The sequence below is a fragment of the Streptomyces sp. NPDC056734 genome (assembly GCF_042790455.1).
Lineage (GTDB): Bacteria > Actinomycetota > Actinomycetes > Streptomycetales > Streptomycetaceae > Streptomyces.
Genome location: NZ_JBHTZD010000030.1, coordinates 1 through 56,859, shown reverse-complemented (window position 1 = coordinate 56,859; position 56,859 = coordinate 1). Strand labels below are relative to the sequence as shown.

Below are 56,859 nucleotides of genomic sequence, written 5' to 3'. Positions count from 1 at the left end.
GTCAGGACCGTGGTGAGGCGGCGCAGATTGCTGGTCAGTCGGGTCAGCCGGGTCACAGGGTCACCCCTTTCGGGTCGTGGAGTTGAGGGAGGCCGTGCCCAGGGAGAAGGTGTCGATGTCGAACAGGGCGCCCGCGCCGCCGGTGAAGGTGAGGAACAGCGGCCCTGTGCCGGTGCCGTTGAGGGTGGTGGAGACGGTGGTGAAGGTCTCCCAGCCGCCGGTCACCGGGACCGCCACCGAGCCGAGCACCGGCCCGGTCTGCGAGCCGGAGCGGATCGTGACGGTGCCGCCCGCGCCCGCGGAGGAGACCCGGGCGGTGAAGGAGGTGGCGCCGGTCGTGGAGACGGCGGAGTAGCCCGCCCAGTCGCCATTGTCGATGTGGCCGAGGGTGTAGCCGCCGCTCGCCGGGGCGTGCGCGGCGGCCTGGACGCCGAAGGAGGAGCTGTATGTCTCCGCCTCCCGGGGCGTGGCGGTGATGCCGCTGGTGAGGGTGAAGGCGTCGACGTCGAAGAGGTTGCCCTGACCGGTCGTGCCGCGGAACACCAGATACAGGTCGGTGGTCCCGGCGGGTGCCCCGGTCAGATTGGCGGTGACGTCGGTGAAGGTCTCCCAGCCGCCGGTCACCGGCACGGTGGCGGTGCCGAGCAGGGTGCCGGTCGCGGAACCGGCGCGGATCTCGATCCGGCCGCCGACGCCCCCTGAGGAGACCCGGGCGGTGAACGTGGTGGCGCCCGCGAGGGCGTACGGCGTGAAGGAGACCCAGTCGCCGTCGTCGGTGAAGCCGACGGTCTTGCCGCCCTCGGCCGGGGCGTGGTCGGCGATCTGGATGCCGGACTGGGCGGTGAAGTGCTCGCCCTGGCGGTGCCGCGGCTGGAGGGTGCGCAGGGAGTGGGTGGTCAGCCCGGCCGTGTCGGTGTACTCGGCGTCGAAGACCCCGTAGAGGTTGGCGGCGCTGTCGTGCTCACCGTCGGCGGGCACGGTGATGGTGCCCTCGCAGCCGGTGGAGGAGGTGATGGCGTGGGTGTGGGCGTCATGGCCGAGGAGATAGGTGACCTTGACCTTGGAACAGTCGATGGTGCCGTCCTCCGGGTCGGAGACCTGCACCTTGAAGGGCACGGTGTCGCCGAAGGAGAACAACTGCCCGTTCAGTGGCTGTTGCAGGGTCACCGTGGGCGCGGTGTTGCCGGCCGTGACCACCAGGCTGGCGGTGCCGGTGAGCCCTTGTGGGTCGCGGACGGTGAGGGTGGGGTGATAGGTGCCCGCGGTGGTGTACGTGTGGCTGGGGTTGGCCTGGGTGGAGGTGGCTCCGTCGCCGAAGTTCCAGGAGTAGGTGAGCGCGCCGCCCTCGGGGTCGGAGCTGCCCGCCGAGGAGAACTGGACGGCGAGCGGCAGCGCGCCGGAGGTGCGGTCGGCGGTCGCCCGGGCGATGGGGTTGCGGTTGGCGCCGCCGATGTACTCGATGCGGTACAGGCCCGCGTTGTTGCTGCCCGTGCCGTAGTCCAGGACGTAGAGCGCGCCGTCGGGGCCGAAGTCGGAGTCCATCACCTGTGTGCCGTTCCAGGGGACGTCCTCGATGACTCCGTAGGTGCCGTCGCTCTTGACCTCGATGGCCTTGATCCACTGGCGGCCGTACTCGGCGGCGAAGTAGCGGCCGTCGAGGGACTGGGGGAACTTGACGGCCGAGGTGGAGTTCGGGTCGTAGCGGTAGACCTCGCCGCCCATCGGGGACTCGGAGCCGCTGCCGAACTCGGGCGGGGAGCCTTCCAGGCCGTACTTGATCCAGCTCGCCTTGGCGGGCGGCAGGGTGGTCTGGCCGGTGTTGCGGAAGGAGTTGTTGGTGGGTCCGGTCGCGCAGTTGTACTTGGCGGCGGCGGGGCCGCTCGGGAAGGTGTACTCGTTGTACGTCTCGGCGGTCGTGTTGGTTCCCGTGCAGTACGGCCAGCCGTAGTTTCCGGGTGAGGTGATGCGGTTGAACTCGACCTGGCCGCCGGGGCCCCGGTTGGTGTCGGTGCCGCCCGCGTCGGGGCCGTAGTCGCCGAGGTAGACCGTGCCGGTGGCGCGGTCCACGGACATCCGGAAGGGGTTGCGGAAGCCCATCGCGTAGATCTCGGGCCGGGTGTTCGCCGTGCCCGGTGCGAAGAGGTTGCCGGCCGGGACGGTGTAGCCGCCGGCCGCGGTGGGCTTGATCCGCAGCAGCTTGCCGCGCAGGTCGTTGGTGTTGCCGGAGGAGCGCTGGGCGTCGAACTGCGGGTTGCGGTCGGTGCGTTCGTCGATCGGTGTGTAGCCGGAGGAGTCGAACGGGTTGGTGTCGTCGCCGGTGGTCAGATAGAGGTTCCCGGCGGCGTCGAAGTCGATGTCCCCGCCGACGTGGCAGCACTGGCCGCGGTCGTTGGGCACTTGGAGGACGATCTTCTCGCTGGCCATGTCCAGGGTGCCGTCGGCGAGCAGGGTGAACCGGGACAGATTGAGGTGGCCCTTCCAGACCTCGAAGTCGGCGGCGGTGCCGGTGGTGGGGGCGTCGCCGGCCGGGGTGGTCAGCTTCGGTGAGTAGTAGACGTACACGTACCGGTTGGTGGCGAAGGCGGGGTCGGCGGCGATCCCCTGGAGGCCCTCCTCGTCGTGTGTGTAGACGTCGAGCTTCCCGGCCTGCTTGGTGTTTCCGGCCGGGTCGGTGAGGCGGATCGTGCCGTCGCGGGCGGTGTGCAGGACCGAGCGGTCCGGCAGCACGGCCAGGGACATCGGCTGACCCACCTCGGCGGCTCCGGTGGCGAGCTGGACCTGCTGGTAGTCGGCGGCCGGGAGGTCCGCCGCGACCACGGACGCCGTGCTGGCGTGGGGGGCCGTACCGGCCGCGGGAGCCGCGGTGACGGCTCCGGCCAGGACGAGCGCGAGCGCAGTGAGCGTTCTCAGCCCTGCGCGAGGGCGCCATTGCATGAAGGTTCGTCCTTCCTGACGGTGGGGGATGTCAGGCAAGGCGCGCGCCGGCCGCGCTTGCCGGGTGCTGGAGCGGGGCTCGGACACGGAACGGCCGAGTCCGGGAGGTGTGCGGTGCGTGGTGGTGCGGGGCGTGGTGATTGCGGTGGTGGGGTGCGGGCGATTGCGGTGATGCGGTGCGCGGTAATTGCAGTGCGCACCTAAGGAATTGCAGATGCCTGCGAACCCTTTGCATGCTGTTGGGCACCCGGCCATTTGTCAAGAGCCTGTCAAAATTGGGTTACGGGCGATGGCATCCGGCCGGGAGGAGGGGACCGGACCGGGTGCGGGTGGGGGGTGCGGGGCGCTGCGCGGGGCGGGGCGGGGCGGGGCGGGGCGGGCGGCCGAGCGGGGTGGTGCGGGCCGCTGCGCGGGACGATTCGACGCAGGTGGCCGTACGAGACGGCCCGGCGCGGGCGGCGCAGTGCAGGTGACCCGGCACAGGTGGCCGCACGAGACGACCCGGTGCAGGGGGCGCAGTGCAGGTGACCCGGCACAGGCAGCCACGCGGGACGGCCCCGTACGGGCGGCGCAGTGCAGGTGACCCAGTACGGGTGGCCGCGCGGGCTGCTCAGCGCGGGTGTCTCAGCCCAGGCGCCTCAGCGTGGGCGGCTCGGCGCAGGCGCCTCAGTGTGGGGCGCGTTCCTCCAGGACTGCCTGCCAGGCGGGGGCCGGGCCCTCGGGTGTGGGCTCGGGGCGTCGTCCGCCGCGGGCGAAGAAGTCGGCCAGCGGCAGGATCGCGGCGCCGACGGTCACCGCGTCCGGCCCGAGCAGGCCGAGTTCCACGGTCACCTTCTGCGCCGGGTGCTTCAGGGCGTACGACATGGCGTGGCGGCGAACGTCGGGCAGGAACCGGGGGCCGAGCTGGAGGCCGGCCCAGCCGCCGATCAGGATCCGCTCGGGCTGGAAGAGGTTGATCAGGTCGGAGAGCCCGGCGCCCAGGTACTCGGCGGTCTCCTCCAGCACCCCGAGGGCGACGGGGTCGGGCTCGGTGCCCTCGGGTGGGTAGGCGGCGGCGAGCATGGCGGTGAGGGTGGTCTCCTCGTCGGTGCCCCGGGGCGGCCGGCCGCCGGCCTCGCGCCAGCGCTCCAGCAGTGACTCGGCGCCCGCGTACGCCTCCAGGCAGCCGAGCGCGCCGCAGCGGCAGCGGCGTCCGCGCACCCGGACCGTCAGATGCCCCCACTCGACGGCCCGGCCGTTGTCCGCGTCCGGGGTGACCAGACAGGCGCCGACGCCGGAGCCGAAGAGCACGACAACCGCGTTGTGGGCGCCGCGTCCGCCGCCGAACCACATCTCGGCCTGGCCCAGGGTCTTGGCGCCGTTGTCGATGAAGTAGCGGACGGCGACGGGCAGCTGGGAGCCCTCGCGGAGCAGTTCCTCCAGCGGGACCGCGTCCCAGCCGATGGTCTGGCCGTGTACGACCGCGCCGCGCTCCGGGGTGCGCTCGACGATGCCGGGGACGCCTATGCCGACGCCGAGCAGCTGCTCGGGGGCGATGCCCGCGGCGCCGATCACCTCGGAGATGCCGTCGCGGATGTGGCCGACGATGACGTCCACGTCGTAGCGCTGGGGTTCCAGGGGGCGTTCGGTGCGGGCGAGTTCGGTGAGCGCGAGGTCGAACAGCTCGACGCGGACGCGGGTCTCGCCGACGTCGACGCCGATCATGTGGCCGCTGCGGGGCGAGACCCGCAGCAGGGTGCGGGGCCGGCCGCCGTCGGAGTCGACGCTGCCGGCCTCCTCCACCAGTTCGTCCCCGACCAGGTCGGCGACGACATTGCTGATCGAGCCGGAGCTGAGACCCGTGGCGGGGCCGAGTTCGAAGCGGCTGAGGGGGCCGTCGAAGTACAGCCGTTGCAGCACGGCCGTGCGGTTGGCCCGCCTCAGGTCCCGTACCGTGCGCCCGTTCCGCCCCGTCATGTGGCCCCTTCCGCCCTGTGTCCGACCTGTAACATACCTCTCGCATTGGCCTTGCCGCGACCTTTCCCGAACCCTTAATTCATGTAATGAGCGAAGCGGGGGCCGACTCGGCGTCGTGGCGGGTACGGGCGGCTTTCTGTGGATTTGCTTTGCGGCCCCGTCACAGCGTAGTGAAACGCCCGGTATGCGGGGGCCCGTCCAGACAATCACCGCGAGAGGGTACCGGCCCGTCGCGGGCGGGGGCGCCGGATCACGACGACGGTGCCGGGTCGGACCACGGGGGGTGAACCGGGGTGAACCCCACCCGGCCCAGGCCGCGTTCGTGGAGCGCGACGGGTTCCCGTGCGGCCTCCGCACCTCGGGCAGATCGTGTCCGCGGTCGGCCTGCTCGCCGAGGGACCGGATGCCGCCGGAGACGCACACCGCCCGGTCACCCCGGACCGGCTGCCGCACGGGTGACCCGGAAAACCCGTTGGCCCCCGCCTCCCGCCGCTTCCTACCATGGGCCGGTTCCCAGAGGGTCTGGGCGATGGTCCAGGTGACCGATGGTGGGAGGCACCCGTGCGTTCGCTCGGCGAGCAGGACATCCGCGGCTCGTTCATCAACTGCTCCAAGGGTGAGGCCAAGCGGCTGGCCGTCCCCCGCGATCTCGGCGAGCGGCCCTGGCAGGAGCTGGATTTCCTGGGCTGGCGGGACCCCGGGGCGCCCGACCGCAGCTATCTGGTGGCCGAGCGGGACGGCGGGCCGGTGGGCGTGGCGCTGCGCTTCCCCGCCGCCCAGCGGGGCTTTCTGCATCGGAGCATGTGCTCGGTGTGTCTGACCACCCATCGCGGTGGCGGGGTCTCCCTGATGACCGCGCGGAAGGCCGGCGCCGCCGGGCGGGAGGGCAACTCGGTCGGGCTGTACATGTGCACCGACCTCGCCTGTTCCCTGTACCTGCGGGGCCGGAAGGTCCCGGACAGCGGGGCCCGCTTCGAGGAGAGCCTCACCCTGGAGGAACAGATCGAGCGGGCCGAGCGGAATCTGTTCGCCTTCCTGGACAAGCTGACCACCTGACACATCCCTCCCCACTCCCCCTTTTCACCCCTTCCATCCCGAATGCACCCTCTGTCACGTTCATCACGGGCGGTCGGCGGGAACAGGGCAAGGGATGCGAGACCTAAGGGAGTGGACGCGGGGCGTCCGGGAGCAGGGTTCCCGGGCCGTCCGGAAGGTATGGCGGTGGAGCCGGGATCCGGTGATCGTGCAGATGCTGCGGTCCACCGCCGCGGCGACCATCGCGTACGTCATCGCCCTGCGGCTGAGCCCCGAGGCCAGACCGCTCACCGCGCCGCTGACCGCGCTGCTGGTCGTCCAGGTCACCCTGTACTCCACGCTCACCACCAGCATCCGCCGGGTCAACTCGGTGGTCGCGGGCGTGCTCGTGGCGGTCGGCTTCAGTCTGCTGGTGGGGCTGACCTGGTGGAGCCTCGCGCTGGTGATCATCGCGTCGCTGGCGGTGGGGCATCTGGTGCGGGTCGACGAGTTCGTACCCGAGGTGGCGATCAGCGCCATGCTGGTGCTCGGCGTGACCGCCGTGGACGACACGGCCTGGGTGCGAGTGGTGGAGACACTGATCGGCGCGGTCGTCGGCCTCGCCTGCAACCTGCTGCTCGCGCCGCCGGTCTGGGTGGACGAGGCGGGCGCGTCCATCGAGGAGCTGGCCCGGCGGGTACGGCAGCTGATGCTGCGGGTCGGCGAGGAGGCCTCCGGGCACACCCCGGCCCTGGAGGCGGCGCGGCAGCTGCACGAGGCACGCCGCCTCGATCACGACATCAGCGGGGTGGACGCCGATCTGCGACAAGCCGAGGACAGTCTGCGGCTCAATCCGCGGGTCCGGGAGGGGCTGCTGCACCGGATCGTGCTGCGCACCGGCCTGGACACGCTGGAGATCTGCACGGTCGTGCTGCGGGTGATCGCCCGTACTCTCACCGATCTGGCCAAGGAGCGCGAGCCGGAGCCGCTGTTCCCGGCGGACACGGGCGCGGTCGTGGAGCAGTTGCTGTCGGAGGTCGCCGACGCGGTGGTGAGCTTCGCGGTGCTGGTCACGACCAGTGTCAGCGTGAGCGCCGAGTCGGCGGAGGAGCGGCTCGCCGCCGAACTCCGCCAGGCCGCCGCGACCCGTGACGCACTGTCCCGGCTGCTCCTCGCCCAGGTGCGGCGCGACGCCCGGCAGTGGCAGCTGTACGGCGCGATCCTCGCCGAGACCACCCGGATCATCGACGAGCTGGACACCGAGCACCGCACCCGCCGGCTGTTCGAGGAACTGGACCGGCACTCACGCGAGCAGCGCGAACGCCGGCCCCGGCTGACCCGGCTGCGGGACCGGGCCCGGGTGTCGCGGCGCGTCGTGCGGAACCGGGCGGCGGCCTCCCGGCGTTCTCTGTGAAGAACGTGACGCGGGCCGCGCCCGCGGCAGGGCACGAGCGACCTACAGGGGGCTTCGCCGATGACGAGCGGGACGGTACGGATCGACGGGAACACGCTGCGGCTGCCGGGCGGTGCGGCGGTGCAGTTCATCCGCACCCTGCGGCTGCCCGAGACGGGCACGCACGCGCTGCCGCCGGGCCTGGGCCGCTTCCCGGTCCGTCGGGTCACGGACTATCCGTCCACCGCGCCCGCCGAGTGGCTGGCACGCGGCGGGGTGATGCTGCCGGTGTATCTGCGCGAGGCGATGTGGCTGAGCTTCGCCGGCACCACGGAGCCCGCCGCGCTCCAGGTCGGCGTGGGCAAGGTGTGCGCGGTCTCGGGCAAACCGTGGAGCGACCGGCTGGTCCGGCAGCCCCAGAACTACGTGGTGCTGCCCCGCCAGCCCTGGCTGGACGGCATCAACTCCGGCAAGGGCACGGTCCGCCAGTTCGTCGCGGTGCCGCTGGGCCTCGGCGCGACCGTCGAGGGGCAGGTCACCGGCGAGGAGGTGTGGGGCGGCCTCCAGCTCCAGTCCTTCGCGCTGGGCGACCGGGCGCTGGCGGACTGGCGCGAGAAGCAGCGGCGGCTGGCCGCGGAGCGGCGGGCCGCCGATTTCGAGCTGGCCGACCTGAGCCCTGCGGCGATGCCCATGGCGGCCGCGGCCCCCGGCGCCGCCCGGTCCCGGCAGCGCGGCGCGGCGATGGGGCTCGGCGTCGGTGGCTCGATGCGCCAGGAGGTGTACCGCGACGACCGCCCGCTGTCGGACTGGGCCGAGGAAGCGTCGGGGCGGGTCTTCGTGCATCTGGTGACGCCGCCGGAGTGGCGCCGGATCACCGGCGAGGCCCCGCCGCCGTCCCCGGTGGACCGCGCGGCCTACACGCGCGCGGGGCTGCCCTGGTTCGACTACTACGACGACCAGGGCGAGGATCTGGCACCGACGGCCCCGCTCACCGAGGTGAAGCCGGTCGGCGACTGGCTCGGCACCGACCACGAGCCTTGGCAGGAGCCGGCCCCCCAGCAGATCAAGCCCCTGGGGGACTTGCCGGGGAAGGCGGTGCAGGACGGGGCGTGGTGAGGGGGGTGGGTGACGGGGGGGGTGAGTGACGGGGCTGGGGCGGGGGTGAGTGACGGGGCTGGGGCGGGGTCCGGTGAGGGGGCCAGCCGACGGGGGTGAGGGCTGGGGTCCGTTGACGGGGGCGCGGGCTGCGTCTGACTGTGTGTCGGCGCCGAGTGAGGGGGCGAGGGTCGGGCCTGGCGGCGGGGCGCCTGGCAGTGGGGCGAGGGCTGGGTCTGAGGGCGCATCGGCGTCCGGGCGTGGGTGTGGGTCCCGCGCCGGTTCGAGGCTTCGGGCTCGGGCTGTGCGTCCGCGTGCCCGGCCGGGGGCCGCCCCCGGCTGCGGCGCCGCCGCACACCCGCCCCCGGCTGTGCGTCCCCCGCCCCCGAGCGACCGGCATTCGGTGTAGCGGGGCGATCAGCTCCCGCCACTCAGCGCCTCCCGCCCTACACGACCGGCATCCCCTTCCTGGGGCCACGCATGGCTCCCTCGGTCGGGCCACACCCGCGCGGGCGTGCCGCCTTGAGAGCCGCCACCTTGAGTGCCGCAGGTCGGCCCGCACGCGCGCGGGCATGTCCAGGAGTACGAGATCGGCGTACCCTCCGCGCCAAGTCGGCCCGTACGCGCGCGGGCGGGCCGAGAACGGCCTGACCGGCACCCGGCTGGCGGCAGTGGCCCCGCGCGTGTACGGGCCGACCGGCACCGGCACCGGCGACCCCGCCAGCTCCTCAACAACGGGCGCGCACCCGCAGACACACCCTCGTCACCCGTCCCCGTCCGTCCGCTGTCGCTGGAGCGCCGGGCGGGAGCAGGCGGCGGAACCGGCCTGGGCGAGCAGGACATGCATGCGCTCGGTGAGCTGGGCGACGGTGTCTGCGGGGGTGTGGAAGGGCAGGCGTACGTCGCCGTGGGCCCGGCTGCGTTCGATGCGCAGGGTCAGTCCGTGGCGGTCGACGGCGAGCGGCTGGACGCGGACCGCGCCCAGGAGGCTCTCGGCCTCCACGAGCCGGGTGAGCCGTTCGACGGCGTCGGGGTGGGCGTCGGCGAGGTGCGTGAGCAACCGGGCCTCGGCGGTGGCGAGCGGATCGGGCGTGGCGGCGGCGAACTCGTCGAGGTCGACGACCTCCGCGCCGGACGCCTGGTGCAGCACCACCCGCGTCGCCTGGAAGACGAGATGGCCGTCCACGGAGGAGAACCAGCCGGCCAGCCAGAGCCGGGCGCGGATCCGGTTGCGTACGGGAACGGGGGCCACGTCGGCGAACTCCAGCACGGCGGACGGCTCCCCGCGCGGGGCGCAGATCGCGGTGGCCGGCAACGCGCTGTCCTCCGGCACACGCAGCAGCACCCGGCCGTCCTCGGCGGTGTCGTGCGCGCCGACCAACTCCTCCCGGCCACCGTCCGCGGTCACCGCGCACGACCATGCGGCGGCGAGCACCGACCGCGCGCGTTCCGCCGCGCCGGGCGCGGCCGTCCAGGTCTGGCTCTCACCCATCCGATCCTCCTAAGGTTAGGCTTGCCTAACTTAGCGGACTTCGGGGCGTGCGCCAACCACATCCACCAGGCTTCACAGGTTGGTGACATGACGGCCGGGGCGTCACCGCCCGCTGCCGACGGCGTACGAGAGGACCGCTTAGAGGACCGCGCCCCGGCAGCGCCCGCGCGCACAGCTCCGGTACCTGCTCCCGCGTCAGCTCCGGCGAGCGGGCAGGGCGATCCGCTGGACCCGCTGCGGCAACGGCCCACCCGCAGACCGGTGAGCGGCTCTCCGCCGAGAATGTCCGGCGACAGCGCCCCCGGTCACCCGGTCGCCCAGTGACCCGGCCGGGTGACCGACCCCGGCAGCCGCGTCCCGGCGTTGCCACGGGCCGCGTTCACCTGCGGCTGGGTGAGGAAGAAGGCGCCGGTCAGATCGGCGTCCGAGAGGTCGGTGTCGCGCAGGTCGGCGCCGATGAAGTCCGCGCCGCGCAGATCCGCGCCGGTGAGGTCGGCGGCGATGAGATAGGTGCCGCGCAGATTCGCGCCGCGCAGGTCGGCGTCCGTCAGGCGGGCGCCGATCAGGTCGGCTCCGCGCCGGTCGGGGCCCCGCCGCCCCGCGCGGGCCAGTTCACTGGTGCGCAGCAGCAAGGCGCTGACCCGCTGCCGGTGGGCGGCCACGTCGAGGGCGGCGAGTTCCTCCGGGGTGCCGTGGGTGAGCCGCCGGGTGTGCTCCAGGGCGTGGCGCAGCTTCGGGTGGACAGGGCGGGCGGCGGGGAGGGTGAGGGCCTCGGTGAGGTACCGGAGCAGCTCATGGAGCTGGCGGACGACCGGGAAGACATCGAGCATCCGGCGGGCCCGCTCGGGTGGGCCGGTGCGCCAGTCGACGCCGCCGAAGACGACCTGCGAGACGTGCTGCCCGGCGCCGAAGCAGTCGTACACCGTGCAGCCGGGGTAGCCGCGCTCGCGCAGCCGGGCGTGAATGCCGCAGCGGTGGTCGTCGCCCAGGTTGGGGCACGGCGTCCCGGCGGGCTTGTCGCGCGCGAAGTCGGCGGAGGCGGTGAAGGGGAGGGCGACACAGCACAGCCCGAAGCAGTTCGCGCAGTCGCCGCGCAGCACGGTCAGGCCGGCCGCGTCTGCCCGTCCACTCGTATCTGCCCGTCCACTCGTATCTGCCCGTTCACTCGGATCTACCCGTCCAGCCGGATCTACCCGTCCAACTGCATCTTCTGGTCCAGCCGGGTCAGCCGCGTGGGCTGATCGATCTCGCATGCTGTCCACCCTAATGACCTGCGCGAACGGGTGACGCGCCCACCCTGCGCCACCGGCGGCACGCAACGCCCGCCGTCGGGTGGGCCGCGCTCATCGGGCGAACAGCTCGAAGGACACCGCCGGTCGGCCGCCGAAGCACGGGGCGGTGTCCGCCGCGAACCCGGTGAGCAGCTCACGGACGTACGTCTCCGGCTCGGTGTCGGTCAAGGTCTCGATGTAGCTGCGGTGGGCGAGCAGCGAGCGTACGGCCCGCTCCATGCCGTCGGTGGCGTCCACGGCGTGGGTGGGGGAACTGGATCCGGCGACGGCGACCCAGCGCACGCCGTTCCACGGTTCGAGGCCCTGCTCGGTGAGTTCCGGGAAGATCCAGCGGTTCCCGGCGTCGGCCGCCGCGTCGAGCGTGGCCCGGCCGACGGCCACATGGTCGGGGGTGTTCCAGTGGACACCGGCCCAGGTGTCACGGTGGTTGAGGGTGATGACCAGCTCGGGGCGGTGGCGTCGGATCGCGGCGGCGATGTCGCGGCGCAGCGCGATGCCGTACTCGATCACCCCGTCGCGGTGGTCCAGGAACTCCACCGTCGACACTCCGACCCCGGCCGCGCTCGCCCGCTGCTCACGTTCGCGCAGCGGCGCGGCCCGCGCGGGCTCCAGGGTGTCCATCCCCGCCTCGCCCCGGGTCGCCAGGACGTAGGACACCTCGCGTCCGCCGTCCGTCCAGCGCGCGACGGCCGCCGCGCACCCGTACTCCAGGTCGTCCGGGTGCGCGACCACCGCGAGGGCACACCGCCAGTCCTCGGGCATGGGCTCAAGCTGGGTGATCGTCGGCTCGCTCATGCCGGAAGACTAATCGGCACGCCCCAGGGGAGCGCGGGCGTTCACACCTCGTCCCGGGCCAGCCCCAGCAGCCGGTCCAGCACGCGGGGCCCGCCGACCCGTACGCCGTCGTGTTCGAACTCGTCGGTGATCCAGGTGCGCAGGCCCCGGATCGTGCGGGCGGTGGCCAGCGCGTGGGTGGTGTCGACGTACATGTCGTCGTGGTAGACGGCGGCGGCGACCGGGACCTCGTTGGCGGCGAGCCGATCGGCGTCGTACAGGGGGCGCCAGCCGGTGCGGGCGGCGAGGAGTTCGGCGGTCTCGCGCAGCGGGCGCAGCGCCGGGTCGCAGTCGAACATCCAGGGGTGCACGGACTCGCCGGTGAACAGCAGCGGTCCGTCGCCCGCGAGCGTCTTGGCCGCGTCGAACTGCGGGAACTCGGCGCGCACCCGCTCCGCGGACCAGTCGGTGGGCCGGTCGTCCTGGCCGTAGATGGCCTCGTGGACCAGCGCGTAGAGAGGGTGGCCCGCGTAGGAGAGCAGGGCCTGGACGTCTTCCTGGAAGGCGTCGGACAGGGCGCTGCCCTGCGGGGTGCGGACGAAGGCGTGTTCGAGGAGGTGGTGCAGCCGGTGGCTGCCGTCGCCGCCGCCGAGCAGGATGCCGAGGGACTGGAACGCCTCGACGGTGAGCCGGTAGCCGCCCGGCAGCACCACGTCGTGGCCGAGCAGATGGTCGGCGATCCGGCGGGCGCGCTCGATGTCCTGCGGGTAGCGGGCGTAGTGCGCGGCGACCTTGCGTTCGATGCGCGGGTAGGCCGCCCGGTAGACGTCGTCGGCGTGGGCGTCGAGGGAGGGCAGGCCGCCGGTGATCACCGCGGTGCTCAGGCCCTCGGGCGCGGTGGACAGATAGTGCACGGCGCAGAAGCCGCCGAAGCTCTGGCCGAGGACGGCCCAGGGCCTGCCGCCGGTCAGTTCGCGGCGGATCAGTTCGCAGTCGCGCACGATCGCGTCGGCGCGGAAGTGGGCGAGGTAGTCGGCCTGTTCGGCGGGGCCGCCGCGCAGTGGGAGGGTCTGGCGGTTGGCGGGGGTGGAGTGGCCGGTGCCGCGCTGGTCCAGGAGCAGGACGCGGTACTCCTTCAGGGCGCGCTCCAGCCACGCCTGCTTTCCGATGAAACGGTTCGCCCCGAAGCCGGGGCCGCCCTGGAGGAAGACCAGCCACGGCAGGTCCCGGCCCGCCCTGTCCCCGGCGACGACCTCGCGGGCGTAGACCTCGATGGTCTCGCCGCCGGGGGCGTCGTGGTCGAGGGGCACGGTGAAACGGCGGTCGGTGAGGACGACGCCTGGCTGGCGGTAGCTGACGCTCAACGGGTCTCCCGGTACGGACGAGGTTCGTGGTTCGTGGCCGCGTCCCAGTTCAGCACACCCGGGTGGGGTGGGGGGAGAGCGGGGATCATGACAACAGGCTGAATGGCCGGTCAGCCGGGGCCGGGGCGGGTCGAGGGCGTGCCGGGGCGTGCCTGGGGCAACTGGTCGGCTGGTCGGCTGGGTACGGGCGTGCCGGGGCGGCAGTCGGTCAGCCGGTCCGCGAGTCCAGGGCACGCCACGGGCATACCCGGACATCCATCCCGACAGCGGCCCGCGTCCGCCCCTCCCCCGCCTCCCCCATTACGCTGATCCCCGCACAGCTGACCCTGCTATACATCCGAGCTATCCATCCGATGAACCACTAGGAGCCGCGATGCGTGTCGCCCTGTTCCTGACCTGCGTCAACGACACGCTGTACCCGGACACCGGCCGCGCGGTGGTGAAACTACTGACCAGGCTGGGGGTCGAGGTCGACTTCCCGATGGCGCAGACCTGCTGCGGACAGGCCCACTACAACACCGGATACCGGCATGAGGCCGAGCCGCTGGCCCGGCATTTCTCCGATGTTTTCGGGGAGTACGAGGCGATCGTGACGCCGTCGGGCTCCTGCGGGGCGATGGTCCGGGAGCTGTACCCGCGGATGGGCGAACGGGCCCGGGCGGAGGGGCGTGGCGGCGGGCTGGCGACCCTGCTGGAGACGGTCGTACCGAAGACGTACGAGCTGACCGAGTTCCTGGTGGATGTGCTGGGGGTGACGGACGTCGGGGCGTACTACCCCCACCGGGTGACCTATCACCCGACCTGCCACGGGCTGCGTTCGCTGGGCCTCGGGGACCGGCCGCTGCGGCTGCTGCGGGCGGTGAAGGGGCTGGACCTGGTGGAGCTGCCGGGCGCGGAGGAGTGCTGCGGCTTCGGCGGCACGTTCGCGTTGAAGAACGCGGACGTGTCGGCGGCGATGGGCACGGACAAGGTGCGCCATGCCGAGTCGACGGGCGCGCAGGTGCTGTGCGCGGCCGACAACTCCTGTCTGCTGCATCTCGGCGGCACCATGACCCGGCTGGGCGCGGAGCTGCGGCCGGTGCACCTGGCGGAGATCCTGGCGAGCACGGAGGAGGAACCGGCAGGATGAACGGGCATGAGACGGACGGCCCGGCCTTCGGACACGGGGAAGTCGGCCCGGCCCTCCCACACGAGAGAGTCGGACCGACTCTCGGGCACGGGGAAGTCGGACCGACTCTCGAACACGGGGAAGTCGGACCGACTCTCGAACACGGGGAAGTCGGACCGACTCTCGGACACGGGGAAGTCGGACCGACTCTCGGACACGGGGAAGTCGGACCGACTCTCGGGCACGGGGAAGTCGGACCGGCGCGCGAACGAGGAGCAGCCCGCCGGACGAGCGGACGAGCGGCGGACAGCCAGGCCGCCCCCCGATACCGGGAAACCGGCCCGGCGCGCGGACAAGGAGACAGCCGATGAGCGGCACGTTCGTAGGGATGCCGGCCTTTCCACGGGCCGCGCGCGAGGCGGTACGCGATACCACCCTGCGGAGCAATCTGCGGCACGCCACCCACACCATCCGCGCCAAGCGGGCCCAGGCGGTCGCCGAGGTGTCCGACTGGGCGGAGCTGCGGGAGGCGGGGCGCCAGATCAAGGATCACACCCTGCGCCATCTCGACCGGTATCTCGTGCGGTTGGAGGAGTCGGTCACGGCGGCGGGCGGCACGGTCCACTGGGCGGCCGACGCGGACGAGGCCAACCGGATCGTGACCGATCTGGTCCGGGCGACCGGTGAGCGCGAGGTCGTGAAGGTCAAGTCGATGGCCACGCAGGAGATCGGGCTCAACGAGGCGCTGGAGGCGGCGGGCATCCGGGCCTACGAGACCGACCTCGCCGAACTGATCGTGCAGCTCGGCCATGACCGGCCCTCGCACATCCTGGTCCCGGCGATCCATCGCAACCGGGGTGAGATCCGGGACATCTTCCGCCGCGAGATGGGCGCGTGGGGCCGCCCCGCGCCCGACGGGCTCACCGACACGCCCACCGAACTCGCCGACGCGGCCCGGCTGCATCTGCGGGAGAAGTTCCTGCGCGCCAAGGTGGGGATCTCCGGCGCCAACTTCATGGTCGCGGACACCGGCACGATGGTGGTCGTGGAGTCCGAGGGCAACGGCCGGATGTGCCTGACCCTCCCCGAGACGCTGATCTCGGTCGTCGGCATCGAGAAGCTCGTGCCGTCCTGGCGGGACCTGGAGGTGTTCCTCCAGACGCTGCCGCGCTCCTCGACGGCCGAGCGGATGAACCCGTACACGAGCAGCTGGACCGGTACGGCGGACGGTGACGGGCCGCGCGCCTTCCATCTGGTGCTGCTGGACAACGGCCGCACCGACACCCTCGCCGACGAGGTGGGCCGCCAGGCCCTGCGCTGTATCCGCTGCTCGGCCTGTCTGAATGTGTGCCCGGTGTACGAGCGGGCCGGGGGCCATGCGTACGGCTCGGTCTATCCGGGCCCGATCGGCGCGATCCTCAGCCCGCAGCTGCGCGGCACGGGAAGCGAGATCGACGCCTCCCTGCCGTACGCCTCCTCCCTGTGCGGGGCCTGCTACGAGGTGTGCCCGGTGGCCATCGACATCCCCGAGGTGCTGGTGCATCTGCGGGAGCGGGTGGTGCAGGGCGGTCCGGTGACCCGGCAGGGCAACAAAGTGGTCCTCAAGCCCGCCAAGGGGCACGCCGCCGAGCGGGCGGCCATGCGCGCGGCCCGCTGGGCGCTCGACCGTCCCGGCGCCCTGCGCACCGGCCAGCGCCTCGCCTCCCGGACCCGCAGGTTCCACCCGCGCACCCTGCCGGGCCCCGGCAAGGCGTGGAGCGCCACCCGCGATCTGCCGACGGTCCCGGCGGAACCGTTCCGCGACTGGTGGCAGCGCACCAACGGCGGGAGCAACAGCGGGGGCAACACCGGCAGCAACGGCGCGAAGGGCGAGCGATGAGCAGCAGGGAACGGATTCTCGGCCGGGTGCGGCGGGCGATCGCGGACGTCCCCCGGGACGATCCGCCCTACGAGCGGGCGATCGAGCGGAACTACGCCCGCGTGCACGGCGAGCGGACCGAGGCACAGACGGTGGATCTGCTCGCCGAGAATCTGGCGGACTACCGGGCGATCGTGCACCGCTGCACGGACGAGGAACTGCCCATGCTGATGATGCGTCTCCTCGCCGAGCGGGGCTCGGAGACCGTGCTCGTACCGCCGGACCTGCCGCCACGCTGGCTGAGCGCGGCGGACCCCACCCTTGTCCACGACCGGGCCGTCTCCACCCCCCACGAACTGGACCGGGTCGGCAGTGTGGTGACCGGGTGCGCGGTCGCCATCGCGGAGACCGGCACGATCGTGCTCGACGGGTCGCCGGACCAGGGGCGCCGCCGCATCACCTTGATCCCCGACCATCACATCTGTGTGGTGCGCGTGCCCGGCCAGGTGGTGTCGTCCGTCCCCCAGGCCCTCGAACGCCTCGACCCCGCCCGCCCGCTGACCTGGATCTCCGGCCCGTCGGCGACCAGTGACATCGAGCTGGACCGGGTGGAGGGCGTGCACGGTCCGCGCACGCTGGAGGTGGTGCTGGTGGGCGCCGGGCCCGGGTGAACCGAGGGGATCGCGCCGGGGAGCGGGCGGGGACGGGCGCGGCTAGCGTAAGGACATGATCCGGTTCGAGCAGGTCACCAAGCGCTACCCGGACGGGACGACGGCCGTGGACGGGCTGTCCTTCGAGGTGTCCGAGGGCGAGCTGGTCACCCTCGTCGGCCCCTCGGGCTGCGGCAAGACCACCACCATGATGATGGTGAACCGGCTGATCGAGCCGACGTCGGGCCGGATCCTGGTGAACGGCGAGAACATCGCGGACGTCGACCCGGTCCGGCTGCGCCGCCGCATCGGGTACGTCATCCAGCAGGTCGGCCTCTTCCCGCACCGCACGATCCTCGACAACACGGCCACCGTGCCCGCGCTGATCGGCTGGAAGCGCGCGAAGGCACGCGCGCGGGCGGCGGAACTGCTGGACCTGGTCGGCCTGGAACCCGGCCTCTACGGGCCGCGCTACCCGCATCAGCTGTCGGGCGGTCAGCGGCAGCGGGTCGGGGTGGCCCGCGCGCTGGCCGCCGATCCGCCGGTGCTGCTGATGGACGAGCCGTTCGGGGCGGTCGACCCGGTGGTGCGCGAGCAGTTGCAGGACGAGTTCCTGCGGATGCAGGCCACCGTGCGCAAGACGGTGCTGCTGGTCACCCATGACATCGAGGAGGCGGTCCGGCTCGGCGACCGGATCGCGGTGTACGGCCAGGGCCGGATCGAGCAGTACGACACTCCGGGCGCGGTGCTGGGGATGCCCGTGTCCCCGTACGTCGCCGCCTTCGTGGGCGCGGACCGGGGGCTGAAGCGGCTGTCGGTGACCGCGATCGAGCCCGGGGACGTGGAACAGCCGCCGGTCGTCGGGCTGGACGAGGCGGCCGGGCGGGCGGCGGCACGGATGCGGACGGAGGGCGCCCGCTGGGCGGTGGTGCTGGACGCGGACGGCGATCTGCACGGCTGGGTGGGGCTGGACGAACTGGGCACCGAAGGGGCCGTCGGGGCGCTCGCGCACCGGATGAGCGCCTGGGTCCCGGTCGGGGCGCCGCTGAAGCAGGCGTTCGGCGTGATGCTCCAGCACGACGCCGGATGGGTGGCCGTCCTGGACGGCTCCCGGTTCCTCGGCGTCCTGACCCCCGCCAAGCTGCACGAGGCGCTGCGCCGCTCGGTGGACGCGGACGCGCAGGGGGTGGCGCGCGAGCAGGTGGCGTTCGACTCGGTGGCGGACGCGTAGCCGACGGCGGCTACGTCAGCAGCCCCTTGTCCTTGAGATAGGTGCGTGCCACGTCCGCCGGGAGCCGTCGCCAGCTGTCCACCTGCTCGTTCATGGTGGCGAGGTCGGCGGTGGTGAGGACCTCGTTGAGCTTGTCGAGGGCCTTGGTGACGCCGGGGCCGCCCGCGCGGGCGCGGTTCACGACCGGCACCACGTAGTCGGCGTTCTGGAGATGCTTGTCGTCGGCGAGCAGGACGAGGCCGAACTGGTCGAGGGTGGCGTCGGTGGTGGTGGTCAGCACCAGCTGGTCCTGGCCGTTCTGCACGGCCAGTTTGGCCTGGGTCGTGCCCACGCCCTTGGGGTCGACGGCGACGATGTCGATGCCGTAGACCCGCTTCAGCCCGGGTTCGCAGTACGGCCGCTGCACGCATTCGTCGCCCGCCGCGAGCCGTACCTTCAGTCCCGAGGCGCCGAGGTCGCTGAGGGTCTTGAGGTGGTGCTCGCGCGCGTAGCTGTCCTTCACGGCGAAGGCGTTCTGGTCGACGGCCCGGCCGGGGTCCAGGACGGTGAGGCCACGGGGGGTGGTCAGCCGGCGCAGGGCCGTCATGGTGGCGGCGAGGTCGGGTGAGCCGACGGGCGGGGCGTCGGGGCCGCTGGTCTTGGCGTTGAGCCAGTCGGCGAAGGTGGCCGCGTACTCCGGGACGACATCGATCTGGCCGGACTCCAGGGCGGGTTCGTACAGCTCGCGGTTGGCGACCGTGAGGAAGGAGGTCCGGTATCCGGCCTGGTTCAGCAGCAGGGCGTACAACTGGGCGAGCAGATCGCTCTCGGTGAATCCGGCCGAGCCGATGGTGAGGTGGTGGCTGTCGCCGGGGGACGCGGTGATCTCGCCCTGGCTCTCCAGGGAGGGGCCGGTGGCGCAACCGGCGGCGGTCAGGGCCAGCAGAAGGACGCCCGCGAGTGCCTTACGGGCCCTCATCGGGTGTCTCGTACAGGCCCCCCTCGGATGTCTCGTCCGGGCCCTCATCGGGTGCCTCTGACCCAGGCCGGGGAGAGCCGTTCGGTGATCTCGAAGGCGCCCTCGACGAGCAGGGCGAACACGGCGACCAGGAAAGCACCGGCCACCACCTGAGGCGTACTGGCGAGGTTGAACCCGGCCGTGATGATCCGGCCCAGCCCTCCCCCGCCCGCGAGCGCGGCGATGGTCGCGGTGGCGACGAGCTGGACGGCGGCGATCCGGACGCCGGTGAGGATCATCGGGGACGCGAGGGGCAGTTCCACGTGAAACATCACCTGGCGTCCCGTCATGCCCATACCGCGTGCCGCCCGCACGGTGGCCCGGTCGACCTCGCGCATGCCGACATAGGCGTTGGTGAGCAGCGGCGGTACGGCGAACAGGACCAGGGCGACGACCGTGGGGCCCTCGCCCCAGTTGCCGACCGGGGTGAGCAGCAGCAGGACCAGGACGGCGAAGGTGGGGACCGCGCGGCCGATGTTGGAGAGGTTGACGGCGAGCGCGCCGCCCTTGCCGAGATGGCCGAGGACGAGCGCGACGGGCAGGGCGATCAGACAGCTGACGACCAGGCAGACGACGGTGAGCACGAAGTGCTGGAGCAGCCGTTGCCAGATGCCGTCGGCGCCGGACCAGTGGGCGGAGTCGGTGAGCCAGTCCCAGGCGTCGGCGAGGGTGTTCACGCGGCGCCCGTTCCCGTCGTCACGCGGGGGCGGCCGTGGTCGCCGCCGGGCGCGGCCCGCCGTCGCCCGCGTCCCGCGCGGGCCGTCCTCGTCCAGGGGGTGAGCAGGCGCTGGACGCCGAGGAGCAGCAGGTCGGCGAGGATCGCGATGATCACGCAGAGCACGGACGCGGTGAGCACCTGGGCCTTGAAGTAGGTGTTCATACCGGCGTAGATGAGGTTGCCGAGGCCGCCGTAGCCGACGATCGCGCCGACCGTGACCAGGGAGACGGCGGAGACGGTGGCGATGCGCAGTCCGGCCATCGCGGCGGGCAGGGCGAGCGGCAGTTCGACGGTGAGCAGCAGCCGGATGGGTCCGTAGCCCATGCCGCGGGCGGCCTGCCGGGTCTCCTCGGGGACCGCGCGCAGGCCCGCGAGGAGGTTGCGGACCAGCAGGGTCAGCGAGTACAGCACCAGCCCGGCGATCACCAGGGTGGCGGAGAGCCCGTACAGGGGCAGGAGCAGGGAGAACATGGCGAGGGACGGGATCGTGTAGAGGATCGTCGTCACCCCGAGGACGGGGGCCGCCGCCCAGCCCCAGCGGCGGGCCAGCACCGCGAGGGGCAGCGCGACGGCGAGGCCGATCAGCACGGCGACGAAGGTCAGCTGGAGATGCTGGAGCACCGCGTCCGTGACGATCTGTGCGCGGGTGCTCAGATACGCGCCGCAGATCCAGTCGTTGCGCGCGAGACAGTCGTCCGGGGGCGCGGCCATGGGTCCATTGGAGCGGCGGGAGGCGGGGGCGGCCTGTTGTGGTCACCCGTTCGGGGAGCGGACCGGGAATCGGCGGGAGGGTGTCGCTGAGTACACCCTCCGATACGGGTTCTGCGCCCCATGTGGTGCGGCCCCGCGCTCCGTAGCGTCGTGGATGAGGCGCAGGGCGTGCCGTACGGAGGGTGATGACGATGTTTGGCACCAGGGCGCGACCACAACGGCACGACCAGGAACCCGCCGCCGAGGCGCTGCGGCTGGTCAAGGTGGCGAAGACGTACGGGGCGGGCGACGGGGCGGTGACCGCGCTGGACGAGGTGACGCTGACGCTGGCGCGGGGGACGTTCACCGCCGTGATGGGGCCGTCGGGTTCGGGCAAGTCGACGCTGCTCCAGTGTGCGGCGGGGCTCGACCGGCCGGACAGCGGGATCGTCGCGGTGGACGGGACGGTGCTGTCGGAGGGCGGCGAGGCGGAGCTGACCCGGTTCCGGCGGGGCCGGATCGGCTTTGTCTTCCAGCAGTACAACCTGCTCGACACGCTGACCGTCGCGCAGAACACGGTACTGCCGCTGAAGCTGGCCGGGCGGCGGGTGGACCGGCGGCGGACGCGTGAGGTGCTGGAGTCGGTGGGCCTCGGCGACCGGCTCGGGCACCGCCCGGACCAGCTCTCCGGCGGTCAGCGCCAGCGGGTGGCGATCGCGCGGGCGCTGGTGACCGAACCCCGGGTGATCTTCGCGGACGAGCCGACGGGCGCCCTGGACACGCGCAGCGCGCGCGATGTGCTGGGGCTGCTCCAGGACGCGGTACGGCTGCACGGGCGGACGGTGGTGATGGTGACGCACGACCCGGTCGCCGCCTCGTACGCGGACTCCGTGCTGTTCCTCGCGGACGGCAGGCTGGCCGGGCGGATGGACGCGCCGACGCCGGACCGGGTCGCCGAGCGGCTCGCGCATCTGGGCGACGACGTGCGCGTGGGGGTGTGAGCGATGCTGATGCTGGCCTTGCGGTCGATCCGGCAGCGGCCCGGACGGTTTCTCGCGACCCTGCTGTCCGCGTTCCTCGGCGCCGCGATCATCATGACGTTCAACTCGCTGCACGACACGGCCGGGCGGCCGGGCGTGGACTCGGTCAGCTCGCAGACCCTGACGACGGCGGCGAGCGTGGTCGGCGGGTACGGCTCGCTGCTGGTGTTCTTCGCCGTCGCCTCCACGCTCACCGTCAATGTGCGCCAGCGCACGGCCGAACTGGAGCTGCTGCGCTGCTCGGGGGCGACCCCGGCGCAGCTCAAACGGATGGTGGTGGGTGAGGCGGTGGCCGTCGCCCTGGTCGGTGCGGCGGCGGCGATCGTACCGGGCGTGCTGGGCGGCCGGGCGCTGCTGGCGGTGTTCCAGGACAGCGGGCAGGTCGCGGACTCCGTCGACCCGGCCTTCGGGCCGATCGCCCTGCTGTCGGGCATCGGCATCACCCTGCTGGCGTCGGCGGGCGCGGCCTTCCTCGCCGTGCGCCGGGCCACCCGCCGCGAGGAGCCGCGCGGCCGGGGCCGTACGGTCCTGGCGTACACGGCGCTGATCGCGGGCGGGCTCTCGGCGACCGCCACCTTCGCGCTGGACGCGACGGAGGCGGCGCTGATGGCACCGGCCGCGTACGGGGCGATCCTGTTGTCGGTGGGCTGCGCGCTGTTCGCGCCGCGGCTGCTCGACGCGGTGCTGCGGCGGCTGGACCTGACGGGCGCGAGCGGCTGGCTGGCCGTGCGCAATCTGCGCCGCCGGTCCGGGCAGCTCGCCGGGATCCTGATGTCGCTGATCCTGTTCACGGCGGTGTCCGCGGCGACGCTCACCGTGCAGTCCGTGGAGAGCGCCGAGGTGGCGGCGTCGGGCCTGGTGAAGTCGGTCGACGCGAAGAACCTGGAGACGCTCAACTTCACCGTCGTCGGCATCATCGTGGTGTTCGTGTGCGTGATGCTGGTGAACTCCCTGTACGCGGCGACGACGTACCGCGAGCGGGAGTTCGGCCAGCAGCGGCTGGCCGGGGCGACGCCGGGGCAGGTGCTGGCCATGGTCGGCACGGAGGCGCTGATCCTGACGCTGACCGGGCTGTTCTTCGGTACGGCGGCGGCGCTGGCCGGGGTGGTGCCGTTCACGGTGGTCCGCTCGGACGGGGTGCTGCCGGGTCAGTTCCTGGGCATCTGGGCGGCGGTGGCCGCGATCGCGGCGACGGCGACGCTGGGCACGAGCCTGCTGACCGCCCGCCGGGTGCTGCGGACGCCGGCGGTGGGGGCGGTGGGGCTGGCGGCGTGAGGGTGGGTGAGGGGGGTGGGTGGGGGTGGGGCTGCTCCCCTGGGTGTTCCCTTCATGTGATCCCCAGGTGATCCCCAGGTGGTCCCCCATGTGCTCCCCCGGGTGTTCTCAGGGTCCGTCCCTGATGCCGAACGGCCCGGGGATCCCTAGGCTCTTGGGGACGGCTTGAGGCGGGCCGGCGGGAGTCGGTGGGGATCGGATGGAATCGGGCGGGATCGGTGGGGGGCTCATGAAGGCTGTGGTGCAGGACCGGTACGGCGGGTGGGACGCGCTGGAGGTGCGGGAGGTCGAGCGGCCCGTGCCTGCGCCGGGCGAGGTGCTGGTGCGGGTGCGGGCGGCCTCGGTCAACGCCTACGACTGGCACTATCTGCGCGGTGATCCGAAGATCGCCCGCCTGGTGTTCGGGCTCGGCAGACCGAAGGACGCGATACGGGGACGGGACTTCGCCGGGGTGGTGGAGGCGGTCGGCGGCGCGGTGACCGGGCTCGCGCCCGGCGACGAGGTGTACGGCGAGGCGGACGGGGCGTTCGCGGAGTTCGTGTGTGTCGCGGACCGTGCGGTGGACCGCAAACCGGCCCGGCTCACCTTCGAGCAGGCCGCCGCGATGCCGCTGGCCGCCAACACCGCGCTGATCGGTCTGCGGGACGTGGCCGGGGTGAAACCGGGGCAGACGGTGCTGGTGAACGGCGCTTCGGGCGGGGTGGGCACCTTCGCCGTGCAGATCGCCAAGGCGTACGGGGCTGAGGTGACCGCCGTGTGCAGCGCCCGGAACGCGGAGCTGGTCGGCACGCTGGGGGCGGACCATGTCGTCGACTACGCCCGGGAGGATTTCACCCGGGCCGGGCGACGCTACGACGTGGTGCTGGACCTGGTGGGCAATCGGTCCCTGGCCGATTTCCGGCGCGCGCTCACCCCGGAGGGGACACTCGTCCTGTCCGGCGGAGGTTTCTACGACGGCGGCAGTCTGCTCGGCCCCATGCGCCTCTTCTTCCGGCGCCGGATGCTGTCGCCGTTCGTCCGTCAGCGGCTGCTGGAGCTTCCGGCGAAGCCCAGCAAGGCGAACCTCACGGCGTTGCGGGATCTCGTCGACGCCGGGAAGGTCACCCCGGTCGTGGAGCGGACGTACCCGCTCAGCGAGGCGGCGGAGGCCATCCGGCACATGGAGGTGGAGCACGCCCGCGCGAAGATCGTCGTGACGGTGTGAGGCGCGGGTACGCCGGGGCGGCACACCCGCGCCGGGGGTGCGGTCCGACGGCTAGCGGTCGGCGGGCTTGGCGTACTCGTTGGCCATGGATCCCGCGAAGTCGTAGAGCAGGACCTGGTCGTCACCGATGACCCAGGCGTCGTGCCCGGGCGGCAGGACGAAGACATCGCCGGGCCCGACCTCGCCCTCGGCCCCGTCGTCCATCCGGAAGCGCATGCGTCCCTGGACGACATAGCCGTTGTGGTGGATCTGGCAGGTGTCGGTGCCCGCGAGCGGGGCGACGGACTCCGACCAGCGCCAGCCGGGCTCGAAGGTGCCGATGGCGAAGTCGAGTCCGGTCAGATGGATGGTTTCGAGGTGGCCGCGCGGGAAGTCGCGCCGCTCATCCGGCTTGTCGAGCGTCTTGATCTCAAACATGACGCTCCTCCTTTCCGGCCGCAGCGATCTGCGACCGGGTCCGGCTCTCCACCGCCCGCTCACGTGGGGCGAGCGGCGCGGGCGGGGCCGGGCCCCTCACCGTCCATCCTCCGCCCGGACGGGGTGGGGGCGCCATCGGGGGGCGGGGTGCCATTCCGGGGCCCCCGGGAGTGTCGGGGGCGGGGATTCCAGGCGGGGCGCCTTCGAGAGGCAAGGGCGCCATGGAACGTCGGGGTGGTCAAGGGTTCCGGGCGGGCGTCATCGGAGGGCGGGGGTGCCCCGGAGAGTCGGGGTGTCGAGGGGAGAGCCCTGGAAGACCACGGGCTTCTTCGGGCTGTCCGCGCCGGGCGCAGATGGGTTGCTGGGGGCACTCACACGAACCTCCGGACCGCCTGGAGTGACCACACGAGTACTGAATGCAATGGGATGCCGTTGATCGCGCCAGATCACCTTTGAGCCTCTTTATGGCTCGGTGGCCGACGGCTCCCCATGGATACCCCATCACCTCACCATGCCCGTGATGAGGCAGGCCGAACGACCACAGGCGAGGCGGCGGAGAGCCTGGGTGTGGGCTTCACGGCGGGCTTGTTGTTCGCAGAGCCGATGTCACAAGAACGAGCCGCCGACCGGTCATCCAGAAGAACGGCACCCACACCGGAGTGCCCGGCAACCCCATTCCCCACAGAAGCGGAGAAATCGCGTTCGCTACCTACGCCACGGTCACCATCCTGGGTGCGGTCTTCAACGGTGCCGCCACCACCTATCTGATCGGCCACGAATACCCCAAAACCCAGGCGGACATGAAGGGCGTGCCCCGCAAGTGGGTGCCGGTACTGGGCCTGCTGCTGGCAGCGGGCACCGTGGGACTGCTGGCCGGACTCGCCGTGCCGCTCCTGGGGATCCTCGCCGCCTCCGGCCTCGTGCTCTATTCATCGGCGCGATCATCGCCCACCTACGAGTGGGCTCCCGCAACATCATCGGCGGGATCGTGTTCCTCGCCGCAGCGTTGGCCGACCTGACCCTGAGCCTGCTCTACCACGGCCCCTCGTAGCCCGAGAGACGCAGCAGTGCCGCCCCCATCGGGTGAGCGCCCCCTTGCAAACATCTCACCGACACATTCTGCACGCTGATCCAGACGTCCCTCGCCCGAAGGAGCCGGCGGTAGCTGTCGTAGTCATAGCCCGGGTCGGCGTAGAGCCGGCCCCGATCCAGCGGCATCAACCAGGTGCCCCTCCCCCAGGCCCCCGACCTGCTCGAACAACGCGCTGCTCCAGATCGCCCGGCCGTGCGCTGCGGCGTCAGTGGCTGCCCCAGGGGCACGGGTGAGAGGCGGGCTCGGTGGGGCCGGCCTCGAACAGGGCTGGCTGCGGCGGTCGGGCGGGCGCCGACCCTACGACGTTCCAGCCGGGCGGCCTGTCCGGCGCGCTGCCCGGCGTGAGGCTCCCTGGTTGACCCGGTAGTCGCCGGGGGTCATGTCGAATTCCTTGCGGAAGGCCAGGTGGAAGCCGACCTGGCTGCGGTAGCCGATGCGTTCGGCGATGTCCTGCTGGGAGACGGTGGTCTCGGTCAGCAGGCGGCGGGCTTCCTGGAGGCGGCGGACCGTGAGGTAGCGCATGGGCGGTTGGCCCACCAGTTCACGGAAGGTCTCCGAGAAGACGGACCGGGACATGCCCGCCTTGCGGGAGAGGGACTCAAGGGACCAGGGCTCGGCGTACGAGCCGTGGATGGCCGTCAGTGCTCTGCTGATGCCGGGGTGGTGGAGGGCCTGGAGTGCCGGGGACTCCTCCGCCAGTTGCTCCATGGCGATACGGAGCGAGAGGACGAAGACCGCCTCGAAGGCGCGCAGGGTCACCAGGCGTACGCCCGGGGCCGTGCGGGCGAGCTCGGCGGGGAGGGAGTCCAGGGTCCGCAGGAGCAGGGGCTCGTTCTTCAGCATCTGGTGGCGCAGCACGATGATCCGGGGCAGGGCGCTGTACAGGCTCGGCTCACTGGTCGCGCTGTAGTAGAGGCTCGCGCAGAGCATTCGGGTGCGGTACGGAGGGACGCCGACCTCGATGACACCGGACCCACCGGGGTGGAAGTGCGGGACCAGCGCCGACAGCGGCGTTGCCTGCGCACCCGGGTCGGAGGCGAAGGTGTGGGCGTGTCCGTGGGGGAAGATCGCCAGGTCGCCCTCGTGCAGTGCCACGGGCGTGGGGTCGTCGTCGAAGCTGATCACACAGCCGCCGCCGACCATGTAGTGCACGATCGCGCAGTTGTCGACGGGGCCCTTGACACCCCAGCTCCCACCGGCCTCCCATCTGCTGTGGAAGACATCGACGAGCCACAGGGGGCGTAGCAGTTCGCTCAGCATGTCGTCGTCAGGCACGGACGATCCTTAAAGCAATTCGGTTCATGATTTATTGATCGTAGCCGCGGTTCCCAGAACGATAGGTGGCGAAGCCGGAGAACTGGCCGGTATACGGGGGAAGTATCTGGGGGCTGGAGACATGCGGATCCTGATTGCCGGGTGCGGCATCGGTGGCCTGACCACAGCGTTGAGCCTGTATGCCGCCGGGCTGCGTGATATCCGCGTCCTGGAGTCCGTTCCACAGATCCGGCCACTGGGAGCCGGGCTGAACCTGCTGCCCAACGCTGTGCGCGAACTGACCGCCCTGGGTCTGGGCACACCGCTCCGCGATATGGGCGCCGAGCTGACCGGGCTGGGGTATCACAACCATCTCGGCCAGGAGATCTGGCGTGAACCCCGCGGCCGGGCGGCCGGCTTCTGGTGGCCGCAGCTGGCTGTGCACCGCGGCGCATTGCAGGGCGCCCTTCTGGAGTGTGTCCGCGCCCAACTGGGCGAGGCCTCGATCGTCACTGACGCCCGGGTCACCGGCTTCGTCGTGCCGCCCGGCGGCGGTGTCGAGGTGACCGTCGCCCGCCGCGCCGCCGACCGGTCCACCGCCCTGCTCCGGGCCGATGTACTCGTCGGAGCCGACGGGCTGCGGTCCGCCGTACGGCAGGCGCTCTACCCAAAGGAAGGGGAGCCGCGCTTCAACGGCACGGCCGTATGGCGGGGCATCACCCGTGTGACGCCCTTCAGCGGTGGCCGGTCCATGGTCGTCATGGGCGACGGCCGCTGGAAAGCGGTGGTGTACCCGCTGGCCGCCCGCCCCGGTGCCGACGGGCTGGTTCCCGTCAACTGGGCCGTCTCCCGGGCTGCGGACGAGGGTCGGGCCGCTGCCGGGGACCGGTTCCCCGACGCCGTCGCCGGCTGGCGCCTCGACGATCTGCGGCTGGACGCGCTCGTGGCGGACCACGCGCACGTCGCGTCCTTTCCCATGCTGGACCGGGACCCGCTGCCCCGCTGGTCGTTCGGTCCGGTCACCCTGCTCGGCGACGCCGCGCACGCCATGGCGCCCATGGGTTCCAACGCGACGACCCAGGCGGTGCTGGACTCCCGCAGCCTCGCGCGTGCCCTGACCTCGTATGCCGACCCGGTGGCCGCCCTGGCCGCCTACGACCGCGAGCGCCGGCCCCTGATGAACCGGCTCCAACTGCTCAATCGCGCCAAGGGTCCCGAAGTGGTGATCGACCTGGTCCATGAGCGGGCCCCCGGGGGATTCACGCGGGTGGAGGACGTGGTGCCCCGCGCACGACTGACACAGGTAGCCGACAGCTACGCGCGGGCCGCTGGTTTCGATACGGCCTCCGTCAACGTCGCGTCCCCCTACGACAGCCCGCTGGGTGGGGCGATGCCTTGGATCGGAGCCGCCGGCGGGTGCTGAGGGGCCCTCCGCGCCACCGGACATCCCACCGAGGGACAGCCGGTCGGTCCACCCTCGGCGACAGCGCCGCCACCGAAGACGTCATGTCCGGTCTTCCCACCTCCCCCCTCCCCACCCGGATGCATCGAGACAACCAAGTGCAGCTCGTGCACTTGTGCAGCGGCTCTCTCCCCGCGCCGCTCCAGCCATCTGCCTACTCATTCATCGCACTGTTCACCAGGAGAGACATGACCCGCAGCGGCCAGGAGTACCTCGAATCCCTACGCGACGGCCGTGTTGTATGGCTCGACGGTGAGCTGGTCAAGGACGTCACCGAGCACCCCGCCTTCCGCAACACGGCCCGTTCCCTGGCTCACCTCTACGACCTGGCGCGGGAGCCGGGGCTGCGGGACGTGCTGACCGTGCGTCCCGCAGGAGCCGATCGTGCGATGCTGCGCGCTTACCACGTCCCGCGCACCCAGGGCGAACTCGTCGCGCGCCGCAAGGCCTTCAAGACCTGGTCGGAGGCCAGCTTCGGCTTCCTGGGCCGCTCCCCGGACTACATGGCCTCCGGTTCCGCGGGCTTCGTTTCCACGCCGGACGTCTTCGCCGGGCAGGGCTTCGACGGGCGGGACAACCTCGCCGCGTACTACCGGCGGATGACCGAGGGCGACCTCTACCAAGCGTTCACCATCACCAACCCGCAGGTTGACCGGACCAGGGCGGCCAGCGAGCAGGAGGAGGACGATCTGTATGTACGGGTCGTCAAGGAGCGCGACGACGGCATCGTGGTACGCGGCGCGAAGATGATCGGCACCGGCGCGGTGTTCGGCGACGAGATCATTGTCGGCACGATCGAACCGCTTCAGCCCCAGGACGTGGAGTACGCCCTGTGCTTCTCCGTGCCCTTGGACACCCCAGGGCTGAAGTTCATCTCCCGGACGTCGTACGAGGCCCAGGCCCGCAGCGTGTTCGACAACCCGCTCTCGGCCCGATTCGACGAGAACGACGCGCTGCTCGTCTGCGACGACGTCTTCGTGCCCTGGGAGCGGGTGCTGACCTACCGGGATGTCGACACCACATTCAAGATGTGGTGGTTCACCCCGGCGTATGCCAACTTCGTCCATCAGGCGGCCACTCGCTTCTGGACCAAGTTGGAGTTCCTGACCGGCCTGGCGATCCTGGTCACCCGCTCGAACAACACCTACGGCATTCCGCCGGTGCAGATGCAGATCGGGCGCCTTATCGGCTGGCTCAACATCGCCAAGTCGATGGTGATCGCAGCCGAGACCACATACGAGCGGGTGGCCGGTGAAGGCGGTGCGGTGCACCTGAACCGGGAGATCGCCTCCGCCCACCGGGCCATGGCCGGTGACCTCTATCCAAAGGTGCTGGCAGAGATCAAGTTGCTGGCGGGCGGCGGGCTCATCCAGCTCCCGGCTTCCGGGCACGATCTGAACCATCCCGAACTCGGCCCGCTGGTCGCCAAGTACGTGCGCTCCCCCGGCACGCCGGCCGAGAAGCGGATCAAACTGCTGAAGCTCGCCTGGGACGCGCTGGGCTCCGAGTTCGCGGCCCGGCACGAACAGTACGAACGCTTCTACCACGGCGCCCCGCACGTCTACCTGCCCAGCCTCGTGCGCGACGGCGACCCCGACCTGCTGGCCGCGTTCACCCAGTCCTGCCTGGATGGCTACCAGCTGGACGATCTGCCGGGTTCCTCGGAGGGGCTCGATGGCCTCCGGTGACCGCGGGCGGGCGCTCGCGCTGCTGGCCTCGACCCAGTTCGTGCTGCTCCTGGACACCTCGATCATCAATGTGGCGGCCCCGTCCATCGGCAGCAGTCTGGACATCTCACCCGCCGCGCTGTCCTGGGTGGCCAACGCGTATCTGGTCTCCTTCGGCGGGCTGCTGCTGCTCAGCGGACGGGCGGCGGATCTGCTCGGCCAGCGCCGGGTGTTCCTCTCCGGTCTCGCCGTACTCACGGTGGCGTCCCTGCTCGGTGCGCTGGCCGACAGCGCCGCCCTGCTGATCACCGCCCGTGCAGCGCAGGGCGTCGGCGCGGCCATGGCCGGAGCGGCGGCCTTCGCCCTGGTGCTCACGCTGTTCGACGACGGCCCCGAGCGGCACCGGGCGCTCGGCGTGTTCGCCGCGATGGCCGGCGCCGGGGGCGCCGCGGGCACGGTGCTCGGCGGGGTGCTCACCAGTTGGCTGGGCTGGGAGTCCACGTTCGCCCTGAATGTGGTCGCCGGCGTCGCGCTGATGATGCTGGTGCCGCGGCTGCTGCCGCCGGGGACGGCTCGCCGCGGTGCGCGGGGCGTCGACGTGCCCGGAGCGGTCACGGTCACCACCGGCCTGGGGTTGCTGGCCTACGCGGTGGTCAACGCGGGTGAAGCCGGATGGAGCTCGCCCGCGACTCTGGCTCCGGGTGGCGCCGCCGTGCTGCTGCTGGCGGCGTTCGCGCTGATCGAACGGCGGGTGCCGCATCCGCTGGTCCCACTCTCCGTGCTGGGGCGGTCGACGCTGCGGCTGGCGAACCTGCTGGCCGCGCTCTGGCAGATGTCACTGTTCCCGATGTTCTTCCTGGTGAGCCTCTATCTCCAGGCCGTGCTGGGCTACGAACCGGTGCTGGGGGGACTCGCCCTGCTGCCGCTGTGCCTGGTCGTCATCACGGTGGCCTCGCTCGCCGACCGGCTGATCGGGCGGTTCGGGCTGCGCACGCTGATGTGTGCCGGTTTCGCGCTGGTGACGGTCGGGATGATCTGGCAGTCACTGCTGTCGGTGGACGGCTCCTTCGTGGTGGACGTCCTGCCCGCGAGTCTGGTGCTGGGCCTTGGGCTGCCCCTGGTCTCCATCACCACCAACGTCGCGGCCACCGTGGACACCCGCGAGGAGGAGGCCGGACTCTCGTCCGGCCTGGTCAACACCAGTCTCCAGTTCGGGTCGGTCCTGGGGCTGGCCGTGCTGTCGGGGGTCGCCGCCGCCCGTACCGGCGGTTCCGGCGCGGCCCAGGACGCGGCGCTCACCCAGGGCTTCTCCACCGCCCTGCTGGTCGGTGCCGTACCGGCCGCCCTCGGTCTGCTGCTGACGCTGCGGCTGCGGCTGCCCGCACCGCAGAAGGCGCCGGGGCCACCGAACCCATCGCACGGGCACGGGACGAGCACCACCGGCACCGCCGGCCGGGGACACACCGTGTCCTGACCAGCGTCGCCCGGGCCGCCGACACCAGGCCCGGCCCACCCGACCACACCCTCACTCACACCCCCACAGAAAAGGGAGAGGCACGACATGTCAGAAGAGCACCGCAAACGCGTCCTGGTCACAGGGGCCAACGGTTTCCAGGGAGGCGCGGTCGCCCGGCTGCTCGCCGCTCAGGGCCACGACGTGCGCGGTCTCGTCCAGGACGAGGCCAAAGCGGCGGCGTCCCCGACCCCCGGAGTCACCCCGGTGCGCGGCGACCTCGGGAGCACCGGGGAACTGCGGGCCGCCTTCGCGGGCGTCACCCACGCGATCGTCGTGATGCCCCTGGAGTACGACCCCGAGGTGGTGAGCCGGTACGCGCACAACATCGCCGAGGCCGCCCAGGAAGCGGGGGTACGGCGGCTGGTCTACAACGCCAACGTCCCGGTGCCCGCCGAGACGACACCGTACGCGGGCCTGGAGACCCGGCGACGGGCCCAGGAGGTGCTGCTCGCGTGCCCGGTGCCCGCCGTCGTGATCCGTCCGCCGGTCTACCTGGAGAATCTGTTCAGCCCGTGGAACGGCCCGGCGATCGTCAACGACGGGGTGCTCGCCTACCCGCTGCCCGCCGAGCAGCCGGTGGCCTGGATGTCCCACGACGACCTGGCTCGGGTGCTCGTCCGGGCCCTGGACGAGGAGGTCCCGGCCGGGCTGGTGCTCGATGTCGGCGGGGCCGATGTTCTCACCGGCCCGGAGCTGGCGGCGGCGTTCGGGCAGGCCCTGGGGCGGGACGTCGGCTATGTCCCACTGGAGGTGGCCCGGTTCGAGGAAGGCCTCGGCCAGGCGATCGGCGCGCCGGCGGCGGCCGGTGTGGCGGGGGTCTACCACTACGTCGGCGAAGGCCGGGCGGGCGACTTCCTCGCCCCGTCGCCCGCGCAGGTGGAGGCCACGCTCGGGATCCGGCTCACGCCGGTCGTCGAGTGGATCAAGGCACAGCCCTGGGAGAACTGGGCCCGGCCCGCCGAGTGACCCACACCCGTTGCCGGGCACATCAGCGGCCCGGCAACGGCTCATCGGTCGACACACAAGGGGGGAGACAATGCCGGGCCACATCGGTTCGCGCGAGGACGGAACAGGGGCAGTACCGATCGCCGTGATCGGGATCGGATGCCGGTTGCCCGGAGCCCACGGGCCCGGCCGGTTGTGGGAACTGCTCGCCTCGGGCGGGGACGCCACACGATCCGCACCCGCGGACCGCTTCGCGGCGGGCACGGTCCTGCCGCCTGGCGGGCGGCGCGGGGGGTTCCTGGACGACGTCGAGCAGTTCGACGCCGGTCGCTTCGGCATCCCGGACGAGGAAGCCACTGCCATGGACCCGCAGCAGCGGCTGCTGCTCGTCACAGCCTGGGAGGCGCTCGCCGACACGGGGCACGACCCGCGTCGGTTCGCCGGCAGCCTTGCAGCCGTGGTGGTCGGCCAGTCGGGCGCCGACCACTGGGAACGCCTGCGGGCGGACCGGAACACCGCGCCGACCCTCGTCGAACTGGTGGGCGGGCACCAGCGGGCCATGCTGGCCGGCCGGCTCTCCTTCCACCTCGGCCTGCACGGGCCCAGCATCACACTGGACTGTGCGCAGGCCACCTCGCTGGCCGCGATCCACCTCGCCTGTGTCCAGCTACGCGCGGGCGAAGCAGACCTCGCCCTGGCCGGCGGTGCAAATCTGCTGCTCGGTATGGCCGCGACCCAAGCGTTCGAGCAGGCGGGGGTGCTCTCCCACGCGGGACGCTGCCGCTTCGGGGACGCGATGGCGGACGGGTTCGTCCGGTCCGACGGCGTCGGGGTCGTCGTACTCAAACGGCTCGACCGGGCCGTGGCCGACGGGGATCCGGTGCGCGCGGTGATCCTGGGTGGTGCCATGAGCCACGACGGCGCCACCGAGAAACATGTCACAACCCCGTCCCGCGACGGACAGAAACGAACCATGCGCGGTGCCTACAGAAACGCGGGCGTGGTTCCGGGCGAGATCGGATACGTCGAGGCGCACGGCACGGGCACCCGCATCGACGCGGTCGAACTCGGTGCCCTCACCGAGGTGCTGGCTGAGGGCCGCCCACCCGGCCGACCCTGTCTCGTCGGCTCCGTGAAGACCAACATCGGCCATTGCGAGGCCGCCGCCGGGGTCGCGGGCCTGATCAAGACGGTGCTGTGTCTGGAGAACGGGCAGGTGCCCGCCAGCCTGCACTTCGAGACTCCGTCACCGCTCGTCGACTGGAACCGCCTCCCCCTGCGGGTGCCCACTTCCCCGCAGCCGCTGCCCATCCCGGCGGACGGGCTCGCACTCGCGGCCGTCAACGGCCAGGGCATGGCGGGGACCAATGTGCACCTGGTGCTGCGCCAGTGGGCCGGACCAGGCCACCGACCGGGCCCCGGGCAGGACCGGCGGCAGGACTGCGGCGAGGAGGCGGCGCGGGCACCCGGTCGGCGTACCACGGCGCCGTAGCGCGCCCCGCCCACCCCTCCGCCAGGCCCGCGGGCCCCGCCCGCTCCCCCCATGTCCTGGCGCGCGAGCCCATTTCCGTTGCTCCGTAACACGGTTGCTCTGCTACTTCTCCACCCCCTTCTTCGCCTCATCCGCTCCTCGCCGCGCCGACCGCGTCGCCCAGTACCGGACGACACGGTGTGCCCGCATGCCTTCCGGCAGCCGCCGGCCAGTGTCCGGAGCGATGACCCATCTGATGACTCCCCTTGGAGACTGTGATGACCCGCAATTACGACATCGATCTCGGCAGTTCGATACGCACGGCGGCGATCCGGGAACTGGACCCGCTCGCCGCCGACAGAGCCCTGTCCGATCTGCGAATCCAGAACGAACGCGCCGACGTGGCCGCCCTGGTGGCCGCCCTGCGCCTGCTGGTGCCCGCCCTCGACGACGTCGCCGCTTACTCCACCGAGACCTGTGTGGCGGCCATGCGTGATCTGGGCATGTTCCTCGGGTCCATCAAGCGCCACGGTGCGGAGCCGGTGCCCCTGGTACCGGAGGTCGAGCGGGTGCTGGTGGAGCTGGGACGGCGCACCGACATGGTGCCCCGGGACACCGTGCACCACTACTGCACCTGGAACCCCTCCGGAGGCCGTCAGCGCATGTACACCGGCGACATCCAGGAGGCGTATCTCCAGGAGTCGGTGCGGATGGTCTTCCCTCATCTGCGCGAAGGGCTGGAACTCGCCGAGCGGCTGAGCCGGACCGAGGTGGACGAGCCCAAGTTCGCGGCACTGACCGATGAACTCACCACCCATATGGAGACGATGGTCCTGTCCATCAACATGGTGGTGGCCAACGTCGGCCCCGAGTTCTTCGCCCGCGATCTGCGTGCCTACTTCGAGGAGATCACCGTCGACGGGCGGGTGCTGCTGGGGCCCGCCGCAGCGCAGGTACCGCTGTGGCTGATCGACCAGGCCATCTGGGCGGCCGACAACAGCGAGCCGGAATACGAGGAGTTCCTGCGCGACTCGGTGCCCTACAGCCTGCCTCGCTGGCGTGAGCTGTACGGTCGCTGGACGGGCATCCCGTCGGTGGTGACCCGGCTGGTGGCCGCCTATGGCGACGACCCGGAGGGCGCCGAGCGCAGGATGCCGTATCTGCGGCAGTCCACCGAGGCCCTGGCCCGGCTGCTGCGGGTGATCACCGTCTTCCGTGGCCGGCATCTGGGCATCGCCCGCAAGGCGTACGACGCGGACCTGCGGCTCTACCCCGTGGGCAGCGGCGGCGCGAGCGTCGATCTGCTGCGCCAGATCATCGACCTCACCCGGGCCACCTCCCAGCTCACCCGGCGCCCCCATGGCCCGGCCGCCGGCAGTCCCGACCGGAGGTCGGCATGAGCGTGCTGATCGCGGGCGGCGGCATCGGCGGCCTGACCACGGCACTGAGCCTGCACGCCGCGGGGGTTCGCGGAGTACGGGTCCTGGAGGCGGTGCCGGAGATCCGGCCGCTCGGCGTGGGGTTGAACATCCTGCCCAACGCCGTCCGGGAACTCGCCGAGCTGGACCTGCTGGACGAGTTGCTGGAGGTGGCCCTGCCCACCGGGAGCCTGAGCTACTACAACCGCCACGGCCAGCTCATCTGGCGGGAACCGCGCGGGGAGGCGGCCGGGTACCGGTGGCCACAGCTGTCCGTGCACCGCGGTCGGCTCCAGGCCGTGCTGGCACAGGCGGTACGGCACCGACTCGGACCCGGCTCCCTGGTGACCGACGCCCAGGTACAGGGGTTCACCCGGCGTGCGCACGGCAGGGTCGAGGTGCGGGTGGAACATCCGGCCGCCGGGGGGCGGAGCCTGGCCGTGGCGGACGCGCTGATCGGCGCGGACGGCATCCACTCGCGGGTGCGGGCCTGTCTGTATCCCGGCGAGGGAGCACCGCCGTGGAACGGGCTCGTGGTGTGGCGCGGCACCACTGTGGCCCCGCCGTTCCTGGACGGCACGTCGATGATCATCGCGGGGGACGACCGGCGACGGGCGGTCGTCTATCCGATGTCCCCGCCGACGGGCCCCGAAGGTGCGGTCCTGATGAACTGGGCCGTGGCGCGCGCGGTCGATCCGGGGACAGAGATCGCGGGCGCCGACTGGAACCGGGCCATCGCCCCGCAGACATTCCTGCACCATTTCGCGGACCTGGCGTTCGACTGGCTTGACGTCCCGGCCCTGATCAGCACCGCCCGGGAGGCGTACGTGTACCCCATGGTCGACCGTGATCCGCTGCCCCGCTGGACACAAGGGCCCGTGACCTTGCTCGGTGACGCCGCCCACGCCATGTATCCGATGGGTTCCAACGGCGCCACCCAATCCATCGTCGACGCCCGGGTACTCGCCCGCGAGCTGGCCCTGAAGGACGACATCCCCGCCGCCCTCACCGCCTACGAGGCCGAACGCCTCCCCGCCCTGACCCGGATCCAGGCCAGCACCCGGCGACGCGGCCCCGAGGTGGTCATCGACTTGGCCCATGAACGTGCCCCGGACGGCTTCACGAAGGTGACCGAGGTGTTTCCCGGCGACGAACTCGCCGCCGTCTCGGCAGAGTTCGCACGACTGGGCGGTTTCGACCCGAGTACGGTCAACAGCCGCCCCTCCCTGGCCGTCCCGACCGGTGCCGGAGGCCCGCGATGAGAATCGACATCTGGTCCGATGTGTCCTGCCCCTGGTGCTACATCACCAAGCGCACCTTCGAGCTGGCCCTGTCGGCGTCCGGCCGCGACGACGCGCATGTGGTACTGCATCCGTACCTGATTGACGGTGAACACCCCGCCGAACCCGTCCCGATGTTGACGTGGCTGGCCGACAAGTACGGCGCCGAGCGCGCCGCGCTCATGGACCAGGAGGTCACGGCCGCCGGACCCCGCCACGGCATCGCCTTTCGCAACGCCACCGGCTTCGCCGTCAACACCTTTGACGCACACCGGCTCCTGTGGTGGGCGGGCCGCACCCTCGGACGCCCGGTGCAGAGCCGGCTGGAGGATCTGTTCTTCGCCGCCTGCTTCACCCACAGCGCCGATCTCTCCGACCATTCCGGGCTCCTTCGGTATGTGGAGCGGGCCGATGCGGGCCGCGACCGTGCCGCCCGGGTGCTCGGCTCCGACGAGGGGGTGGCCGAGGTACGTGCGGAGCTGGCCCGGGCCCGCGACCTGGGCATCACCACCGTGCCGCGCCTCGCGTTCGGCGGCGGGCCGGTGATCGAGGGCCCGCAGCAGGACCCGGCGGTGTTTCTGCGGGCCCTGGCAGGACCCACGGCGACGCCGTCGCGAGGTGGGCGATGACCGTGCTCGACGAGATCCTTGAAGGCGTACGGGAGGACCTCGCTGCGCGGCGCCGATCAGTTCCCCTGGTTCAGGTGCGTGAGCAGGCCCTTGCAGCCGGGCCGAGCCTCGACGCCGCGGCGCTGCTGCGCTCTCCGGCCGGATTGCGGGTGGTAGCGGAGGTCAAACGGTCCAGCCCGACGCTCGGCCGACTCGCCCCGATCGGCGACCCCGCGACTCTCGCCGCGGGATACGCCGACGCGGGCGCGGCGGCGATCAGCGTACTCACGGAGGGACGCCTCTTCGCCGGTTCGCTGGCCGACCTGGACGCCGTGCGCGACGCGGTACGGGTGCCGGTGCTGCGCAAGGACTTCGTCGTCGAGCCGTATCAGGTGTGGGAGGCCCGAGCACATGGCGCGGACCTGGTGCTGCTCATCGTGGCGACGCTCACTGGCTCACGGCTGGTCGAACTGCTGGCCACGGCGGGCGAGGCCGGGCTCACCGCGCTGGTCGAGGTGCACGACGAGACGGAGGCCGAACGGGCCATGGCCGCCGGGGCACGGCTGATCGGCGTCAACGCGCGGGATCTGCGCACGCTGCGGATCGACGCTGAGGTGTTCGGCCGCGTCGCCCCGGGGCTGCCCGCCGACATGGTGCGTATCGCGGAGTCGGGAGTGCGCGGCCCGGCGGACGCGGCACGCTACGCCGCGCTGGGCGCCGACGCGATCCTGGTCGGCACCTCGCTGGTCACCGACGGCGACCCGGCCGCGGCGGTCCGGGCACTGATCGCGGCGGGACGAAGCAAGGCACCGACCCGGAACGCGGGATTCGGGTCCGGCCCAGGGTCCGCGTGACCGGGCCGCTCCTTCGTCCGGTGTGGGAGGGCATTGCGCGGCTCCCGCATCTTGAACCGCCCCGTGTCAGGTAGAGACTCGATTCCATGTAGGGATTGAGTCATGGCACGACCCTCCCGTTACCCGCTTGAGCTGCGCCGTCGCGCGGTGCGCATGGTCGCCGAAGTCCGCGGTGACCACCCGAATGAGACAGCCGCCTTGCAGGCGGTCGCGGACAAGCTGGACATCGGTTCCCGCGAGACGCTGCGGAACTGGGTGAAGCAGCAAGAGATCGACGCGGGGTCGCGGCCGGGGACGACGACGGAGGAGTCCGCCCGGCTCAGGGCGTTGAAGAAGGAGAACGCCGAGCTGAAGCGGGCGAAACGACATGCTGAAGGCCGCGGCGAGTTTCTTCGCGGCCGGGCTCGACCGGCCACTGCCTCGCTCGTGGCGTTCATCGACGAGCACCGGGACCGCTTCGGCGGGGTCGAGCCGATCTGCAGGACGCTCACCGAGCGCGACTGCAAGATCGCCCCTTCCACCTACTACGCCCACAAGAAACGTCTCGGAGCGCCCTCAGCCCGTTCCGTGCGCGACAAGGAGCTCAAGGAGCGGATCCAGAAGGTCTGCACGTCCAACCACCGTGTCCACGGGGCCCGTGAGATCTGGCGCGAGCTGAAGCGGCAGGGCCACGAAGCAGCCCGCTGCACCGTCGAGCGCCTCATGCGCGAGATCGGCATCCAGGGCGCGGTGCGCGGCAAGCGCGTCATCACCACGATCCCCGGCGGGCAGGCCGGGCGGCCCCCCGATCTCGTCGACCGCAACTTCGTCGCTGCCGCCCCGAACCGGTGCCGGGTGGCGGACTTCACCCATGTAAAGACATGGTCCGCGACCGTCTGCGTCGCGTTCGTCGTGGACACCTTCTCCCGCCGGATTGTCGGCTGGTCGGCGGCCACCGTGAAGGAGACCGTCTTCGTCCTGGACGCTCTGGAGATGGCCATCCGGCAACGCGACCGGGGGCGGGCGCGTCCGGCAGCCGCAGGCGTTCATGAACGTTTCCGGCACTCCTCCCCGGACAGCTCAGCGCCCTCCCCGCACAGCCGCGCGAAGCGTTCCGCGTCGATGTTGCCGCCCGAGACGATCACCCCGATCCGGCCCGTGAGCGGGGCCGTGCGCCCGGCGAGCAGCGCGGCCAGCGGGGTCGCGCCGCTGGGCTCGATGACGATCTTCAGCCGTTCGAAGGCGAACCGCATCGCCGCGCGGATCTCGTCGTCGCTCACCAGCGCGATCTCGTCCACGAGACGCCGGTTGATCGAGAAGGTGAGTTCGCCCGGTGTGTGCAGGGCCTGACCGTCGGCGATCGTGCGGGGCACGGGGATCTCGATGCGCCGCCCCGCCTCCAGGGACCGCCTGGTGTCGTCACCGGCCTCCGGCTCGACGCCGATCATCCGGATGCCGGGGTGCAGGGCCTTGGCGATGGTCGCGCTGCCCGCGATCAGCCCGCCCCCGCCGACGGGCGTGAGCAGCGCGTCCAGCTCGCCGGTGTCCGCCAGGAGTTCGAGGGCGGCGGTGCCCTGTCCGGCGATGACATGGGGATGGTCGTAGGGCGGGATGAGGGCGAGTCCGCGCTCGGCGGCGAGGGCCTCGCCGATGGCGATCCGGTCCTCGGTGTAGCGGTCGTACGGGACGATCTCGGCGCCGTATCCCTCGGTGGCCGCGCGCTTGGACGCGGGCGCGTCCGTGGGCATCACGATCACGGCGGTGGTGCCGAGTTCTCGGGCGGCGAGGGCGACGGCCTGGGCGTGGTTGCCGGACGAGTACGCGGCGATGCCCCGGGCCAGTTGCGAGGGCGTGAGCCGCGAGGCGGCGTGGTAGGCGCCGCGGAACTTGAACGCGCCGGCCCGCTGGAAGTTCTCGCACTTCAGCAGCACCTCGGCGCCGACGAGGGCGTCCAGGGTGCGGGAGCGCAGGACGGGGGTGCGATGGGCGACGCCGTTGAGCCGGGCGGCGGCGGCGCGGATGTCGTCGGGGGTGACGGGAGTGACGGGGAGGGGGCTGGTGTCGGTCACGGGTGGTCTCCCTCGGGCGTCGGGGTCGGGGGGTGGTGGTGGCGGGTCCGGGCTTGGTCCCGTCCGTCGGGTGTGGGTGAGCCGGTGACACCCTACGGACCTCACCCTGCGCCGATCGGGCCCTCCGGCGGGGCGCCGCCCGCCCCCGGCGCACGCGGCCTCTACTATGGCCCCCGTGACCAGCACCCCGCAGCGAACCAGCCGACGCCCCTTTGGGCGTGCGGTGCTGCTGCTGGTGTTCGCGGTGCTGGCGGGGGTGCTCGCCATGCATGGGCTGGTCCCGGGAGGCGTGCCCGCGTCACACACCGAGCATGAGACCACCGCCGCCCAGCCTCTCCAGGAGACCGGCACGGCTACCCTCGCCCAGCCCGTCCAGACGGGCACGGCTACCGCCACCCGGTCGGTCCAGGGGACGGGCGAGATCGCCGCCACCCGGCCACTCCACAACACCGGCGGGGCGACCGACGTCCGGCCGGTCCAGCGGACGGGCGAGCCGGTGCGGCAGACAGGCGGCGATACGGTCGCCCGGCCGTTCGAGCAGACCCGCGCGATGACCGCCCCCGAGCCGGTCCAGCAGATCCGCGCGATGACCGCCACCCACCCGGTCCAGCAGATCCGCGAGATCCCCGCCCAGCCGGTCCCGGAGACCCGTGGGCATGGGGCCGAGGCCGGGCCCTCCCCCACCGCCCCGGCCCCCCACGAAGTCCACTGCACGTGGGCCACCGGCGGTGACGGTGGGTCCGGGCATGCGCGGCACGCCGATGTCACATGTGCCGCGAGCGGGGTCTCGACCTCGTACGCCACTCCCGCCCTCGCGCCGGCCCTCGAACCGGCGGCCTCTCCGCTGGTGCCGCCCGGCCGGGCCGCCGTCGCCACGGACAGCGGGCGGGCGCCGCCCGATCTGGCGCAACTGCAACTCCTGCGGATCTAGAGACACCCGCACGGCCTCCCCCGCCCAAAGGGGCGCGGCTGCCGTGCTCCGGTCTGTCTCCACATCCCCTCGCGCCCGTAGTGGCGCGCAGCACAAGGAGTTCCAGCAGCATGACCGCACACCGTACGTTCTTCCGCCGTGCCGCGATGGCGGCCGGCACCGCCGGCGCCGCCTTCGTTCTGGCCGCCTGTGGATCCGGGGACGGCGACGCCGGTTCCTCCGCGCACGGCGGCCACGACGAGGGCAGCGCCTCGGCGTCGGCCTCGGCGTCGACCTCGGCCGAAACGTCCGCGTCGGCCTCGCAGGGCGAGCACAACGCCGCCGACATCGCCTTCGCGCAGGGCATGATCCCGCACCACCGGCAGGCCGTGGAGATGGCCGACCTGGCGGCCACCCGGGCCGGTTCCGAAGAGGTCAAGGCCCTCGCCGAGGAGATCAAGAAGGCGCAGGACCCGGAGATCGAGACCATGTCCGGATGGCTCACCGCCTGGGGCGAGGAGGTGCCCGCCGCGGACGCCGGTCATGACGGGCACGACATGTCCGGGATGATGACCGACGACGAGATGACCGATCTGGAGTCGGCGTCCGGGCAGGCGTTCGACACCGCGTTCCTGACCCTCATGGTCAAGCATCACGAGGGCGCGGTGGAGATGGCCGGGGCGGAGAAGCAGGACGGCGCCTACCAGCCCGCGCTGGACCTGGCGGACGCCGTGATCTCCTCCCAGTCCGCCGAGATCGAGCGGATGAACGAGATCCTGGGGAAGGGCTGATCCCGTCCTCGGGGGGCGGGGCCCGGCCCCGCCCCCCGAGGCTCTCAGCCCGGCCCCCCGAGGCTCTCAGCCCGGCCCCCTGGGGCTCAGGCCCCGCCCTGGGGCTCAGCGGCGCAGCAGCAGCGAGGTGACCCGCAGCCGGCCGCTGTGGATCCAGACGTCCGAGTACTCCACCGGCCGGTCGTCGGCGAGATAGGTGACCTGCTGGAGGTACTGCACGGGCGCGCCCTCGCTCAGCACCAGGGCCTCGGCGACATCGGCGGGGGCCGCCTCCGCGCTGAAGGTTCGGCGGGCGGTGGCGATCTTCAGCCCGTAGGTGCCCTCCAGGACGCCGAAGAGGCTGGACGTGGTGAAGTCGACCTCCTCGATGCCGGGCGCGAGATCGGTGCGTACGAAGTTGAAGAGCAGGGCGACCGGGCCCTCACCCGTGCTGCGGACCCGGACCAGGCGCAGCACCCGGGTGCCGGGGGTGACGTCCAGCAGGGCGGCGACGGGCCGCGGCGGGACGATCAGCGAGCACTCGCGCACCGAGGTGGTGGTCACCACGCCCTGGCTGGCGAAGTCCTCGGAGAGGGTGCTCAGCTTCTGGGCGATGGCGGGCTCGATGGTCGTCGAGGTGACGAACGTGCCGCGCCCGCGCACCTGCCTCAGCAGGCCCTCCTCGATCAGGGTGGCCAGGGCCCGGCGCAGGGTGCCGCGGCTGACGCCGAACTCGTCGGCCAGTTCCAGCTCGCTCTTGAGGCGGTAGTGCGCCGGCCACTCACCACTGGCGATGCGCAGCCGGATGTGTTCCGAGATCTGCGCGTGGATCGCCGTGGGGACATCACGCTGGATCTCCGGAAGTCCCCCATTGTCGGCCGTCACGTTCGTCGTGTCTCCTTCTCGGGCTGCTCGGGCTGCTCGGACTGCTCGGACTCGTCGGCTGCTCGGGTCTTCGTCAAGGACGGGTGCCGCTCCGGGCGGGTGACACCGTGCCCCGGCCACGGTAGTCGGCCGGGGCACGGCAACGGCGGCCGGTCAGGTGACCGCCGGTCGGGGGACGCCGGTCAGTAGCTGACGGTCGACGCGTCACCGGTGTCGGTGATGATCGCCAGACCGGCGCTGGTGCCGAGCAGCGAGGCACCCGCGCGCAGCAGCTCCAGGGCCTGCGGGTAGGTCTTGATGGCCCCCGACGCCTTCACCTTGACCCCGTCGCGGGCCCGGTCGACAAGGTAGCGAACGCTGGTCGGGTTCGCCGTCTCGATCTGTCCGCTGCTGGCGTTCTTGAGGAAGGCGACGCCGGCCTCCATCGCGAGTTCGACGGCCGCCTCCTTCTCGGCGTCGGTCAGCAGCGGCAGTTCCAGCATCACCTTGACCGGCCCGCCGAAGGCACGGACCACGCCCGCGATGTCCTCGCGGAAGTCGTCGTAGCGCCCGCTCTTGAGCCAGCCGAGCTGAACGCCGATGTCCAGCTGGTCCGCGCCGAGCCGGGCGATCTCGGCGGCCTCGGCGGCCTTGCCGGCGCTGGTCATCACGCCGACGGTCGGGAAGTCCAGGGCGGAGGCCAGCTCCACCCCGGTGCCGCGCAGTTCGGCGGCCACGACGGTGATCCAGGAGGCGGGCACCATGGCGGCGTTGAACCCGTGGGTGATCGCCTCCTGGGCATGGGCCACCATGGCGTCGCGGGTGGCGTCCGGGTCGATCTTGGTGTGCTGGACGTAGGGCGCCAGCTGGGCCGGCGTGAGGTCGAGGGCAACCGCGGTGGCGGTGGTTTCGGACACGGAGTGATCTCCTCGTGGTGCGATGTGAGTGAGTGGGGGGAGAAAAAAAGGGGGGTGGGGGGTGGGGGCTCAGACCTTGGTGGCGTACTGCTCCGGTACGACGACACCCTCGCCGCCGAACCAGCGCGGGGCGTCGACGCCGCAGTACAGGCCGATGTTGCCCCAGGGCTCGAAGGCCCCGGTGCGGACGACGACCTTGGCCTCGCGGGCCAGTTCGCCCAGCACCTCGGCGTGCGTGCGGGTGCTGAACTCGGCGTCGGAGAACCGGTGGCGCAGCCACTTGTCGAGGCGGGGGTTGTGGGAGGGGACGTCCTCGGCCCGGACCACGCCCTCGACGACCAGCTCGTCCGCGATGAGTCCGAGGACCGTACGCAGGTCGGGCAGGTTCTCGGCGAGGGCGAGGTCGATGCGGTGTGCGTCGCGGGGCACGGGGAAGCCCGCGTCCACGACCAGCAGCAGATCGGTGTGGCCGAGGGTGGCCAGGGCACCGCTCAGTTCGGCGTTGAGGATGCCGGAGCGTTTCATGGCGGGTTGCCTTTCTCCAGAGGGCTGAAGACTGGGGGCTGAGGGATTGGGGGCTGAGGGATTGAGGGCTGAGGGCTGAGGTGCTACGCCGCGGCGGGCGTCGCCCCCGTGGCGAGGGTCATGATCGATTCCTCGGTGGCCTCGTCGGTTGCCACGACATCCACCAGCCGGCCTTCGCTCATCACCGCGATCCGGTCGGTGAGGGTGAGCAGTTCGGGCAGGTCGGAGGAGGAGCAGAGGATCGCCAGCCCCTCCTCGGCGAGGGCGAACAGCTGGGCGTAGATCTCGGCCTTGGCGCCGATGTCCACGCCTCGGGTCGGCTCGTCGAGGATGAGGACACCGGGGTTGATGGCCAGCCAGCGGCCGAGGACGGCCTTTTGCTGGTTGCCGCCGGACAGGCTGGTGATGGGCTGGCCCATGGTGGCCGTCTTGACCCGGAGCCGTTTCGCCTGCTCGGCGGCGCGGGCGTCGAAGGCGCGGCGGCGGATCAGGCCGAGGCTGCTGAACGCCTTGGTGGTCAGGGCGCCGACGTTCTCGCCGACGCTCATGGTGGTCAGCAGGCCCTGGGCGCGGCGCTCGCCGGGCACGAACGCGAGCTTGCGTTCGACGCTGGCGATGGGGTCGCGTTTGTCGTAGGGCTTGCCGAGGAGTTCGACGGTGCCGCCGGTGCCGCGGTCGCCGCCGAACAGGTTGTGCAGCAGCTCCACCCGCCCGGAGTCGGGCAGCCCGGCCACGCCCAGGATCTCGCCGGGGCGCAGCTCGAAGGAGACCCTGTGGTGCCGGCGTCCGCTCAGCTCCCGTACCTTCAGGGCCGGTTCGAGCGCCGGGTCGGCGGGCTGCCCGGCACGCCGGGTGAACTGGCCCAGCTCGCGGCCGACCATGGCGGCCACCGCTTGGTCGGGGGTGGTCTCCGCGCGGCGCCAGGAGGCGACATGGCCGCCGTCGCGCAGTACTTGGATGTGGTCGGCGAGGCGGAACACCTCGGGCATCCGGTGGGAGACGTAGAGCATGGTCGTCCCGGCCGACTTGAGCCGGTCCATGAGGGTGAACAGACGGTCGGCCTCGGCGGGGGTGAGCATCGCGGTCGGCTCGTCCAGGATCAGCACCCGGCAGCCCCGGGCGATGGACCGGGCCACCACGATGAGCTGCTGGGTGGCCAGGTCCAGGGTGCGGACCGAGGCGTTCGGGTCCAGATCGAGGTCGAGTTCGGCGAGGAGTTCGCCGGTGCGCTCCAGCATCCGGCGGCGGGAGGGGAACCAGCGGTGGCCGGGCTCGACGCCGCTCAGCACGTTCTCGGCGACCGTGCGGTCGGGCAGCAGCGACAGTTCCTGCGGGACGATCGCGACGCCGTGCCGGCTGAGCACGGTGGCCGGGTCGTACGCGGTGACCGGCTCGCCGAAGACGGTGACCGTGCCGTCGCTGGGCGGCTGGAGGCCGGCCAGGATCTTCAGCAAGGTCGACTTCCCGGCGCCGTTCTCCCCGAGCAGGGCGGTGATCTCGCCCGCGGGGACGTCGAAGGAGACCTCGCGCAGGGCGCGTACCGGGCCGAAGCTGCGGGACAGGCCCCGGACGCTGACGGCGCATCCGGCGGTGGGCGGTGCCCCTGAGGGGTGAGCGGCGGTGGTCATCAGTCCTCCACGGCGGCGGAGTCGAGGTTGTCGGCGGTGATGAACTGGGCGCCGGTGTCCACTCCGGTGATCTTCGTGCCCTTGGTGAGGAAGTCGTTGAGCACCTTCACCGCCTGGTAGCCCTGCTCGGTGGGGTTCTGGCTGATGGTGAAGTTCAGGACGCCCTTGTCGATGTACTCGGCGGTCTGGGTGAGCAGGTCGAAGCCGCCCATGGTGATGGCGTCGGCCTGGCCGGACCCGGCGACCCACTTGGCGGCGGCCGTGGTCGAGCAGCAGTCGAGCCCGGCGACGGCGACGACCCCGGTCTTGCCGGACATGGTCGACTCGACGGTGTTGTAGGCCGCGTTGGGCTCGTTGCCGACGTTCACCGGGCCGACGATCTTCAGGCCGCTGCCCTCCAGGCCCTCCTCGAAGCCGCTGAACCGGTCGTGCGACCAGCCGGCTCCGGTGTCCACGGAGAACACCACGACCGACTTGCCGTTGACGTCCTGGTCGCCCAGGTCCTTGCGCAGCTGCTCGGCCTGGGCCTTGCCGGAGCCCTTGAGGTCCTGGCCGACGAAGCCCATCTGCTCGGAGTCGGGGTTGTCGGTGTTGAAGGAGATGATCGGGATGCCGGCCTTGTACGCCTGGCTGATCACGGGCTTGAGGGCGTCGCTGGAGGCGGAGGAGACGGCGAGTCCGTCCACGGCCTTCTGCTGGATCAGGGTCTGGATCTCGGAGACCTGCTTGGCGGCGTCACCACCGGTGGGGCCTATCAGCTGGACGTCGGCGCCCAGTTCCTCGCCGGCCTTGTCCATGCCCGCGCCGATCGGGGTGGCGAAGGCGAGGGACGGGTCGTGGTAGCTCAGCTTGATCCGCATCGGCTTGTCGTCGTCGACGCGCTGCTGGATGTGGGAGGCCAGCTTGAAGGAGCCGTCGTCGGAGCCGCTGCCGGAGTCGGCGGAGGTGACGGCGCCACAGCCGGTGAGGGCGAGCGCCAGGGCGGCGGCCGTGGCGGGGGCGAGGGATCTGAGCAGGGTGCGGGTGCGCGGGGACATGGTGACTCCCTTGTCGTGTCCATGGGCTGGCGAGGGCGGGGGAAGTGGGGGCGTGAGCGCGTGGGGGCGTAGGGGGGAGACCGGGACGGCAAGGGCCCGGACCGTGCGGGCCGTCGCTAGGCGCGGGCCTTGCGCCTGCGTTGCCAGGTGTCGGCGGCGACCGCGGCGACGATGACCAGGCCGGTGACGACGGTCTGCCAGAAGGACGAGATGCCCTTGATGTTGAGGATGTTCTGGAGCAGGCCGATGAAGGCGACGCCGATGACGGTGCCCCACATGGTGCCGGATCCGCCGAAGAGGGCGGCGCCGCCGATGATGACGGCGGAGATGACGGTGAGTTCCAGACCCTGGCCGGTCACGCCCTGCACATAGGACAGGAAGGACAGGCCGAGCACGCCCGCGAGTCCGGCGGTGAACCCGGAGAGGACGAACGCGGTGAGCTTGACCCGCTTGACGTTGATGCCGACCAGCCGGGCGGCCTCCTGGTTGCCGCCGACGGCGTACGTGTTGAAGCCGAAGCGGGAGCGGGCCAGCAGGGCCACGCCGATGAGGGCGACGGCGGCGAAGAACAGGAACTGCATCGGGATCACCCCGAACAACCGCCCCTGACCGAGGAGGTTGAAGTCGGCGACGCCGGGCTGCGAGGAGCTGAGGGAGATCGGGGCGCCGTCGGAGATGAGCAGGGCGACACCGCGGAAGACGCTGAGCGTGCCCAGGGTGACGATGAACGACGGGACGCCCAGCAGCACCACGGCCAGTCCGTTGAGCAGTCCGGCGAAGGCGCCGACGGCGAGGCCGACGAGCATCGCGGCCATCCAGCTCCAGCCGTCCGAGATGAGCATGCCGGTGGAGATGGCGGACAGCGCGTACGTCGAGCCGACGGAGAGGTCGATCTCGCCGTTGAGGATCACGAAGGTCACGCCGACGGCCATGATGCCGATCTGGGCGATCTGCTGGCCGACCGAGAGCAGGTTGTCGGACGAGGCGAAGGTCGGCGAGAGCCCGGTGCCCAGCAGGAACAGCAGGACGAGCGCGGCGAAGACACCGGCCTCCCGGGCGTGCAGCAGCCGGCGCAGGGCGTCGGGTGTCCGCCGGGCGGACTCGGCGGCGGGTGGCGCCGCGGTGGTGGGGGGCTTCGAGGTCGTCGAGGTCACGAGGCATTTCCAATCCGGGCGTTCAGCTGGTCTCTGGTGGGCAGGGCGGGGACGACGCCCGCGATCGTCACGGTGTGGGCGCCGGCGGCCGCGGCGAAGGCAGCGGCCCCGTCGAGGGGCTTTCCTTCGGCGAGGGCGACGGCGAGTGCGGCGGTGAAGGAGTCCCCGGCGCCGGTGGTGTCGACCACCGTCCCGGCCGGGTGCGGGGGTACGTGGGTGATGCCGGACGCCTCGGCGATCAGGGCGCCGGCGCCGCCCCGGGTGAGGATCGCGGCGCCCAAGGTGCGCTCGCGCAGGGCGCGGACCAGGTCCTCGTCGCCGAGTCCATGACCGTCGGCGAGGCCGAGGAGGACGGGGGCCTCGGTCTGGTTCGGCATGATCACATCGATCAGCGGCCAGCAGTCGTCGGGGAGCGGCCGGGCGGGCGCCGGGTTGAGCACGGTGCGGGTGCCGGTCTCGCGGCCGATGCGCAGCGCGGTGACCACGGCGTCCTCGGGGATCTCCATCGACACGACGAGGATGTCGGCGGCGGCGATCTCGGCGCGGAAGCCCTCGACGGCGGCGGCGTCCAGTTCGTCCAGGGCGCCGGGCGCGATGGCGATGCGGTTCTCCCCGGAGGGTTCCACCAGGATGAAGCCGACCATGGTCGGGGCCTGGGCGGTCACCACCTGCCCGGCGTCGACGCCCTCGCGCCGCCACAGCTCGCGCGCCGCGCGGCCGAAGTCGTCGTCGCCGACGGCGGTCAGCAGCGCGACCTCGGCGCCCAGCCGGGCGGCGGCGATGGCCTGATTGCTGCCCTTGCCGCCGGGGCCCGGGTCGAACACGCCGCCCGAGACGGTTTCCCCCGCGACGGGAGCCTTGGGGAGCCTCATGGTGAGGCCGGCTCCGTAACTTCCGACAACCGCGATCTTCATCGGCACACCGCTTTGTGTAGGGACAACCATGGACATGCGAGAGCGTAGGTATAGGGATGTCCATAGTCAACGGTTTGCGGTGAGGGGAATTTTCGGTGTCTATTTCGGACCTGCTCAGACAGGTCCCGACAGATCCCGACAGATCCGGAAAGGTCCATAGAGGCCCAGACAGGTCCGGCAATGGGGTCCGGTGGGTCGCGCGGGCCCGGCAGCGGGCCGGTGTCAGCGGTACGGGGTCCAGCGCGGGGCCGTCTCCGCCCAACGGGCGTCCCACGCGGCGAGATTGCGCCGCCGCAGCGCGCGAGCGACGACGACATGGACGCCGTAACCGGCCAGGGCGACCGCGAGGAACGCCAGCAGTGCCCAGCCGGCGGTGCGGCTGCGGATCTCGTCGGCGGTCATCGGCGGCTCGGTGAGCGTGCCGTCCGTGGTGACCCAGACGCGGACGGGGCTGTCCGCCGGCAGTCCGGGCAGGACGTCGGTGGTGCCGGTGCGGACGCCGCCGTACGGGGCGGTGAAGCGGACCTCGGCCGGGTAGCGGGAGTGCCGGGCCTCGTCGGAACCGGGCTCGGGATGGCCCGGGACGTCATGGACGAGCACGGCGGCGATGTGGTGCCGGGTGCGTTCCTCGCGCTCGGCGGTCGCGCGGTAGTGCCGCTGGGCGGTGTCGCCCGCGAGGAACAGGGCCGCGCCCGCGAGCAGCGGCACGAGCAGCGCCAGCGCTAGCGCGATCCGGGCTTCGAGCCGGTCGGTACGGCGGCGCAGGGGGTTGCGGCGCCAGCGCCAGAAGGCGACGGGCCGGACGGGGGGACCGGGCTGGTCGGGGGGACCGGGCCGGTCGGCGGGTGGGGGCTGGGCGGGGGGTATGTCGCCTGACACGGGGCCTCCTTGCCGTGAAGGGTGATTGACGGGCCGTCAGTCGCCTTGCGGGGAAGGGCGCTTCGGGGGGGCGTGCGGTACGTCCGTCGGTTGTTGGTTGTCGGTTGTCGGGGGCGGACGCCGGATGTTGGGGGTCGGGCGCCGGGTAAGGGGCCGCCACGGCCGGTGGGGCGCACCTGCCGTGGCGGGGTGGGTGGGGGTAGGAGGAACGAGGAACTACGCGGGGATCAAGGGGAGTGCGCGGCGGTGCCTCTGCCCGAGGGATGGGCGTGCGCGGAGCGCAGGATCCTCGCGGCGCCCCGGATCGCGGCGGTGTGCGGGGCGGGCACCGGCCGCAGGGGTGCGTGCAGGCTGCCGGAGAGCCGGTGGACGACGTCCGGGCGCCGGGCGCCGCCCCCGGCGAGCAGCGCGCCCCGGGTCAGCGCGTCCGCCGTCAGGGACGTACGGTCCTGCCGGAGCATCGAGGCGATCATGGTGACCACCGCCTCGCAGAGGTCCGCCGCGGTGATGTCGCCGTCCAGATCGGTGGTGCCCAGCGCGGTACGCCGGGCGTCGCACACAGCGCCGTCCGCCAGCAGCACCACCTCGGTCAGATGGGCGCCGAGGTCCACGACGAGCAGCGGCAGCGACAGATCCACGTCGGCGGCGAGCGCGACGGCCCGTGCCGTCGGGACGGTCAGCACCGCGCGCGGCCCCAGCACCTGCACGGCCGTGCGGGCCCGCTCCCGGTACGCCGGGCCGTCCAGCACCGGCGCGGTGAGCACCACCAGTGGCCGGGTCAGCCTCGGCAGCCGGTCGCCGAGCAGCCGGTCGAGCATCCGGGCCGTCCCCGGTACGTCGACGATGGCACCGCGCCGGATCGGATACAGCGCGCCGGGGAACGTGACCGTCGGCACGTCGAGCACCAGCCCGCGCCCGGCGACCCACACCCGGGTGCGGGCACTGCCCAGGTCCAGTGCGAGGCAGCAGCAGGGGCGGCACAGGGGGTGGGTGCGGTGGTGCGGGACGGCGGGGTCGGCCGGGGGCGGGCCGATCAGGCTCGGAAACCCGGTCGTGGGGCTGTCCGGGGATCCGGCCGATGAACCGGTCGATGAACCGGTCGATGAACCGGTCGATGAACCGGTCGATGAACCGGTCGGGGGCATGTGTACGGCGGTCATCGCTCCGCCCCTCGCGCCCCCGGGGGCGTCCCGGTGCCGGGCCCGGCCGTCCCCGCCTCCCGTACCTGCTGGCACCGGGAGCAGTAGCGGGCCTGCGGCACGATCAGGAGCCGTTCGCGGTCGATGGGGCGCCGGCACAGCCGGCAGCCGCCGAAGCGGCCCTCGGCGATGCGGCGCAGGGCCGCCTCCACATCGGCGAGCACCATGCGCGCGGAGGCGGCCAGCTTGACCTGCACCTCGTTCTGTGCCGGGGAGCGGCGGCCGCGCAGATACTCGGCGCGGGGCGCCGCCGCGATCTGCCGGAGCTGCTCCTGGCGGAACAACCGCTGTTCGCGCAGGTTCTCCTGCATCGCGGCGAGATCCTCGGGCGACAGGGGGGCGACGGCACGGCCGCCCGCGGTCCGATGGTTCACGTGCGTCACCTCGTACGATCGCGGCGGCCGGTCAGCCGGCCGCGTGACGCTGGCAGGTGATGCAGTACCGGGTGTACGGCAGGATCTCCAGCCGTTCGGCGGCGACGGGCTTGGCGCAGCCGACGCACCGCCCGTAGGAGCCGTCCGCGACCCGGGCGAACGCCTCGTCGATCTCCGTGAGCACCCGCCGGATCGCCTCGGCCTGCACGGACAGCAGATGGTCGTCCGCGCTCTGCCCGGTACCGTCGAGCGCGCGCAGCTGGGCCAGCCGGGTGTTGCGGGCGTGTTCGAGCCGCTGCTGGGCCTCGTGCGTGGTGGGCCCGGCGGGCCGGGCATCGGCGTGGGGTGTCACGGGACGGGAACCGCCCGGGGAGGCGTCGGGCCGGTTGCCGGTCCGCGGGGTGTCGAGCGCCACGGTGGCTCCTCTCTCAAGGCGCGTTACGCGCAGCAACGGCCGTCCGGCCCGGCGCCCCGTGGTCCGACGACCACGGGCACTCGCCGAACCGGACGGCCTGATGTGCCTCCACTGTGCCGGGCGGCGCTCGCGGTGCCCATCGGGCGTGGACCCCATTTCCCGGGGATCGCGATGACCACACGGCGATGCGGCGCGGCCGCCCATTGGGTGGGCGTGACCTGCGAAATTGGGTGGGGCGTGACCGGCGAAATGGGGGCTGGGCCCCATCGACCGGCGGGCGCGGGAGAGGGAGGCTGGAAGGTGGGCCGATCGTAGGGGCCGGCAATCGAGCGGACCTCCGCCGGTCGTGCAAGGACCGGCGGAAACAGGAAAGGACCGGAAGGGGATGCACCCGGTGTCGCTGTTCTGGCGGATCTTCGGGCTCAACGCGCTGGTGCTGGGCACGGCCACCGGGCTGTTGCTGTGGGCGCCGGTGACCGTCTCCGTGCCGGTGCTGCTGACCGAGGCGTTCATCCTGGTCGGCGGTCTCGGGGTGATGCTGGTCGCCAATGGCGCGCTGCTGCGCTGGGGGCTGGCCCCGCTGGACCGGCTGACCCGGCTGATGGGCACCGTCGATCTGCTGCGCCCCGGTCAGCGGCTCCCGGTGCCCGGCGGTACCGGAAGGCGCGAGGGCACCGGGAACAGCGGCGGCGGGGGCGAGGTGTCCGAGCTGATCCGGACGTTCAACGCGATGCTGGACCGGCTGGAGCACGAGCGGGCCACGTCCAGCGCGCGGGCGCTGCTGGCGCAGGAGGCGGAGCGCCGCCGGATCGCCCAGGAGCTGCACGACGAGGTCGGACAGGGCATGACCGCGATCCTGCTGGTGCTCAAGCGGGCCGCCGACGACGCCCCGGAGCCGCTGCGCGGGGAGCTGCACCAGGTGCAGGAGATCACCCGGGCGAGCCTGGACGAGGTACGGCGGCTGGTGCGGCGGCTGCGGCCCGGGGTGCTGGAGGATCTGGGTCTGGTCAGTGCGCTGACCTCGCTGACCCAGGACTTCGCGACCCACACCGGGCTGCGGGTGGTGCGCCGCTTCGACGCCGAGCTGCCCGCCCTGGAGCCGGAGACGGAACTCGTCCTGTACCGGGTGGCCCAGGAGAGCCTGACGAACACGGCCCGGCACGCGGACGCCACCCGGGTGGAGGTGGGGCTGCGCCGGGCCGGGGAGGCGGTGGTGCTGGAGATCACCGACGACGGCCGGGGTATCGAGGCGGCCTGTGAGGGCGCCGGGATCCGCGGCATGCGGGAACGGGCGCTGCTCGCCGGGGCGGCCCTGGACATCTCCTCCACGCCGGCCACCGGCACCCGGATCCGTCTGACGACCCCCGTACCCGCCCTGAGGAAGCCGTCGTGACCGCCCCCGCACCCACCCCCAGAACCCGTCCCCGAATCCACCCCGCCCTCGGAAAGCAGCCATGACCATGCCCGACCCCACCCGGACCGCGCGGACCGCGCCCGTGGCGACGCCCGCCCCGGCCCCGGCGCGTCCCATCCGTATCCTCCTCGCCGACGATCACGCCCTGGTCCGCCGGGGTGTGCGGCTGATCCTGGACCGGGAGCCGGATCTGGAGGTGGTCGCCGAGGCCGGGGACGGGGCCGAGGCGATCGAGGCGGCCAGGAGCCAGGAGATCGATCTCGCCGTCCTGGACATCGCCATGCCCCGGCTCACCGGCCTCCAGGCCACCCGCGAGCTGAGCACCCTGGTACCGGGCCTGCGCATCCTGATGCTCACGATGCACGACAACGAGCAGTATCTGTTCCAGGCGCTGAAGGCCGGGGCGTGCGGCTATGTGCTGAAGTCGGTGGCCGACCGTGATCTGGTCGCCGCCTGCCGGGCCGCGATGCGCGACGAGCCGTTTCTGTACCCGGGCGCGGTCACCGCGCTGATCCGCAGCTATCTGGACCGGGTCCGGCACGGCGAGGAGGAGCCGGGGCAGGTGCTGACCCCGCGCGAGGAGGAGGTGCTCAAACTGATCGCCGAGGGGCATTCGTCGAAGGAGATCGCCGAGATCCTCTTCATCAGCGTCAAGACCGTGCACCGCCACCGGGCCAATCTGCTGCACAAGCTCGGGCTGCGGGACCGTCTGGAGCTGACCCGGTACGCCATCCGCGCCGGGCTGGTCGAACCCTGACGCCCGCCGCGACCATGCTCCCGCACATCCCCGTGACCCCGGCCGCCGGTCACCGCCTCGCGGCGGCCCTCGGCGCGCTTCTCGCGCTGCTGCTGGCGGTCCTGCCCACGGTCACGCCCATCGGTCCGGCGCCGGGTCCGGCCCCGACCGCCACGGGCGCCGTCCACCGCACGGACTCCGGTCAGCGTGCCGACGAGCCGTGCGGCACCGGGTGCGCGGCCCAGGCCAGGGGGGCACGATACGACCATCTCGGGGAGCGTCCGTCCCCGCCTGACCACCAGGCCACCACCCCGCGCACCACCAGCGCCGCCCAGGCCACCGGCGTCCACGCGTCGGCCCGGTCGGCGCCCCTTCCGCTCTCCCCCGGCCCGGCGGCGCAGCACCGCGGCCGGGCGCCTCCGGCACCTCCCGGCAGCTGACTCACACCCCTTCTCCCTTTTCCTTCCGCGTCGGCGGCCCGGCATCCGTGTGCCGTGCCGTCGTGCCGCGACCTGCCTGCCGGAGGCTGTTCCGTGAAACGCCGTAGCCATGCCCAGCGTCTGCGCGCACTGCTCGCCCTCGCCGTGCTCGCCGCCTCGCTGGCGATCGCCCTCACCGTGCCGGTCCGTCTGGGGCTCGATCTGCGCGGGGGCACCCAGATCGTGCTGGAGACCCGTTCCACCCCGACCACCGAGGCCGACCGGGCGGCCACCGACCGCACGCTGGAGGTGCTGCGCGGCCGTATCGACGCGCTCGGCGTCGCCGAACCCACCCTCGTCCGCTCCGGCGACCACCGCATCATCGTGGAACTGCCCGGAGTCCAGGACCCGGAGCAGGCCGCCGAGGTCCTGGGCCGGACGGCGCAGCTCACCGTGCACCCGGTCCAGGGCGCGGCGCCCCCGGCCACGGAAGCCACCCCCCCCCCTGCCACCTCCCCCGCCCCCACCGACGAACGCACCCTCCCCGACGAATCCGGCCGGCGACTCGACCTCCAGCCCGCCGCCCTCACCGGCCAGGACGTGAAGGGCGCCGAGGCCCGCTTCGATCCGCAGAGCGGCGCGGGCTGGACCGTCACCGTCGACTTCAGCGACGGCGGCCAGGACCGCTGGACGCAGGTCACCGCGCAGGCCGCGTGCTACCCGGCCGGGGATCCGCAGCGCCGGGTGGCGATCGTGCTGGACGACAAGATCATCTCCTCGCCGCAGGTCGACCCCTCCGTGCCGTGCGGGACCGGCATCCCCGGCGGCTCGACACAGATCACCGGTTCCTTCGACGACACCGAGGCCCGCGAACTGGCCCTGCTCATCTCCGGCGGCGCCCTGCCCGTACCGGTGGAGACCATCGAGCAGCGGACCATCGGCGCCACCCTCGGGGACGCGGCGATCTCCGCCGCCGCGTGGGCGGCGGTCGTCGGCACCGCGCTCACCGCGCTGTTCATCATCGTCGTCTACCGGCTGCTCGGCCTGCTCGCGACCATCGCCCTGGCCTGCTACGGCCTGCTCTCCTACGCCGCCCTGGCCGCGCTCGGCGCGACGCTGACCCTGCCCGGTCTCGCCGGGTTCGTGCTGGCGATCGGCATGGCGGTGGACGCGAACGTGCTGGTCTTCGAGCGGGCCCGCGAGGAGCACGCCGCCCGCAGCAGGCCCAGCCCGCGTTCTGCGCTGACCGCGGGTTTCCGGGGCGCGTTCAGCGCGATCGCGGACTCCAACGTCACCACGCTGATCGCGGCGGGCCTGCTGTTCGCCTTCGCGTCCGGGCCGGTGCGGGGCTTCGGCGTGACCCTCGGCATCGGTGTCCTCGCCTCCATGGTGAGCGCGCTGGTGATCACCCGGGTGCTCGCCGAGTACGCGGTGGACCGCGGGGCCGTCCGCCGCAGGCCCAAGATCACCGGGATCGCGCACCTGGGCTGGGTCCGGGAACGGCTGGTGCGCCGCGACCCGTTCCTGATGCGCCGGCCGCGCCGCTGGCTGGCCGCGTCCGCCGTCGCCCTGGTGCTGGCCGGCTCCGGCATGCTGGTCCGGGGCCTGGACTTCGGCATCGAGTTCACCGGCGGCCGGCTCATCGAGTACACCACCAGCTCACCCGTCGACCCGGACCGCGCCCGCGCCGCCCTCGCCGACGCGGGTGTGCCCCGCGCGGTCGTCCAGTCCTCCGGCGACAGCGCGGTGACGGTCCGGGCGGAGGATCTCAGCGACGCCGACGCGGCCACGGTCACCGAGACCATCGGCTCGCTCGGCGGCGACGCCGACAAGGTCCGGGACGAACTCATCGGCCCCAGCCTGGGCGAGGAACTGCGCCGGGGTGCCCTCATCGCCCTGGGCCTGGCTCTGGGCGCCCAGTTGCTGTATCTCTCGGTCCGGTTCCGCTGGACGTTCGCCGCCGGGGCGGTCGGCGCGCTCGCCCATGACGTGGTCATCCTGGCCGGGATCTTCGCCTGGCTCGGCAAGCCCATCGACGGGCTCTTCCTGGCCGCGCTGCTGACGGTCGTCGGCTACTCGGTCAATGACTCGGTCGTCCTCTTCGACCGCATCCGCGAACTCCTGGCCCGCGACCGCACCACACCGCTGCCCCTCCTCACCAACCGGGCGATCCTGCAAACCCTCCCCCGCACGGTCAGCACCGGCATGGGCGCGGCCATCATCCTCACCGCCCTGGCCGTCCTGGCCAGCGACGCCCTCACGGACTTCGCCCTGGCCCTGCTGATCGGCCTGGCGGTCGGCACGTACTCCTCCGTCTTCACGGCGTCCCCGCTCACCATCGTGCTGCACCCCCGAGGGAAGGGAAGCGGCGACCGCAAGACCCGAACGAGCACCGCGCCCCGGACGGCGAGCGAGAACCGGCGGCGGGAGGGGAGCGCCGCGAAGGAGAACCGGCGGCCGGAGCGGAGCACCACGAACGAAAACCGGCGACCGGAGCAGAGCACCACGAACGAAAACCGGCGACCGGAGCAGAGCACCACGAACGAAAACCGGCGACCGGAGCAGAGCACCACGAACGAAAACCGG

General features: G+C 72.3%; 49 protein-coding genes and 2 pseudogenes (1 of these 51 only partly in view). 27 read left to right on the top strand and 24 right to left on the bottom strand.

What is annotated here, in order from left to right:
• The 3 genes from ACFRFC_RS33450 to ACFRFC_RS33440 form a co-directional block, all read right to left on the bottom strand.
• On the bottom strand, nt 1-56 hold the beginning of the coding sequence (locus ACFRFC_RS33450) for a ThuA domain-containing protein (protein WP_382692489.1). 2,083 nt of this gene lie to the left of the window's left edge; 56 of the gene's 2,139 nt are visible here — the first part of the coding sequence; it begins with the start codon at nt 54-56; its stop codon lies off the left edge, out of view.
• Between the two features lie 4 nt (nt 57-60).
• Nucleotides 61-2,934, bottom strand: coding sequence for a carbohydrate-binding protein (locus tag ACFRFC_RS33445; protein WP_382692490.1), 2,874 nt, complete (start codon nt 2,932-2,934; stop codon nt 61-63).
• A 666-nt stretch (nt 2,935-3,600) separates the two neighbouring features.
• Entirely contained in the window at nt 3,601-4,890 is a 1,290-nt protein-coding gene (locus ACFRFC_RS33440) for an ROK family protein (RefSeq protein WP_382692491.1), read from the bottom strand.
• A 561-nt stretch (nt 4,891-5,451) separates the two neighbouring features.
• On the opposite strand from ACFRFC_RS33440, the gene ACFRFC_RS33435 reads away from it, so the two are divergent.
• The 3 genes from ACFRFC_RS33435 (at nt 5,452) to ACFRFC_RS33425 (ending at nt 8,413) form a co-directional block, all read left to right on the top strand.
• The gene (locus ACFRFC_RS33435) at nt 5,452-5,946 is read left to right on the top strand and encodes an FBP domain-containing protein (RefSeq protein ID WP_382692492.1); all 495 of its coding nucleotides are present in this window, start codon (nt 5,452-5,454) and stop codon (nt 5,944-5,946) included.
• A gap of 94 nt (nt 5,947-6,040) precedes the next feature.
• Complete coding sequence (locus tag ACFRFC_RS33430) at nt 6,041-7,318, top strand: aromatic acid exporter family protein (protein WP_382692493.1); 1,278 nt, start codon at nt 6,041-6,043, stop codon at nt 7,316-7,318.
• Between the two features lie 60 nt (nt 7,319-7,378).
• Nucleotides 7,379-8,413 (top strand): hypothetical protein, encoded by a 1,035-nt coding sequence (locus tag ACFRFC_RS33425; protein ID WP_382692494.1) that lies wholly within the window; start codon nt 7,379-7,381, stop codon nt 8,411-8,413.
• A gap of 742 nt (nt 8,414-9,155) precedes the next feature.
• Here the strand turns inward: ACFRFC_RS33425 and ACFRFC_RS33420 are convergent.
• The 4 genes from ACFRFC_RS33420 to ACFRFC_RS33405 all read right to left on the bottom strand — a co-directional run bounded on the left by ACFRFC_RS33420 (nt 9,156) and on the right by ACFRFC_RS33405 (nt 13,314).
• Nucleotides 9,156-9,884 carry a DUF2470 domain-containing protein gene (locus tag ACFRFC_RS33420; protein ID WP_382692495.1) on the bottom strand — a complete coding sequence of 243 codons (729 nt, stop codon included), beginning with the start codon at nt 9,882-9,884 and terminating at the stop codon, nt 9,156-9,158.
• 305 nt (nt 9,885-10,189) lie between these two features.
• The gene (locus ACFRFC_RS33415) at nt 10,190-10,990 is read right to left on the bottom strand and encodes a pentapeptide repeat-containing protein (RefSeq protein ID WP_382692547.1); all 801 of its coding nucleotides are present in this window, start codon (nt 10,988-10,990) and stop codon (nt 10,190-10,192) included.
• Between the two features lie 237 nt (nt 10,991-11,227).
• A complete protein-coding gene (locus ACFRFC_RS33410; RefSeq protein WP_382692496.1) occupies nt 11,228-11,971 on the bottom strand; it encodes a PIG-L deacetylase family protein in 744 nt (247 codons plus the stop codon).
• Between the two features lie 41 nt (nt 11,972-12,012).
• A complete protein-coding gene (locus ACFRFC_RS33405; RefSeq protein ID WP_382692497.1) occupies nt 12,013-13,314 on the bottom strand; it encodes an alpha/beta fold hydrolase in 1,302 nt (433 codons plus the stop codon).
• Nucleotides 13,315-13,687: 373 nt separating this feature from the next.
• On the opposite strand from ACFRFC_RS33405, the gene ACFRFC_RS33400 reads away from it, so the two are divergent.
• From ACFRFC_RS33400 to ACFRFC_RS33385, 4 genes are all read left to right on the top strand, one after another.
• The gene (locus ACFRFC_RS33400; protein ID WP_382692498.1) at nt 13,688-14,443 is read left to right on the top strand and encodes a (Fe-S)-binding protein; all 756 of its coding nucleotides are present in this window, start codon (nt 13,688-13,690) and stop codon (nt 14,441-14,443) included.
• A gap of 346 nt (nt 14,444-14,789) precedes the next feature.
• Nucleotides 14,790-16,301: a LutB/LldF family L-lactate oxidation iron-sulfur protein gene (locus ACFRFC_RS33395; RefSeq protein WP_382692499.1), complete on the top strand. Its 1,512-nt coding sequence runs from the start codon at nt 14,790-14,792 to the stop codon at nt 16,299-16,301.
• Complete coding sequence (locus tag ACFRFC_RS33390) at nt 16,298-16,951, top strand: lactate utilization protein C (RefSeq protein ID WP_382692500.1); 654 nt, start codon at nt 16,298-16,300, stop codon at nt 16,949-16,951. The genes ACFRFC_RS33395 and ACFRFC_RS33390 overlap by 4 nt, the downstream gene beginning before the upstream one ends.
• Nucleotides 16,952-17,006: 55 nt before the next feature.
• On the top strand, nt 17,007-18,161 hold the full coding sequence (locus tag ACFRFC_RS33385) for an ABC transporter ATP-binding protein (protein WP_382692501.1): 1,155 nt from the start codon (nt 17,007-17,009) through the stop codon (nt 18,159-18,161).
• 10 nt (nt 18,162-18,171) lie between these two features.
• Here the strand turns inward: ACFRFC_RS33385 and ACFRFC_RS33380 are convergent, their stop codons facing one another.
• The 3 genes from ACFRFC_RS33380 to ACFRFC_RS33370 are packed head-to-tail and all read right to left on the bottom strand — an operon-like array spanning nt 18,172 to nt 20,587.
• Nucleotides 18,172-19,119: an ABC transporter substrate-binding protein gene (locus tag ACFRFC_RS33380; protein WP_382692502.1), complete on the bottom strand. Its 948-nt coding sequence runs from the start codon at nt 19,117-19,119 to the stop codon at nt 18,172-18,174.
• Nucleotides 19,120-19,163: 44 nt separating this feature from the next.
• The gene (locus ACFRFC_RS33375) at nt 19,164-19,835 is read right to left on the bottom strand and encodes an ABC transporter permease (protein ID WP_382692503.1); all 672 of its coding nucleotides are present in this window, start codon (nt 19,833-19,835) and stop codon (nt 19,164-19,166) included.
• Nucleotides 19,832-20,587 carry an ABC transporter permease gene (locus ACFRFC_RS33370; RefSeq protein ID WP_382692504.1) on the bottom strand — a complete coding sequence of 252 codons (756 nt, stop codon included), beginning with the start codon at nt 20,585-20,587 and terminating at the stop codon, nt 19,832-19,834. The genes ACFRFC_RS33375 and ACFRFC_RS33370 overlap by 4 nt, the downstream gene beginning before the upstream one ends.
• A gap of 185 nt (nt 20,588-20,772) precedes the next feature.
• On the opposite strand from ACFRFC_RS33370, the gene ACFRFC_RS33365 reads away from it, so the two are divergent.
• The 3 genes from ACFRFC_RS33365 to ACFRFC_RS33355 all read left to right on the top strand — a co-directional run bounded on the left by ACFRFC_RS33365 (nt 20,773) and on the right by ACFRFC_RS33355 (nt 24,085).
• Nucleotides 20,773-21,567, top strand: a complete 795-nt coding sequence (locus tag ACFRFC_RS33365) for an ABC transporter ATP-binding protein (RefSeq protein ID WP_382692505.1) — start codon at nt 20,773-20,775, stop codon at nt 21,565-21,567.
• Between the two features lie 3 nt (nt 21,568-21,570).
• Complete coding sequence (locus tag ACFRFC_RS33360) at nt 21,571-22,881, top strand: FtsX-like permease family protein (protein WP_382692506.1); 1,311 nt, start codon at nt 21,571-21,573, stop codon at nt 22,879-22,881.
• A 229-nt stretch (nt 22,882-23,110) separates the two neighbouring features.
• Nucleotides 23,111-24,085: an NAD(P)-dependent alcohol dehydrogenase gene (locus ACFRFC_RS33355; protein WP_382692507.1), complete on the top strand. Its 975-nt coding sequence runs from the start codon at nt 23,111-23,113 to the stop codon at nt 24,083-24,085.
• Nucleotides 24,086-24,136: 51 nt separating this feature from the next.
• On the opposite strand, the gene ACFRFC_RS33350 is transcribed toward ACFRFC_RS33355, so the two are convergent.
• Nucleotides 24,137-24,502 carry a cupin domain-containing protein gene (locus ACFRFC_RS33350; RefSeq protein WP_382692508.1) on the bottom strand — a complete coding sequence of 122 codons (366 nt, stop codon included), beginning with the start codon at nt 24,500-24,502 and terminating at the stop codon, nt 24,137-24,139.
• A 695-nt stretch (nt 24,503-25,197) separates the two neighbouring features.
• Between ACFRFC_RS33350 and ACFRFC_RS33345 the strand changes: the two are divergent.
• Nucleotides 25,198-25,553: pseudogene (locus ACFRFC_RS33345) on the top strand (DoxX family protein).
• 339 nt (nt 25,554-25,892) lie between these two features.
• Here ACFRFC_RS33345 and ACFRFC_RS33340 read toward each other — a convergent pair.
• Complete coding sequence (locus ACFRFC_RS33340; protein WP_382692509.1) at nt 25,893-26,870, bottom strand: AraC family transcriptional regulator; 978 nt, start codon at nt 26,868-26,870, stop codon at nt 25,893-25,895.
• A 121-nt stretch (nt 26,871-26,991) separates the two neighbouring features.
• On the opposite strand from ACFRFC_RS33340, the gene ACFRFC_RS33335 reads away from it, so the two are divergent.
• The 10 genes and pseudogenes from ACFRFC_RS33335 to ACFRFC_RS33290 all read left to right on the top strand — a co-directional run.
• A complete protein-coding gene (locus tag ACFRFC_RS33335) occupies nt 26,992-28,272 on the top strand; it encodes an FAD-dependent monooxygenase (protein WP_382692510.1) in 1,281 nt (426 codons plus the stop codon).
• 227 nt (nt 28,273-28,499) lie between these two features.
• Nucleotides 28,500-29,999, top strand: a complete 1,500-nt coding sequence (locus ACFRFC_RS33330) for a 4-hydroxyphenylacetate 3-hydroxylase family protein (RefSeq protein WP_382692511.1) — start codon at nt 28,500-28,502, stop codon at nt 29,997-29,999.
• Nucleotides 29,986-31,452, top strand: a complete 1,467-nt coding sequence (locus ACFRFC_RS33325) for an MFS transporter (protein WP_382692512.1) — start codon at nt 29,986-29,988, stop codon at nt 31,450-31,452. The genes ACFRFC_RS33330 and ACFRFC_RS33325 overlap by 14 nt, the downstream gene beginning before the upstream one ends.
• 87 nt (nt 31,453-31,539) lie before the next feature.
• On the top strand, nt 31,540-32,460 hold the full coding sequence (locus ACFRFC_RS33320) for an SDR family oxidoreductase (protein ID WP_382692513.1): 921 nt from the start codon (nt 31,540-31,542) through the stop codon (nt 32,458-32,460).
• Between the two features lie 70 nt (nt 32,461-32,530).
• The gene (locus tag ACFRFC_RS33315; protein ID WP_382692514.1) at nt 32,531-33,931 is read left to right on the top strand and encodes a polyketide synthase; all 1,401 of its coding nucleotides are present in this window, start codon (nt 32,531-32,533) and stop codon (nt 33,929-33,931) included.
• Between the two features lie 257 nt (nt 33,932-34,188).
• Nucleotides 34,189-35,310, top strand: a complete 1,122-nt coding sequence (locus tag ACFRFC_RS33310) for a monodechloroaminopyrrolnitrin synthase PrnB family protein (protein WP_382692515.1) — start codon at nt 34,189-34,191, stop codon at nt 35,308-35,310.
• Nucleotides 35,307-36,590 carry a flavin-dependent oxidoreductase gene (locus ACFRFC_RS33305; protein WP_382692516.1) on the top strand — a complete coding sequence of 428 codons (1,284 nt, stop codon included), beginning with the start codon at nt 35,307-35,309 and terminating at the stop codon, nt 36,588-36,590. Before ACFRFC_RS33310 ends, ACFRFC_RS33305 begins: the two co-directional genes overlap by 4 nt.
• On the top strand, nt 36,587-37,237 hold the full coding sequence (locus ACFRFC_RS33300; RefSeq protein WP_382692517.1) for a DsbA family protein: 651 nt from the start codon (nt 36,587-36,589) through the stop codon (nt 37,235-37,237). The genes ACFRFC_RS33305 and ACFRFC_RS33300 overlap by 4 nt, the downstream gene beginning before the upstream one ends.
• Complete coding sequence (gene trpC / locus ACFRFC_RS33295) at nt 37,234-38,070, top strand: indole-3-glycerol phosphate synthase TrpC (RefSeq protein WP_382692518.1); 837 nt, start codon at nt 37,234-37,236, stop codon at nt 38,068-38,070. Before ACFRFC_RS33300 ends, trpC begins: the two co-directional genes overlap by 4 nt.
• 102 nt (nt 38,071-38,172) lie before the next feature.
• A pseudogene (locus ACFRFC_RS33290) lies at nt 38,173-39,054 on the top strand (IS3 family transposase); the annotation flags it as partial.
• A gap of 41 nt (nt 39,055-39,095) precedes the next feature.
• Here the strand turns inward: ACFRFC_RS33290 and ACFRFC_RS33285 are convergent.
• The gene (locus tag ACFRFC_RS33285; protein WP_382692519.1) at nt 39,096-40,118 is read right to left on the bottom strand and encodes a pyridoxal-phosphate dependent enzyme; all 1,023 of its coding nucleotides are present in this window, start codon (nt 40,116-40,118) and stop codon (nt 39,096-39,098) included.
• A gap of 175 nt (nt 40,119-40,293) precedes the next feature.
• Here ACFRFC_RS33285 and ACFRFC_RS33280 point away from each other — a divergent pair, with 175 nt between their 5' ends.
• Both ACFRFC_RS33280 and ACFRFC_RS33275 read left to right on the top strand, forming a co-directional pair.
• Nucleotides 40,294-41,049, top strand: coding sequence for a DUF6153 family protein (locus tag ACFRFC_RS33280; protein WP_382692520.1), 756 nt, complete (start codon nt 40,294-40,296; stop codon nt 41,047-41,049).
• Nucleotides 41,050-41,159: 110 nt separating this feature from the next.
• Nucleotides 41,160-41,819 (top strand): DUF305 domain-containing protein, encoded by a 660-nt coding sequence (locus ACFRFC_RS33275; RefSeq protein ID WP_382692521.1) that lies wholly within the window; start codon nt 41,160-41,162, stop codon nt 41,817-41,819.
• Between the two features lie 105 nt (nt 41,820-41,924).
• On the opposite strand, the gene ACFRFC_RS33270 is transcribed toward ACFRFC_RS33275, so the two are convergent.
• The 11 genes from ACFRFC_RS33270 to ACFRFC_RS33220 all read right to left on the bottom strand — a co-directional run bounded on the left by ACFRFC_RS33270 (nt 41,925) and on the right by ACFRFC_RS33220 (nt 51,641).
• On the bottom strand, nt 41,925-42,683 hold the full coding sequence (locus ACFRFC_RS33270) for a GntR family transcriptional regulator (protein WP_382692522.1): 759 nt from the start codon (nt 42,681-42,683) through the stop codon (nt 41,925-41,927).
• Nucleotides 42,684-42,865: 182 nt separating this feature from the next.
• Nucleotides 42,866-43,579 carry a deoxyribose-phosphate aldolase gene (gene deoC / locus ACFRFC_RS33265; protein WP_382692523.1) on the bottom strand — a complete coding sequence of 238 codons (714 nt, stop codon included), beginning with the start codon at nt 43,577-43,579 and terminating at the stop codon, nt 42,866-42,868.
• A 69-nt stretch (nt 43,580-43,648) separates the two neighbouring features.
• On the bottom strand, nt 43,649-44,104 hold the full coding sequence (rbsD, locus tag ACFRFC_RS33260) for a D-ribose pyranase (protein WP_382692525.1): 456 nt from the start codon (nt 44,102-44,104) through the stop codon (nt 43,649-43,651).
• Between the two features lie 83 nt (nt 44,105-44,187).
• Nucleotides 44,188-45,732, bottom strand: a complete 1,545-nt coding sequence (locus ACFRFC_RS33255; RefSeq protein ID WP_382692527.1) for a sugar ABC transporter ATP-binding protein — start codon at nt 45,730-45,732, stop codon at nt 44,188-44,190.
• Nucleotides 45,732-46,769, bottom strand: coding sequence for a substrate-binding domain-containing protein (locus ACFRFC_RS33250; protein ID WP_382692529.1), 1,038 nt, complete (start codon nt 46,767-46,769; stop codon nt 45,732-45,734). Before ACFRFC_RS33250 ends, ACFRFC_RS33255 begins: the two co-directional genes overlap by 1 nt.
• A 116-nt stretch (nt 46,770-46,885) precedes the next feature.
• Entirely contained in the window at nt 46,886-47,923 is a 1,038-nt protein-coding gene (locus tag ACFRFC_RS33245) for an ABC transporter permease (protein WP_382692531.1), read from the bottom strand.
• Nucleotides 47,920-48,795, bottom strand: coding sequence for a ribokinase (locus ACFRFC_RS33240; RefSeq protein WP_382692533.1), 876 nt, complete (start codon nt 48,793-48,795; stop codon nt 47,920-47,922). Before ACFRFC_RS33240 ends, ACFRFC_RS33245 begins: the two co-directional genes overlap by 4 nt.
• A gap of 264 nt (nt 48,796-49,059) precedes the next feature.
• Complete coding sequence (locus ACFRFC_RS33235; protein WP_382692535.1) at nt 49,060-49,716, bottom strand: hypothetical protein; 657 nt, start codon at nt 49,714-49,716, stop codon at nt 49,060-49,062.
• A gap of 227 nt (nt 49,717-49,943) precedes the next feature.
• Nucleotides 49,944-50,876, bottom strand: a complete 933-nt coding sequence (locus ACFRFC_RS33230) for a rod shape-determining protein (protein WP_382692536.1) — start codon at nt 50,874-50,876, stop codon at nt 49,944-49,946.
• Nucleotides 50,873-51,226, bottom strand: a complete 354-nt coding sequence (locus ACFRFC_RS33225; protein ID WP_382692549.1) for a TraR/DksA family transcriptional regulator — start codon at nt 51,224-51,226, stop codon at nt 50,873-50,875. Before ACFRFC_RS33225 ends, ACFRFC_RS33230 begins: the two co-directional genes overlap by 4 nt.
• A 94-nt stretch (nt 51,227-51,320) precedes the next feature.
• Entirely contained in the window at nt 51,321-51,641 is a 321-nt protein-coding gene (locus ACFRFC_RS33220) for a TraR/DksA family transcriptional regulator (RefSeq protein WP_382692551.1), read from the bottom strand.
• Nucleotides 51,642-52,098: 457 nt separating this feature from the next.
• Between ACFRFC_RS33220 and ACFRFC_RS33215 the strand changes: the two genes are divergently transcribed.
• From ACFRFC_RS33215 to secD, 4 genes are all read left to right on the top strand, one after another.
• Nucleotides 52,099-53,097: a sensor histidine kinase gene (locus tag ACFRFC_RS33215; RefSeq protein ID WP_382692553.1), complete on the top strand. Its 999-nt coding sequence runs from the start codon at nt 52,099-52,101 to the stop codon at nt 53,095-53,097.
• 67 nt (nt 53,098-53,164) lie between these two features.
• On the top strand, nt 53,165-53,875 hold the full coding sequence (locus tag ACFRFC_RS33210; protein ID WP_382692538.1) for a response regulator: 711 nt from the start codon (nt 53,165-53,167) through the stop codon (nt 53,873-53,875).
• A 14-nt stretch (nt 53,876-53,889) separates the two neighbouring features.
• Complete coding sequence (locus tag ACFRFC_RS33205) at nt 53,890-54,294, top strand: hypothetical protein (RefSeq protein ID WP_382692540.1); 405 nt, start codon at nt 53,890-53,892, stop codon at nt 54,292-54,294.
• A 93-nt stretch (nt 54,295-54,387) separates the two neighbouring features.
• Nucleotides 54,388-56,859 (top strand): protein translocase subunit SecD (gene secD / locus ACFRFC_RS33200; protein WP_383112677.1); only part of this gene is annotated, 2,472 nt, incomplete at its 3' end.

Excerpts from the sequence above, each read along its gene's own strand:
- ACFRFC_RS33355 (WP_382692507.1), top strand. The coding sequence starts at position 23,111 with ATGAAGGCTGTGGTGCAGGACCGGTACGGCGGGTGGGACGCGCTGGAG.
- ACFRFC_RS33250 (WP_382692529.1), bottom strand. The coding sequence starts at position 46,769 with ATGTCCCCGCGCACCCGCACCCTGCTCAGATCCCTCGCCCCCGCCACG.
- ACFRFC_RS33210 (WP_382692538.1), top strand. The coding sequence starts at position 53,165 with ATGCCCGACCCCACCCGGACCGCGCGGACCGCGCCCGTGGCGACGCCC.
- ACFRFC_RS33305 (WP_382692516.1), top strand. The coding sequence starts at position 35,307 with ATGAGCGTGCTGATCGCGGGCGGCGGCATCGGCGGCCTGACCACGGCA.
- ACFRFC_RS33395 (WP_382692499.1), top strand. The coding sequence starts at position 14,790 with ATGAGCGGCACGTTCGTAGGGATGCCGGCCTTTCCACGGGCCGCGCGC.
- ACFRFC_RS33390 (WP_382692500.1), top strand. The coding sequence starts at position 16,298 with ATGAGCAGCAGGGAACGGATTCTCGGCCGGGTGCGGCGGGCGATCGCG.
- ACFRFC_RS33410 (WP_382692496.1), bottom strand. The coding sequence starts at position 11,971 with ATGAGCGAGCCGACGATCACCCAGCTTGAGCCCATGCCCGAGGACTGG.
- ACFRFC_RS33445 (WP_382692490.1), bottom strand. The coding sequence starts at position 2,934 with ATGCAATGGCGCCCTCGCGCAGGGCTGAGAACGCTCACTGCGCTCGCG.
- ACFRFC_RS33330 (WP_382692511.1), top strand. The coding sequence starts at position 28,500 with ATGACCCGCAGCGGCCAGGAGTACCTCGAATCCCTACGCGACGGCCGT.
- ACFRFC_RS33360 (WP_382692506.1), top strand. The coding sequence starts at position 21,571 with ATGCTGATGCTGGCCTTGCGGTCGATCCGGCAGCGGCCCGGACGGTTT.
- ACFRFC_RS33320 (WP_382692513.1), top strand. The coding sequence starts at position 31,540 with ATGTCAGAAGAGCACCGCAAACGCGTCCTGGTCACAGGGGCCAACGGT.
- ACFRFC_RS33205 (WP_382692540.1), top strand. The coding sequence starts at position 53,890 with ATGCTCCCGCACATCCCCGTGACCCCGGCCGCCGGTCACCGCCTCGCG.
- ACFRFC_RS33240 (WP_382692533.1), bottom strand. The coding sequence starts at position 48,795 with ATGAGGCTCCCCAAGGCTCCCGTCGCGGGGGAAACCGTCTCGGGCGGC.
- ACFRFC_RS33255 (WP_382692527.1), bottom strand. The coding sequence starts at position 45,732 with ATGACCACCGCCGCTCACCCCTCAGGGGCACCGCCCACCGCCGGATGC.
- ACFRFC_RS33420 (WP_382692495.1), bottom strand. The coding sequence starts at position 9,884 with ATGGGTGAGAGCCAGACCTGGACGGCCGCGCCCGGCGCGGCGGAACGC.
- ACFRFC_RS33315 (WP_382692514.1), top strand. The coding sequence starts at position 32,531 with ATGCCGGGCCACATCGGTTCGCGCGAGGACGGAACAGGGGCAGTACCG.
- ACFRFC_RS33440 (WP_382692491.1), bottom strand. The coding sequence starts at position 4,890 with ATGACGGGGCGGAACGGGCGCACGGTACGGGACCTGAGGCGGGCCAAC.
- ACFRFC_RS33370 (WP_382692504.1), bottom strand. The coding sequence starts at position 20,587 with ATGGCCGCGCCCCCGGACGACTGTCTCGCGCGCAACGACTGGATCTGC.
- ACFRFC_RS33310 (WP_382692515.1), top strand. The coding sequence starts at position 34,189 with ATGACCCGCAATTACGACATCGATCTCGGCAGTTCGATACGCACGGCG.
- ACFRFC_RS33400 (WP_382692498.1), top strand. The coding sequence starts at position 13,688 with ATGCGTGTCGCCCTGTTCCTGACCTGCGTCAACGACACGCTGTACCCG.
- ACFRFC_RS33230 (WP_382692536.1), bottom strand. The coding sequence starts at position 50,876 with ATGACCGCCGTACACATGCCCCCGACCGGTTCATCGACCGGTTCATCG.
- ACFRFC_RS33385 (WP_382692501.1), top strand. The coding sequence starts at position 17,007 with ATGATCCGGTTCGAGCAGGTCACCAAGCGCTACCCGGACGGGACGACG.
- ACFRFC_RS33275 (WP_382692521.1), top strand. The coding sequence starts at position 41,160 with ATGACCGCACACCGTACGTTCTTCCGCCGTGCCGCGATGGCGGCCGGC.
- ACFRFC_RS33335 (WP_382692510.1), top strand. The coding sequence starts at position 26,992 with ATGCGGATCCTGATTGCCGGGTGCGGCATCGGTGGCCTGACCACAGCG.
- ACFRFC_RS33425 (WP_382692494.1), top strand. The coding sequence starts at position 7,379 with ATGACGAGCGGGACGGTACGGATCGACGGGAACACGCTGCGGCTGCCG.
- ACFRFC_RS33380 (WP_382692502.1), bottom strand. The coding sequence starts at position 19,119 with ATGAGGGCCCGTAAGGCACTCGCGGGCGTCCTTCTGCTGGCCCTGACC.
- ACFRFC_RS33225 (WP_382692549.1), bottom strand. The coding sequence starts at position 51,226 with ATGCAGGAGAACCTGCGCGAACAGCGGTTGTTCCGCCAGGAGCAGCTC.
- ACFRFC_RS33300 (WP_382692517.1), top strand. The coding sequence starts at position 36,587 with ATGAGAATCGACATCTGGTCCGATGTGTCCTGCCCCTGGTGCTACATC.
- ACFRFC_RS33350 (WP_382692508.1), bottom strand. The coding sequence starts at position 24,502 with ATGTTTGAGATCAAGACGCTCGACAAGCCGGATGAGCGGCGCGACTTC.
- ACFRFC_RS33365 (WP_382692505.1), top strand. The coding sequence starts at position 20,773 with ATGACGATGTTTGGCACCAGGGCGCGACCACAACGGCACGACCAGGAA.
- rbsD (WP_382692525.1), bottom strand. The coding sequence starts at position 44,104 with ATGAAACGCTCCGGCATCCTCAACGCCGAACTGAGCGGTGCCCTGGCC.
- trpC (WP_382692518.1), top strand. The coding sequence starts at position 37,234 with ATGACCGTGCTCGACGAGATCCTTGAAGGCGTACGGGAGGACCTCGCT.
- ACFRFC_RS33325 (WP_382692512.1), top strand. The coding sequence starts at position 29,986 with ATGGCCTCCGGTGACCGCGGGCGGGCGCTCGCGCTGCTGGCCTCGACC.
- ACFRFC_RS33430 (WP_382692493.1), top strand. The coding sequence starts at position 6,041 with ATGCGAGACCTAAGGGAGTGGACGCGGGGCGTCCGGGAGCAGGGTTCC.